Origin of the sequence: Rhodobacter sp. NTK016B (assembly GCF_017303295.1) — a bacterium.
Classification (GTDB): domain Bacteria; phylum Pseudomonadota; class Alphaproteobacteria; order Rhodobacterales; family Rhodobacteraceae; genus Pararhodobacter.
In genome coordinates this window covers 163,945-220,315 of sequence record NZ_JAFKOK010000008.1, presented here as the reverse complement: position 1 = coordinate 220,315, position 56,371 = coordinate 163,945, and the positions used below count along the sequence as shown (strand labels likewise).

Sequence of the window (56,371 nt, the reverse complement as noted above, 5' to 3'; positions counted from 1 at the left end):
GTCGATGTCTCGACCGCCGAGCCGGATCTCGAAGATGCCTTTCTCGAGCTGACTTCGCATCACGGCCAGCCGCAGGGCTGAGCCTCAGCCCGCCGGTTTCAGCGCGCCTGCCAGCGCGGTGATACCCAGAGCCAGCAGCGCGATCAGCCAGAAGGCCGTGTTCAGCCCGGCCAGATGCGCGATGCCGCCGATCAGCGCGGGGCCCGCGACCATGCCGCCATAGCCCAGCGTCGCGACCCCGGCGATGGCGCGGCCCTGCGGCGTGTCGGGATCATTGGCGGCGCGGCTGAAGGCCAAAGGCATCACCACCGAATAGCCCAGCCCCAGCAGCGCAAAGCCCACCAGCCCCGCGATCAGCGTCTGGCCCAGCAGCGCCACGCAGAGCCCGGCAAAGGCCAGCAGCCCCGCAAGCCGCGCGGTGCGCACGGCGCCCATGCGTGCGATGGCGTGATGCGCGCTCAGCCGCGCGGTGAACATGGCGACCGAGTAGACGCCGTAACCCAGCGCCGCCTGCGCTTCGCCGGTGCGGGCGATGTCGATCAGGAACACCGCCGACCAATCCGCCATTGCCCCCTCGCCGATCGACGCGCAGAACGCGGCGAGCCCCGCCAGCATCAGCGCCCCCGTGGGCAGCGCGAAACCGGGCACGGGCGCCCCGCGCCGCGACTCCCAGCCGATCAGCGCCAGACCCAGAGATATCGCGCCGAATACCAGCGCCACGGCCAGAAAATGCCCGCCCGGTGCCATTCCCGCGCGCACCGCGCCCGCCCCCAGCAGCGCGCCGGTCCCGGCGCCAAGGCTCCACATCGCGTGAAAGGCCGACATGGCCGGTCGGCGCAGCGCGCGCTCGACCTCGGCGCCCCAGCCATTCATCGCCACATCCATCGCCCCATGGCCCGCGCCGAACAGCACCAGCGCCCCTGCCAGCCAGAGCGGCGAGGGCGCGAGCGCCAGCGCGGGCAGCGTCACGAGGTGATAGAGCGCCAGCCACCGCGTCGCCCGCGCCGCGCCGATCGCGTCGCTCAGCCGTCCCGCCAGCGGAAAGGACAGGATCGCCCCGCCCGCAAGACACAGCAGCAACTGCCCCAGCAACGCGGGACCCAGCGCGAAGGCCTCGACGAAAGCGGGCACCCGCACGGCCCAGCTTCCCAGCATCAGCCCGTTGACGAAAAACATGGCCGAGACGGCCAGACGCGCGCGTTGCGGCGAAGCGGTCATCCGACCCTCTCCCGAAAATCCTCGCGCTTAGGTCTGCCTTACCGCACCCGGTGCGACAACCCTTCCCATCTTTAATCCAGAAATATCCTCGGGGGGATCCAAGGGGGGCAGACAGCCCCCCCTTGGCGCAGGGAGCGCGAGGGGGCGCGGAGCCCCCTCGCCTTTGCCATCAGAACAGACGCGCGCAGCCCTTTCGCGACCGGGTCACAGCTTATCCGACGGAATCACCGGGAAGAACACACCGCCCGACCACAGGCCGAACCACGACACGCCCTCATGCCTGTGATGGGCGCCCAGCTCGACCAGCCGGTAAAAGCTCTTGCGGTCGATCAGCGCTTCCAGCCCCGCGCGGATCATCACATAGGGCGAGGGCTCGCCCGTTTCGGGATCGCGCTCCACCCGGATCGGGTGATCCGCCCCGGCCTCGGCAAAGTCACCGACATTGGTCTCGAAGCGCAGGACCTGCGCCTCGCCCTCGCCCCTGGCGGTGAAATCCACCGCGACGAAGGGCGCGTCATCGACGGTGATGCCCACTTTCTCGACCGGGGTGACAAGGAAATATTTCCCGTCCTCCAGCTTCAGAATGGTCGAGAACAGCCGCACCAGCGCCGGTCGCCCGATCGGCGTGCCGAGGTAAAACCATGTCCCGTCGCGCGCGATGCGCATGTCGAGATCGCCGCAAAACGGCGGGTTCCACAGGTGCACGGGCGGCAAACCGCCCTTTTTGCTGGCCTTTTGCGCGGATGCCGCCAGTCCTTCCGCGCTGGGTGTCACATTGTCTTGTGGCGCTGTCATTTTGTCCAACTTGGTCTGGGCCTATCGCGTACCCTTCCATATAACTTGCCCTGTACGAAGGTCACGACCCGGAGGAATGCCCGCATGAGCGATACGTTGGTCCCTGCCATCGAGGCCCTTGGCGAGCGCCTTGCTCAGGCGCGCGCGGCGATTGCACCGCGCTTCATCGGTCAGGAGACGGTCGTGGACCTGTCGCTGACGGCGCTTCTGTCGGGCGGACACGCGCTTCTGGTGGGTCTGCCGGGGCTGGGCAAGACGCGGCTTGTCGATACGCTGGCCATTGTGATGGGCCTGCAATCGAACCGCGTGCAGTTCACGCCCGACCTGATGCCCGCCGATATTCTGGGCTCCGAGGTTCTCGATACCGCCGAGGACGGGCGCCGCGCCTTTCGTTTCATCGAGGGGCCGGTCTTCTGCCAACTTCTGATGGCCGACGAGATCAACCGCGCCTCGCCCCGGACACAGTCCGCCCTTCTGCAGGCGATGCAAGAGCGCGAGGTCACGATTGCCGGTCAGCACCGCAAGCTGGGCGCGCCGTTCCACGTTCTGGCCACGCAGAACCCGATCGAACAAGAGGGCACCTATCCGCTGCCCGAGGCGCAGCTCGACCGTTTCCTCGTGCAGATCGACGTGGAGTATCCCGATCTCGAGACCGAGCGTGAGATCCTGATGGCGACCACCGGGACCGAGGATGCCGCCGTCAGAGAAATCTTCACCGCCGCCGAACTGATCGAAGCGCAGACGCTGATCCGCCGGATGCCGGTGGGCGACAGCGTGGTCGACACGATCCTTGCGCTGGTCCGCGCCTGCCGTCCCGGTACGCCCGAAGCCGATCCGTCGCTGGGCGACAGCCTCGCCTGGGGTCCCGGCCCGCGCGCGGCGCAGGCGTTGATGCTGGCGGTCCGGGCGCGCGCGCTGCTGCAAGGGCGCCTTGCCCCGTCGGCCGAGGATGTCGCCGCGCTAGCGCGTCCGGTGCTCATTCACCGCATGGCGCTGTCCTTTGCCGCCCGTGCGCGCGGCGAATCGCTGGGCGGCGTGATCGACCGGATCACGGGCCGTGTCACCGGCACGCTGGAGGCGGCTGCGTGACATCACCCGCATCCCATGGCGGTGCAGATCTCAGGCGCTCGGGCGAGGCGCTGTCGGGCGGGTTGCCCCCGCTTCTGGTCGCCGCCGATCATCTGGCAAGCTCGGTGCTGCCCGGCGCGCATGGTCGCCGGCGTTCCGGCTCGGGGGCCGAATTCTGGCAATTCCGCCCGCTGAGCCCCGGCGACGGGATCACCCGCATCGACTGGCGCCGCTCGGCGCGCGGCGATGATGTTTATCTGCGCGAAACCGAGTGGCAGGCTGCGCGGGCCGTGAGCCTGTGGGTCGATAGCGGCGCGGCGATGAATTTCACGGGCGATGACGGGCGCGAAACCAAGGCCCATCGCGCGCGCCTGCTGGCGATGGCGCTGGGCCTGGCGCTGCTGCGCGGCGGTGAGCGCGTGGGTCTGGCCGAGGCCGACATGCCCCCCCGCGCGGGCCGCGCGCAGGCCAACGCGCTGGCGGTGGCCTTGGCTGAAGAAAAGCGCGCTGAAAGCGAACACGGTGCCATCGACCTGCACGCCGCGCCGACCGGCGGGCATGTGGTGATTTTCTCGGATTTTCTGGGCGCGCTCGAACCCATCGAACAGGCGCTGGCCATGGCTGCCGCACGGACCATGCGCGGCATTCTGGTGCAGGTGCTGGACCCGGTGGAAGAGGGCTTTCCCTTCGACGGTCGCACCCGGTTTGAAAGCATGTCGGGCCATATGGCCTTCGAGACGTTGCGCGCGGGCGACCTGAAGGCCGCCTATCTCGAGCGATTGGCGCAGCGCAAGGACCGGCTGCAGGCGATGGCCCGGCAATCGGGCTGGCACGCGACGACCTTGCACACGGATCGCCCGGCCTCGGAAGGTCTGTTGTGGCTTTATCAGGCGCTGGGCGGAGGGCGGCGATGAACGCTCTGGGCTTCTCCGCGCCCGTCTTGCTCTGGGCGCTGCTGGCGCTGCCGATCCTGTGGTGGCTGCTGCGCGCCGTGCCGCCCGCGCCGGTGCGCCGCCGCTTTCCCGGTATTGCGCTGCTGCTGGGGCTGAAAGACCGCGATCCCGAAAGCCAGCGCACGCCGTGGTGGCTGTTGCTGATCCGCGTCGCCGCTCTGGCCGCGCTGATCGTGGCGCTGGCGGGGCCGGTTCTGAACCCGACCCGCGCGTTGCCCGGGCAGGGGCCGCTGGTCGTGGTGATGGATGCCAGCTGGGCCAGCGCGCGCGACTGGCCGCGCCGGATCGAGCGCGCGGCGCAGGCGCTGGAAGAGGCGCAGCGCGCCGGGCGCACGGTGGCGGTGGTCACGCTGACCGATCCGCCGGTTGGCGCGCTGGAATTCCGCGCGGCCGAGCATTGGCGCGAGCGTCTGCCCGGCCTTGCGCCGCGCCCCTGGACGCCCGGGGCCGCCCTGCCCGACTGGGTCGCGGATCTGCCCGAGGGCACGGAAACACTGTGGTTCAGCGACGGCCTTGCCCGCGACGGACGCGCCGCGCTGCTGGCGGCGCTGACGGAAACCGGCCCGGTGCAGGTGTTCCAGCCGGATACGCCGGTGATCGCGCTGGCCCCCGCCACTTTCGATGCCGAGGGCGTGCATGTCACCGCGCGCCGCACCACGGGGGCGGAGCAGGCGCTGACCCTTCTGGCGGTGGGGCGCGATCCGGCGGGCGCGCAGCGCGACCTTGCCCGAGCGCCGCTGACCTTCGAGGCGGGCGCGTTGAGCGCCGAGGCCAGCTTCGACCTGCCGCCCGAATTGCGCAACCGCATCACCCGCTTCCAGATCGAAGGGCTGCGCGGCGCGGGCGCGGTCAGCATCGCCGATGACAGTCTGCGCCGCCGCAAGGTCGGCCTTCTGGCGGTGCGCGAGGGCAATGAATCGCTCGCCCTTCTGTCGCCGCTGCACTACCTGCGTCAGGCGCTCGAGCCGACCGCCGACCTGATCGAAAGCGTATCGATCGACGATCTGCTGCTGGCCGGCCCCGATGTGATCGTGCTGGCCGACATGCCCACGATGACCGAGACCGAGACGCGGGATCTGTCCGATTGGGTCGAGGATGGCGGGCTGCTTTTGCGCTTTGCCGGGCCGCGCATGGCGGGCGCCGGGGCCTCGGCCTCGGGCTTTGTCGCGCAGGCGGACGATCCGCTGCTGCCGGTGCCGCTGCGCGCGGGCGGGCGCAGCGTCGGCGGCGCGATGAGCTGGGGCGACCCGCGCACGCTGGCCCCGTTCGCCGAGGATTCGCCCTTTGCGGGCCTGTCCGTGCCCGCCGATGTCGGCATCCGCGCACAGGTTCTGGCCCAGCCCGGCCCCGATCTGGCCGACCGCACCATCGCCGCGCTGGCGGACGGCACGCCGCTGGTCACGCGCGCGGCGCGCGGGGCGGGGCAGGTGGTGCTGTTCCACGTCACCGCCAATGCCGAATGGTCGAACCTGCCGCTGTCGGGGCTGTTCGTCGACATGCTCGAACGGCTGTCGGTCTCGACGCGTGGCGCAGTGCCCGAAGCGGGCGAGATGGACGGCACGAGCTGGCAGCCCGAAGAGGTCATGGACGGCTTTGGCCTGCTCAGCGACGCCGAGGACCGCGCCGCCATCGCGGGCGCGGATCTTGCCCCCATCTTGCGCGGTGAAGCGCAGCCGGGCCCCGAAATCCCGCCGGGCCTGTATGCCGGAACCGCGTTGCGGCTTGCTGTGAACGCGACCGATGCGCAGACCCCGCTCAACGTCGCGCAATGGCCGATGGGGACCAATCTGGAAACCGGGGTCGAACGGCAGGAAGTGCCGCTTGCGGGCTATATCTTCGCCCTCGCAGCGCTGGTCCTGATGCTCGATTCGCTGGCCACTCTGGCGCTGGGCGGGCGGTTGCTGCGCGCGGCGATGGTGGTGCTGGCGCTGGGCCTGATCGGTCCGCGTGCCGAGGCGCAGCCCGTCGATACCCGCATCATGGAGGCGACCGAGGCCGTGGTTCTGGGCGCCGTTTCGTCGGGCGATCCGCAGGTCGACGATGTCGCGCTGGCCGGTCTGCGCGGGCTGTCGACGGCGCTTTATCTGCGCTCGTCGGTCGAACCCAGCCTGCCCATGGCGGTCGATATCGAAGCCGACGAATTGTCGGTCTTTCCGTTTCTCTACTGGCCGGTGACTGCCGAAAGTCCGCTTCCCTCGACCGAAGCTTATGCCCGGCTCAACGCCTATCTGCGCACCGGCGGGATGATCCTGTTCGACACCCGCGATGCCGAGCAGGCGCGCCTGACGGGCGGCACCACCGCGCAGGCCCGCCGCCTGCAGCAGATCGCCGCCGGGCTGGATATTCCGCCGCTCGAACCGGTGCCCGATGACCATGTCCTGACCCGCACCTTCTACCTGCTCAGCGATTATCCCGGTCGCTATCAGGGCGGCACCGTCTGGGTCGAAGCCTCGCCCGCCGATGCCGAACAGGCCGAGGGCATGCCGTTTCGCAACCTTAATGACGGGGTGACGCCGGTGGTGATCGGCTCGAATGACTGGGCTTCGGCCTGGGCGGTGGACGACGCGGGGATGCCGCTTTTGCCGGTCGGACGGGGGACGACGGGCGAGCGGCAGCGCGAACTGGCGCTGCGCTTTGGCGTCAACCTGATCATGCATGTGCTGTCGGGGAACTATAAATCCGATCAGGTCCACGTGCCTGCATTGCTCGAAAGGCTGGGCCAATGATCGGCGCCTCGGTGGTTTTCGACCCGCTTCTGGGCTGGCTGCCCGTCGCCGTTCTGGCGGCGCTGGCGCTCGCCGTGACGCTGCTGTCGCTGCTGCGCGGGCTGGCGGGCTGGCCGCTGCGGTTCCTCGGCTTCGCGCTGATCCTTACCGCGCTGGCAAACCCGTCGCTGCAAAGCGAAGACCGTCAGCCTTTGCCCGACATCGCCCTCATCCTGCGCGACGATACCGGCTCGAACCGGCTGGCAAGGCGCCCGGAGCAGAGCGATGCAGCCCTCGCGCAGCTTGAGGCCGAACTTGCCCGGCTGGGCGTCGAAGAGCGCGTGGTTTCCGTGCCCGATGCGCCCGACAATGGCGGCTCGACCTTGCACGGCGCGCTCGACGCCGCGCTGGCCGATCTGCCGCGCGACCGGCTGGCAGGGGTGTTTGTGGTCTCCGACGGTCTGGCGCAGGACGCCGCCCGCGTGCCGCCGCAGGCGCCGGTTCACCTGCTGCAGACCGGTGAGACGGGCGACTGGGATCGCCGCCTGATCGTGCGCAACGCGCCCGCCTATGGCATTCTGGGCGAGACAATGACCCTGACCCTGCGGATCGAGGACGAAGGCGACGTGCCCGAAGAGCTTCGCGGCCGCCCGGTTCAGGTGGGTTTCGCGCTCAACGGCGAGGATCTGCGCTATGCCACCGCGCCGGTGGGCGTGGACATGAATCTCGACCTGACGCTGGATCGCGGCGGCATGAACGTCCTGCGCTTTCAGCTGCCCACCGGCGCGGGCGAATTGACCGACCGCAACAATTCGGCGGTGGTGCAGATCAACGGCATCCGCGACCGCCTGCGCGTGCTCCTCGTCTCGGGCGAGCCGCATACCGGCCAGCGCACATGGCGCAACCTGTTGAAATCCGATCCTTCCGTGGATCTCGTGCATTTCACCATCCTGCGCCCGCCGGACCGGCAGGACGGTGTGCCCGTCAACGAACTCTCGCTGATCGCCTTCCCGACGCGCGAGCTTTTCGTCGAAAAGATCGACGAGTTCGATCTGATCATCTTCGACCGCTACCGTCGACGGGGGATCCTGCCGACCTCGTATTTCGGCAATATCCAGCGCTACGTGACGGAAGGCGGCGCGCTTCTGGTCGCGGGCGGGCCCGAACTGGCCTCGGCCGAGAGTATCTACCATTCGCCTCTGGGCCGGATCCTGCCCGCTGAACCCACCGCGCGCGTCTTCGAGCAACCTTTCACGCCGCGGCTGTCGGATCTGGGCCAGCGCCACCCGGTCACCGCCGGGCTCGACGCCGATTTCCCGCCCGAGGCCGAGGGCGAAGCGCCGGGCTGGGGCCGCTGGCTGCGCCAGATCGAGCTGACGCCCGGTTCGGGACAGGTGGTCATGGAGGGCGTGGGCGACCGCCCGCTTCTGGTGCTCGACCGCGCCGGCGAGGGACGGGTGGCGATGCTCGCCTCGGATCAGGCCTGGCTCTGGGATCGCGGCTTCGAAGGTGGCGGCCCGCAGGCGGAATTGCTGCGCCGCCTCGCCCATTGGATGATGCGCGAGCCCGAACTGGAAGAAGAGGCGCTCGTTGCCGAGACGCAGGGCCTTGGGATGCAGATCACCCGCCGCTCGCTGCAGGACGGCCCGCATGTGGTGACCATCACCCGCCCCGACGACACGCAGGTCGAGATACCGCTCACGGAAACCGCGCCGGGCCGCTTTACCGCAGAATGGCAGGGCGACGAGCCGGGCCTCTACCGCCTGCAATCGGCGGATCAGGACACCGTTGCCGTGCTGGGCACCGCCAATCCGCGCGAATACGAACGCGTTGTCGCCGATGCCGCGCCGCTCGCCCCGTTGATCGAGGCCACGCGTGGCGGCATCGCCCCCATCGCCGCTGGCCTGCCCGCTTTGCGCGCGGTCGATGCCGGGCGGCAGGCCTTCGGGCGCGGCTGGCTGGGGATCACACCGCGCAACGCCTATGTCACGACCGATCTGCGCCTGACGCCGGTGCTGCCCGCCTGGGCCTGGTTGCTTCTGGGCGCGGGCTTCATCCTCGGCGCGTGGATCCGCGAAGCGCGCCGCTGAGTTTCCGGTCACCGCGCCGCGCCATCTTTGATCCGAAAATATCCTCAGGGGGTGCGGGGGCAGAATGCCCCCGCCGGGTCGCGCGAGGCGCTCGCGCCGCAAGCGCGGGGGGCGAGGGCGAACCCCCTCACCCGGTACCCGCTCGCCTCAGAAGAATTGTTCGCGGATCAGCCGTTCTTCCAGCCCGTGGCCGGGGTCGAACAGCAGCCGGTGGCGCACGGCGGGGTCCGAGTGGATCTCGACCGAGACGACATCGCGTACTGATTGCCCGTCGCCCTCGGCCATGACCGGGCGTTTGGCGGGGTCCAGCACGTCGAAACGCACCGCGGCGGCCTTGGGCAGCAGCGCCCCGCGCCAGCGGCGCGGGCGGAAGGCCGCGACCGGGGTCAGCGCCAGCACATCGGCGCCGATCGGCAGGATCGGACCATGGGCCGAGTAGTTATATGCGGTCGAGCCCGCCGGCGTGGCCACCAGCGCGCCGTCGCAGACCAGCTCCTCCATACGCACCAGCCCGTCGATCGAGATCCGCAGCCGTGCCGCCTGCGGGCCCGCGCGCAAAAGCGAGACTTCGTTGATCGCCAGCGCCTCGTGCAGCCGTCCCGACGTGTCCGTGGCTTTCATCGCCAGCGGGTTCAGCACGTTTTCCTGCGCGGCGGCCAGTCGCGCGGGCAGGTCCTGCGTGTCGAAACTGTTCATCAGAAAGCCGACGGTGCCACGGTTCATTCCGTAGACCGGCACGTCGCGGTGCTGGGTCGCGTGCAGCGTCTCCAGCATGAAGCCGTCGCCGCCGAGCGCCACGATCGCCCCGGCCTGCGCCAGAGGCGCATCGCCGTAAAGCGCCACCAGTTCCTCGCGCGCCTGCTGCGCTGCCTCGGTCTGGCTGGCAAGGAACACGATCGGTCCACGCCGCGGCGCCCTGTGCCCGTCTTGCTGGTCCGCCACGCTGTTCTCCCGTTCGCCCGTTGCAACAGGTTCTGACGCATCGGGTTGCCGCATCAGGTTCCGTCGCATCAGGTTTCGCAAATGCGCGCGGGGCTCGCAATCGGAAAGGGCATTTCGCATCCGGCGCCGAATGCGGCGTTTTCATCGCTTTCCCGTGGCGTGGCCCTGCGATAAACAGCGCCAACCGCCATCGCCGCCACTGCCGGAGACGTCCATGACTGCCCAGAACGGTTTCTTCACCGAAGACCTCGCCACCCGCGATCCTCAGATCGCCCGCGCCATCGCCCTCGAACTGGGTCGCCAGCGCGACGAGATCGAGCTGATCGCGTCCGAAAACATCGTTTCGAAGGCGGTGATGGACGCGCAGGGTTCGGTGATGACGAACAAATACGCCGAGGGTTACCCGGGCAAGCGCTATTACGGCGGCTGCCAGTATGTCGATATTGCCGAGGAACTGGCGATCGAGCGCGCCAAGCAGCTCTTCGGTTGCAACTATGCCAACGTGCAGCCGAACTCGGGCAGCCAGATGAACCAGGCCGTGTTCCTGGCGCTGCTGCAGCCGGGCGATACGTTCATGGGTCTCGATCTGAATTCGGGCGGTCACCTGACCCACGGCTCGCCGGTCAACATGTCGGGCAAATGGTTCAACGTCGTGTCCTACGGCGTGCGCCAACAGGACCAGATGCTGGACATGGACGAAGTCCGCGCCAAGGCGCGCGAGCACAAGCCCAAGCTGATCCTTGCGGGCGGTACCGCCTATAGCCGCACCTGGGACTGGGCCGCCTTCCGCGAAATCGCGGACGAGGTCGGTGCGATCCTGCATGTCGACATGGCCCATATCGCGGGTCTGGTCGCGGGCGGTCAGCATCCTTCGCCGCTGCCCCATGCGCATGTCTGCACCACCACCACGCACAAATCGCTGCGCGGCCCGCGCGGCGGCATGATCTTGTGCAACGACGAGGCGATCGCCAAGAAGATCAACTCGGCAGTGTTCCCCGGCCTGCAGGGCGGCCCGCTGATGCATGTCATCGCCGCCAAGGCCGTGGCCTTTGGCGAAGCGCTCGAGCCGGGCTTCAAGGATTACGCCGCGCAGGTCGTCAAGAACGCGCAGGCAATGGCCGATCAGCTGATGAAAGGCGGGATCGACATCGTGTCGGGCGGAACCGACAACCACCTGATGCTGGCCGATCTGCGTCCCAAGAAGGTGACCGGCAAGGCTGCCGAGGCCGCTCTGGGCCGTGCGCATATCACCTGCAACAAGAACGGCGTGCCGTTCGACCCGGAAAAGCCCTTCGTGACCTCGGGCATCCGTCTGGGTACGCCCGCCGGCACCACGCGCGGTTTCGGCGAGGCCGAGTTCCGTGACATCGCCGACTGGATCGTCGAAGTGGTCGACGGGCTGGCCGCGAATGGCGAGGACGGCAACGCCGATGTCGAGGAAGCCGTGCGCGCCAAGGTCAAGGCGCTCTGCGACCGCTTCCCGCTTTACCCGGGGCTCTGAGCCCTGGGGGGCTTGGCCACACGCAGGCTTGAGCGCGCGCTGGGCGATTTCGCCCGCGCGCGCCTTCCGCATGCGCTGGAAGAGCCGGCGATGTTCGTGCTCAAGCATCTCTGGGCCGGGCTGTTCGGCGGTGTGCTGATGGTCGGCATCTTCGTGACCAACGCGGTCTGGAACGATGCCTGGACGATTGCGCGCTACGACGTGCTTCTGGCGCTTGCGGTCGTGACGCAGGGGGCGTTCATCCTGTTCCGGCTGGAAAGCCGCGAGGAAATCGCTGCGCTGGTGGGCTTCTCGATCCTCGGGATGGGGATGGAATGGTACAACACCGCCGCCGGCAACTGGACCTATCCCGAACACGGGGTCTTCGCCATCGCCCATGTGCCCCTGTTCGTCGGCGCGATGTATGCCGCCGTGGGGGTCTGCGTGATCCGCATGATCCGCATCTTCGAGATGAGTTTCATCCCCTTCCCGCCGCGCTGGGCGGCGCTGGGGCTGGCGGCGGCGATCTATGTGAATTTCTTCACGCAGCATTTCGTGATCGATACCCGCTACGCGCTGTTCGCGATCATGGGCCTGTTGTTCTGGCGCACGCGGATCTGGTTCACGCCGTTCCGGGGCCGCCGCTGGTACATGCCGATGCTGCTGTCGCTGTTCCTGTCCGCTCTGGGCGTCTGGCTGGCCGAGAATCTGGGCACGCTGACCGGGACATGGCTGTATGACGGGCAGGAAACTCATGAATGGGTCAGCCTTGCCACGCTGGGATCCTGGGCACTGTTCCTTTATGTCGCGCTGATGGTGGCGCTGGCCGTGATGCCGGGCGCCACGCGGCGCCAATCCGTCATTCCCCGCACAGCCTGAGGTTTCCATGACGCTTCTGACCCTGACCCGCGACGGAACACCCACGGATCTGCCGGGCCTGTTGATCGTGCACGGACTGTTCGGCTCGGCGCGGAACTGGGGGGCGATTGCCAAGCGGATGTCGGACAGCCGTAGCGTTGTCTCGGTCGATATGCGCAACCATGCCGACAGCTTCTGGGACGATGAGCACAGCTATCCCGCCATGGCCGCCGATCTGGCCACGGTGATCGAGGCCGAAGGCGCGCCCATGGACGTGATGGGGCATTCGATGGGCGGCAAGGCGGCGATGCTGCTGGCGCTGACGCGGCCCGATCTGGTCAACCGGCTGGTCGTCGGCGACATCGCGCCGGTCGCCTATACGCATACCCAGAACCATCTGGTTGAGGCGATGCAGGCGATGGATCTGACCGGCATCGAAAGCCGCCGCGAGGCCGATGCGCGGCTGTCGCAATCGGTGGACACGCCCGCCGTGCGCGCTTTCCTGCTGCAATCTCTTGACCTGAAGCCCGAACCGGCCCGCTGGAAGCTCAATCTCGATGTGCTGAGCCGGTCGATGGAGCAGATTATCGGCTGGGTCGATACCACGGCGCTGACCTCATTCGAGGGGCCAGTGCTGTTCCTGTCGGGCGCCGAGTCGGATTACGTCCAGCGCGAGGCACGGCCCGGGATCCTGTCGCTGTTCCCCGAGGCGAAATTCGCCAAAATCCCCGGCGCGGGCCATTGGCTGCACGCCGAGAAACCGCGCGAATTCGAAGCGGCGTTGCGGGTGTTTCTGGACTGATCGGCCGGGTCAGGCCGCTCAGATGTTTTCCAGTTTCCGCGCCACCAGCCATGTCGCGGGCAGGGCGATCACGGCGCCGATCACGGCCGAGACGATGATCGCCTGAAACTCGTACATGTTCAGCGAAACTGCCACGACAACGCCGATGCCGGCCAGCGTGGTGCCGATCACCGCATAGAGAATCATCATCAATCTGGCCATGGTGGGTCCCTCGTCCCTGAGTCTTTGTCCTTGGTCGTTCCAAGGCACGATACCCTGCGCGGGCGAGGGCTCTTTGATCTTGCGCAAGTTCTGCGGGAATAAATCGCGAAACCCGAATGTTTCCGGGGCCGAGATGCGTCAGGCCTGGCCGCGCGGGCAGCGCATGCGGAAATCCATCACGCCGCTGTCGCCGTCCGCGCTGCCCTCGATAACCCGGCATCCGGTGGCCTGTTCGGCAGCCACCCGCATGGCGCCAAGGATCGCAACATGTTCGCGGCGGCGCGCATAGCCCATGCGGATCACCTGCACTGAGATGCGCGACCCGTTCTGACGGCGATAGACGTTGTAGTCGCGCCCGGCGATGGTGACGGTTTGCGACTCGGCCCCCCAATAGCGGCGGTCGGGCGAGGCGCAGGCAGTCAGGACAAGCAGGATCAGAAACACAACAACACGCATCGGCTCAGAATGCCGGGGCGTGGTTAACGGGTTGTTAACGGGGAAACGCCTGGCAGGCGCGTTCGGCGTCACGAGCGCTCTTGCGGCGCTGCGCCGCCATGCGCTATCAGGGCCGCGCGGGTGATTAGCTCAGTTGGTAGAGCGTCTCGTTTACACCGAGAATGTCGGCGGTTCGAGTCCGTCATCACCCACCATGCCGCCCCTTTCCAGACGCCCAAAGCCCCGCTTTCGCAGGGCCCGGAACGAAAAGCGCCCCGGCGCGAACGCCGGGGCTGGGATTGCCAACATGATTGGGGGCATGCGGCAACCCTTTCGGGGGTTATTACATCGCCGGCAGCAGGACGTGGTCGATCACATGGATGACGCCGTTCGACTGGTCCACGTTCGAGATGGTGATGTTGGCGCTGTTGCCCATGCCGTCACGGATGGTCACCGGCGCGCCTTGCGCGGCCTGAACCAGCGTGAAGGTGCAACCACCGACGGTGTCGAAGCTGTGCGTGCCGCCATCGGCCTGTGCCATGTTTTCCAGCTGGTTGAGGAAGATCTCACCCGGGATCACGTGGCAGCCCAGAATGGTCTGCAGCTGTTCGCGGTTTTCCGGCTCCAGCAGGCTTTCGACGGTGCCATCGGGCAGCGCGGCAAAGGCTTCGTTGGTCGGCGCCAGCACGGTGAACGGGCCTTCGCCCATCAGCGTCTCGGCAAGACCGGCGGCCTGCACGGCGGCGACGAGGGTGGTGTGGTCCGCCGAGTTCATCGCGTTCTCGACGATGTTGCGGTCGGGGAACATCTCGGCGCCGCCAACCATCGGGTTCTGGGCCAGCGCGGCACCGGCGGTCAGGGTGGTCAGCGACAGAGTAGCAGCGATAAGGGTTTTCATAAGATTTCTCCGATTTTTTCGTCACGGGCTTCATTGCCCTATGCCCCCAACTACGGAGAGGAATCGCGGGGAGTTTCAGAACGCCGATTTTTTTTCATCACAGGGCCGTGATGAGCCGAAGTCGTGCTACGCGCCCGGTCCGGCCCAAACAAAAAAGGGCGCCGGGGGTTTGCCCCGGCGCCCTTTCTTTGCTGTACAGCGCTCAGATGTTGCGGGTCAGCTCGGCGGTCATCAGAACCGGCCCGGTCGGCCCCGCATCGGGCGAGCCGCCCAGCGGTTCCAGACTGACGGCCAGCGTCACGCCTTCGTCCAGCTCGGCGGGGATCTCGATCGCCTCGCCGCGCAGCACGCCCAGCGAGCGCGGCACGCCGTCGCCGCCGATCGACCACAATTCGTAATCATGGCCCTCTTCGGCTTCGGGGCCGCGATGAGCGACCTGCAGCACGCCCGCATCATAGCTGGCATCGAAGACCAGCTCGCCCGCTTCCAGCTGCGCCATCAGCGGCGTCGCGGTCGGTTGCGGCCACAGCATGACCGCCAGCACCACCACTGCCGCGCTCAGCGCCCCGGCGAACCACAGCCGCCAGCCCATGCCACGACGGCTGGTCGCGGCGGCGGCGGGGCTGGTCGTGGTCTCGGCACTGCCGAACAGCACGGATTCGACCTGTTCAAGTGTCTCGGGATTGACCGGACCGTCCTCGTACGCGGCATTGAGCAGCGCAAGGCGGCGTTCCCAATGCGCCACGCGCTCGGCAAAGGCGCCGTCGGTTTCGGCACGGGTCTGCGCGGTACGGCGTTCGTCGCCGGGCAGCACGCCCAGCACGTATTCCGCCGCGATCAGATCGTCGCGGTCTTCGGGCGGCCAGTCGTCGTGTTCGAATATGTCACTCATTGATCCATGCACTCCCGCAGGCTCAACAGACCGCGGCGCAGCCACGTTCGCATCGTGTTGAGCGGAATGCCATGCCTGTCGGCCAGATCCTTGTAGGACAGGCCGTCGAGATAGGCGCCCTTCACCGCCGCTGCGCGCTCGGTTTCCAGCGCGTCGAAGCACTCGACGACGCGCTTGGCCTCGCCTTGGGCTACCAGCGATTCAAGGACGCCGGCCTTGCGGTCGGCGACGCGGTCGAGCGGGTCTTGCCCGTCCTCGTCGCGCGCGGTTTCCTGATACAGACCCGCGCGGGCGGGGCGGGCGCGAAGCCGGTCCAGCGCGTGGTTGCGTGCGACGGCAATCAGCCAGCTCATACCCTTGCCTCTGTCGGGACGGAATTGAGCGGACCGCTGCCAGACGCGAATGAAGACTTCCTGCATGGCATCGTCCACCTCGGTACGGTTGCCAAGGATACGGTACAGAACGCCGGAAAGTTTCGGAGCGGTCGCTGCGTAAAGGTCCTGAAACGCCTGTCGGTTCTTTGCGGCAACGGCCAGAAGCAGCGCCCCTATCGGATCATCGGACAAGAACTTCCCCCTCGGTTCAACGCGGCCCGGCGTACAATTAGCCCGCAATCAAGAATGGTCCAGCGCAGAATCCGGCTGGACAGCGTGGCGTCGCGGGGCTAGGCATTCTTCATGCGAAATGCCATTCCAAGGGGAGAAGTGGGTGGCTGACGAGGAGATCATCCAGTCCCGTCCGGTCGGCGCGCTGGTGCATGCATTGCGCATCCTGCGCCATTTGTCGGCCATGGGCCGGTCCGAGGGCGTCAGCGCCATCGCCCGCGCCACCGACGTCAATCCGTCGACCTGCTTCAACATCCTGCGCACGCTGACGGCCGAAGGGCTGGTCAGCTTCGATCCGCATGACAAGACCTATCAGCCGGCGATGGGTCTGGTCGAGCTGGCTGTGGGGGTGCTGGGCACCAATCCCGGCGATCTGATCCGGCCTGAACTGGAACGGCTGGCGATCGATTACAAGGTGCTGATCTGCCTGTGGCACATCACCGCCGACGACCGGATCGTGCTGATCGAGCGCGCCTTCGACCCCGCAGTCACGCGCGTTGACCTGCCGCTGGGCAAAAGGCTGCCGGTCTATACCGGCGGTGTCGGGCGCATTCTGGCCGCGCATCGCAACTTGTCCGAGGCCGATCTGCGCGCGCAATTCGTGGATCTGCGCTGGCAATGCGCGCCCGAATCCGCGGACGAATACATCAGCAGCGTGCGCGATGCGGCGGCCTGTGGCTATGGTGTCGATCTGGGCCAGCTTTACATCGGCGTCGATGTGGTTGGCGCGCTGGTGGTCGATGCGCAGGGTGTTCCGCGCTACGGTATCTCCAGCATTTCGTTGTCGGGCCAGATGGATTCCGACCGGCGCCGCGATGTGGGGGAGGATCTCGTCGAGACCTGCGCCCGCATCGGCGCCCAGATGTTCGCCCTGACCAAGGGCAAGTTCGCTAACGTCAAAAAGAAGACCTGAGAAGGAGCCCGCGATGGAAAATCCGGTCCGCTACGAAGCCCACGGCGATATCGGCGTCATCCGCGTCGACAACCCGCCGGTGAACGCCACCAGCCATGCCGTGCGCGAGGGGCTGGTCGCCTGTGCCCGCGAATTTGCCGCCTCGCCGCAGAAGGTCGCGGTTATCGTCGGCGAGGGGCGCACCTTCATCGCGGGCGCCGATATCACCGAATTCGGCAAAGAGCCGCGCGAGCCGCATCTGCCGGACGCGATCAACGTGATCGAGGCGTTGGAAAAGCCCGTCGTCTGCGTGATCCACGGCACCGCGCTGGGCGGCGGGTTCGAGGTCGCGCTGGGCAGCCATTACCGGGTGATGCTGCGCGGCGCGCGGATCGGCCTGCCCGAGGTCAATCTGGGCCTTCTGCCCGGTGCGGGCGGCACGCAGCGTCTGCCGCGGCTGATCGGTATCGTGCCGGCGGCTGAAATCTTCACCTCGGCCAAGATGATCTCGGCCGAGGATTGCCTCGCGCTGGGGATCGCTGACGAATTGTCGAACGAGGATCCGTTCGAGGCGGGCATGGCGATGGCGCGCAAGGTTCTGGCCGAGGGGCTGCCGGTGCGCCGGGTTTCGGAAATGTCGGTGCCGCCTACCGATGACGCGGCGCTCGAGGCGCTGAAAAAGAAGGTGGCCCGCGCCAATCGCGGCCATGTCTGCCACCTGAAAGCCATCGACGTCGCGGTCGAGGGCACCAAGCTGCCTTTCACCGAGGGCATGAAGCTGGAACGCGCCGCGTTCTGGGAAATGATGCACACCCCGCAGCGCGCGGCGATGATCCATGCCTTCTTTGCCGAGCGCAAGGTCGCCAACCTGCCCGAAATCAAGGGCGTCGCGCCGCGCGATTTGTCGAAGATCGGCATCATCGGCGGCGGCACGATGGGCGGCGGTATCGCCGTGTCCTGCCTGCTGAGCGGTCTGAACGTCACGCTGATCGAACGCGACGCGGAATCGGTTGAGAAAGCGCATAACGGCATCGCCCGGACCCTTGCCGACAGCGTCAAGCGCGGCAAGCTGGGCGCCGAGGCGCGCGACATGCTGCTGTCCGAACGGCTGCTGGTGACCGACAGCTATGACAAGCTGTCGGATGCCGATCTGGTGATCGAAGCGGTGTTCGAGTCGATGGAGGTGAAGAAAGACGTCTTCACCAAGCTCGACGCGGTGTGCAAGCCGGGTGCGGTGCTGGCGTCGAACACCTCGTATCTGGACGTGGACGAAATCGCGGCGATGACCAAGCGCCCCGAAGACGTGATCGGGCTGCATTTCTTCTCGCCCGCGCATGTGATGAAGCTGCTCGAAGTCGTGGTCGCCGCCAAGACCGCGAAGGACGTGGTCGCCACCGGCTTCGCGCTGGCCAAGAAGCTGAAGAAGGTGCCGGTGCGCGCCGGGGTCTGCGACGGCTTCATCGGCAACCGCATCCTGAAAACCTATCGCAACGCCGCCGATATCATGGTGCTGGAAGGCGCCTCGCCCTTTCAGGTGGACAAGGCGCTGGAAGAGTTCGGTTTCGCCATGGGCCCCTATGCCGTGGCGGATCTGGCCGGGATCGATATCAGCTACTTGACCCGCAAGCGGCTGGCGCCGACGCGCAAGCCTGGCGAGCGTTTCGGCGAATGGGGCGACGTTCTGTACGAGATGGGCCGGCTGGGGCGCAAGACCGGGCATGGCCATTACATCTATGATGCCGAGACGCCCAAGGGCCGTCCCGACCCGGAAGTCGAAGAGATCATCGCCAAAGAGCGTCACGCCAAGGGCATCACTCCGCGCGACTTCACCGATGCCGAGATCGTCGAGCGCTACATGGCGGCGATGATCAACGAAGGCGCCAAGGTGGTGGGCGAGGGGATCGCACTGCGTCCGCTCGATGTGGATGTGACCAAGCTTTATGGCTACGGCTTCCCGCGCTTCCGGGGCGGACCGATGCATTACGCCGACGAGATCGGGCTGGCCAAGGTCCTGGCGACGATCGAAGAGGCTGGCAAGGCGGGCGACGATATCTGGGAACCGGCGCCGCTGCTCAAGACATTGGTGGCCGAGAACAAGACCTTCGCCAGCCTGAACTGACACCGACATCCAAGGGAGGATACCATGGCAGAAGCTGTCATCGTCTCGACCGCGCGCACGGCCATCGGCAAGGCCTATCGCGGGGCGTTCAACCAGACGCACGGCGTGACGATGGCGGCTCATGCCGCCCGCCACGCCGTCGACCGCGCGGGAATCGATCCGGCACTGATCGAGGATTCGATCTGGGGCTGCGCGATCCCGGAAAACGTTACCGGCGGCAACATGGCCCGTCAGGTGGTTTTGCGCGCGGGCCTGCCGGTCAGCGTGGCCGGCACCACGGTCAACCGTTTCTGCGCCTCGGGGCTGCAGGCGATTGCCATGGGCGCGCATATGATCACGCAGGAAGGCGCGCGCGCGATCCTTGTCGGCGGGGTCGAGAGCATCAGCCTGAACCAGCCCTCGCCGCGCAACACGCCCGAGCCATGGCTGCTCGAGCATAAGCCCGAGATCTACCTGCCGATGATCGACACCGCCGACATCGTCGCGCAGCGCTACAATGTCAGCCGCGAGGCGCAGGACGAATACGCCCTGCGCAGCCAGCAGCGCATCGCCAAGGCGCAGGCCGATGGCCTGTTCGCCGACGAGATCGTGCCCATCGACGTGACGATGGGCGTCAAGGACAAGGCCACCGGCGAGATCAGCGAAAAAGCGGTGACGCTGACGCAGGACGAATGCAACCGCCCGGGCACCACGCTCGAAGGTCTGGCCAGTCTCGACCCGGTGCGCGGGCCGGGCAATTTCGTCACCGCCGGCAATGCAAGCCAGCTGTCCGACGGCGCCGCCTCGCTCGTCCTGATGGATGCGGGCCATGCCGAGCAGCTGGGCCTTGAGCCGCTGGGCGCGTTCCGGGGCTTTGCCGTCGCGGGCTGTGAACCCGACGAGATGGGCATCGGCCCGATCCGTGCCGTGCCGCGTCTTCTGGACCGCGCCGGGCTGATCGTCGACGATATCGACCTGTGGGAGCTGAACGAAGCCTTCGCCAGCCAGTGCCTGTATTGCCGCGACGAGCTGGGCATCGACCCCGAGAAATACAACGTGAACGGCGGCTCGATCGCCATCGGCCACCCCTATGGCATGTCGGGCGCGCGGATGACCGGGCATGTCCTGCTCGAAGGGCGTCGGCGCGGCGCCAAATGGGGTGTCGTGACGATGTGCATCGGCGGCGGCGCAGGCGCGGCCGGCCTGTTCGAGATCTTCTGAGGGAGAAGCAGATGGACCTGAACTATACCGAAGACGAAGTCGCCTTCCGTGACGAGGTGCGGGCCTTCCTGAAAGACAAGCTTCCCAAGGAGCTGTCGGACAAGATCGCCGCCAACAAGATGCTGACGAAAGAGGATTACGATCTCTGGCACGCCCGTCTCGACGACCAGGGCTATCTGGCCGGGGCGTGGCCGAAGGAATTCGGCGGCGCCGAATGGACGGCCGTTCAGAAACACATCTTCGAAGAGGAATGCGCCCGCGCCCATGCGCCGCGCATCGTGCCCTTCGGCGTGGCGATGCTGGCCCCGGTGCTGCAGGCTTTCGGCTCGAAAGAGCAGCAGGATTACTATCTGCCGCGCATCCTGTCGGGCGAAGACTGGTGGTGTCAGGGCTATTCCGAACCGGGCGCGGGCTCGGATCTGGCGTCGCTGAAAACCAAGGCCGTGCGCGAGGGCGATCATTACATCGTCAACGGCCAGAAGACATGGACCACGCTGGGCCAGTACGCCAACAAGATCTTCTGCCTCGTGCGCACCTCGTCCGAGGGCAAGCCGCAGGAAGGGATCAGCTTCCTTCTGATCGACATGGACACGCCCGGCATCGAAGTGCGCCCGATCATCCTGATCGACGGCGTGCACGAGGTGAACGAGGTCTGGTTCACCGATGTGAAGGTCCCGGTCGAGAACCTCGTGGGCGAGGAAAACAAGGGCTGGACCTATGCCAAGTACCTGCTCACGCATGAACGCACCGGCATCGCCGGCGTCGGCTTCTCGCAGGAAGGGCTGCAAAGCCTCAAGCGCGTGGCACGGCAGGAAATGCAGAACGGCCGCCCGCTGATCGAAGATCCGCTTTTCGCCGCACGCCTCGCGCGGATCGAGATCGACCTCATGGCCATGGCCACGACCAATCTGCGCGTCGTCGCGGCGGCGGATGCGGGCAAGGCTCCGGGCGCCGAAAGCTCGATGCTGAAGGTCAAGGGCTCGATCATCCGCCAGCAGATCAACGATCTCGCGCGCCGCGCGGTCGGACCCTGGGCGCAGCCCTTCGTGTCCGAGCAGCTGTCGGACAACCTGTTCCACCCCGGCCCCGACTACGCGGCCAAGGCCACCAACGTGTATCTCAACAACCGCAAGATCTCGATCTATGGCGGCTCGAACGAGGTGCAGCGCGGCATCATCACCAAGGCTATTCTGGGACTGTAAGGGCGGGCTGTCAGATGGATTTTAATCATACCGAAGAACGCCGGATGCTCGCCGATTCGCTGCGCCGCTCGCTTGAGCGCGGGGCGGACTGGGCGGCGCTGGCCGAACTGGGCGTGCTGGGCGCGCTGTTCACCGAAGACGAGGGCGGCTTCGGCGGCCACGGCTTCGATATCGCCGTCGTGTTCGAGGAACTCGGCCGCGCGGGCTCGACCGAGCCGGTGCTCGAAGCCGGTCTCGCGGGTGGGCTTCTGGCCGATGCCGGGCGCGCCGATCTGGTCGAAGAGATCATCGGCGGCGGGCTGAAAGTCACGCTCGCGCATTTCGAGCCGGGCCTGCGCTACGATAGCGGCCCGATCACCACCTCGGCCAATGAAGGCCATCTGAGCGGGCGCAAATCCTTCGTCACTCAGGCTGAAGGGTCCGACCGGCTGCTGGTCTCGGCGCTGAAGGATGGCGAGGTCGCGCTGTTCCTCGTCGATACCGCCGCCGAGGGCGTGACGCTGCACACCACGCCTGCGCTGATGGGGGGCACGATCAGCGAGGTCACGCTCGACCGCGTCGCGGGCGAAGCGGTGGGCAATGCCCATACGCTGCAGCAACGCCTCGCTGCCGCCACGCTCGCGGTCTGCGCCGATGCGCTGGGGGCGATGGACGTCGCGCGCGACATGACGCTCGACTACCTGCGCACCCGCAAGCAATTCGGTGTGCCGATCGGCAAGTTCCAGGCGCTGCAGCACCGCATGGCCGATGTCGCGATCGAGATCGAGATGGCGCGCTCGGCGGTGATCAACGCGGCCGGGCATCTCGATGCCGCCGGTCCCACCCGCGACCGCCATATCAGCGCCGCCAAGAACCTGCTCGGGCGCACCGCGCGGCTGGTGGCCGAGGAAGCGGTTCAGATGCATGGCGGGATCGCCATGACCGAGGAATACGCGCTGGCCCCGGTCACCCGGCGCCTGATCGCCGTCGATCACCGCTTCGGCGACGAGGACTGGCACCTCGCGCGATTCATGCGGCTCGAGATGTGACAGGGGATGACCGGCCCCGATCATTCTGGCCCCGATCACCACGGCCCCGACCGTCCTGGCCATGATGCGACGGGCACGGCGAAACTGCTGGGCCTCTCGCTCGAATTCGATCCGGGCAAGGGGGCGAGCGTGTCGATGCCGGTCACGCCCGACCACGCCAACCGGCACGGCAACCTGCATGGCGGCCTGATCTCGACCGTGCTCGACACGGCGATGGGGGCGACGGCAAGCTACCTGAAGGGCGAGGGCGGGAAGATCCCGTTCTCGACCATCTCGCTTACCGTCAATTTCATCGCTCCGATGCCGCTCGGCGGAACCATCACCGCGACAGGCCGGGTGATGGGGGGCGGCTTCAAGACGGTTTTCGTCGAAGGCATCGCCCGCGCCGAAGACGGCACGCTTGTGGCGCAGGCCAGCGGCACATTCAAACGCGCGCCAATCTGACGGACGCGCGGACCCGGGCGCATTTTCCGCCCACCCCATCTTTGATCCCCAAATATCCTCGGGGGTGAGGCGCGCAGCGCCGAGGGGGCAGACAGCCCCCTCAGGGCGCCGAGCGAAGCGAGGCGCCCGGTCGCGCGAGCCCGGCGTGCCGCAGGCATGCCGAGCACGGGCGAAAGACCTTGCCGCGACTGCGCCCGCGCGCCATCTTCCCCGCCAGACGCAAGGGAGGCGCAGCCATGGCAAAGACCGTCATCATCGAGAAAACCGGCGGGCCCGAGGTCCTGACTCTGGTCGATCGCCCGGTTGGCGACCCCGGTCCGGGCGAGATCCGCATCCGGCACAAGGCGGTCGGGCTCAATTTCATCGATTGCTACCAGCGCTCGGGGCTCTACCCGATGACGCTACCTTCGGGGTTGGGCCGCGAAGCGGCGGGCGTGGTCGAGGCCGTGGGCGACGGCGTCACGCATCTGAAGGTCGGCGACCGCGCGGCCTATGCCGCCGCCGTCACCGGCGCCTATTGCGAGGAATGGGTGATGCCGGCCGCGCAGGTCTGTCCGCTGCCCGACGGGATCTCGTTCGAAGAGGGCGCGGCGATGATGCTCAAGGGCATGACGACGCAATACCTGTTCCACCGCACCACGCCGCTCAAGGCGGGCGACACGGTGCTGTTCCACGCCGCAGCAGGGGGTGTGGGCCTGATTGCCTGCCAATGGGCGAAAAGTGAGGGCATCCACCTAATCGGCACCGCCGGTTCGGACGAAAAATGCCAGCTCGCTCTCGACCACGGAGCCGAGCACGCGATCAATTACAACACCGAGGATTTCCCCGCCCGCGTCCGCGATCTGACGGGCGGCAAGGGGGTGGATGTGGTGATGGATTCGGTCGGCGCCTCGACCTGGGAGGGGTCGCTGGATTGTCTGAAACCCGTGGGGATGATGATTTCGTTCGGGAATGCCTCGGGGCCGGTGCCGCCCTTCTCGCTGGCCGCGCTGGCGCCCAAATCGTTGCAGGTGACGCGGCCGACGCTGTTCACGCATATCGCCGCGCACGACACATGTCAGGCGATGGCGCGGCACCTGTTCGACAAGGTGCTGTCGGGCGCGGTGACGATCCGCATCGACCAGCGTTTCCCGCTGGACGAGGTCCGCGTCGCGCATGAGGCGCTGGAAGCGCGCAAGACCACGGGGTGTACAATCCTGACGGTGTGAGTTGACGCGCAGGGCCTCGGCCCCGTTGCCATTGAAGAAGGCGAGGGGGCTGCGCGCCCCCTCGCGCTCCCTGCGCCAAAGGGGGGCACGCCCCCCTTTGGAAACCCCGTGAGTATTTGCGGCAAAGTGAAATCAGGACTTGAAGCGGTCGTCGGTGGGGACCTGCAGCGCGGTGGCCAGCGCGTTGGTCTGGGACGCCATGGCGATGACGGCGAGGAGTTCGGCGTGCATCTCGGGCGTCATGCCTTTGGCCTTGGCTGCCGCGCTATGGGAATGGATGCAGTAATCGCAACCATTCGCCACGCTGACGGCGACATAGATCAGTTCCTTGACCAGCGGATCTAGGGCGCCGGGTGCCATGACCCGTTGCAGCCTGTCCCAGACCTGTTGCAGCTGCGCCGGATCATTGGCCAGCGCGCGCCAGAAATTGTTCACATAATCGGTCTGGCGTTTGGCCCGGATGTCGTCGAACACGGCGCGCGCTTCGGCGCCCGCTGTGTCGTCGTCGAGAAGCGGAAGCGTGGCCATCAGAACAGCGTGAACACGCGGGCCGGGCCGCCGGTGCCGCGGCGGTGTTTGGGGGCGCCGACGATAAGGGTGGCGCCGGTCGCGGGCACCGCGTCGAGATTGGCGAGGCATTCCACGCCCCAGCGTCCCGAGGGCAGCCACGCGTAATGCGTGGCGAAGTCGGACGACATGCCGTAATCGAGCGACAGCGTATCGACGGCGATGCCCGACACGTCCGCCTCTTCCATCAGCATCTGCACCGCTTCGACATGGAAGCCGGGGAAATGCATCACCCCCTCGCCATCGGCGTTGCGGAAAGACGGGTCGTCGATCTTCGCCCCCCAGCCGGAATTCATCGCCACGCAGGCGCCAGCGGGCAGGTCGCCATGCGTCTCCATCCAGGCGCGCAGATCGTCGGGCGTGAGTTGCGCATCGGCATCCCCGTCCGCCTTGGCGCGGATATCGACCACGGAGAGCGGCACGATCAGTTTGTCGACCGGGATCTCATCCACCGACATGCCATCGGCCGAGAAATGCATCGGGCTGTCGACATGGGTGCCGGTATGTTCGTTGACGCGCAGCTCTTTCAGGTTGAAGCCGTGTTCGTCGAAGTTGAAGAGCTGCTCTTCCCAGAATTGCTGTTCGCCGAAGAAGGTCGGGAAGTCAGGATGCAGCGTGTGCGTCATGTCGGCCATCTGGCCGGGCGTCTGCGCCATCGCCGGGGCGGGTTTCAGCGCGGACCCCGCTGCCGCGACACCGGCGAGGCCGAGCGCGCCCTTGAACAGCTCGCGCCGTCCGATCCCCGACTCCCCCAGCATTCGCGCCTTGACGCTTTCCATCACGCAGGCATGGCACATGATCCGTCTCCCTGTTCTTGGTTATCGGATCAGCCTGCGTCCACGTGACGATTCGGTCAACTGAGCAGTGTTTCGACCCAGTCGGGCACGACCTGCGAGGCAGGCCCGAACCGGCGTTCGTGAAAGACGCGGCTGATTTCCGAGGCTTCGAGGTTCAGTTCCACGCAATGCGCGCCCGCGCGGCGCGCCTCGGCGGCGAGGCCCGCGGCGGGATAGACCTGTCCCGAAGTGCCGATGGCGGCGAAGATCTCGCAGGTCGCGACATGCTCGGCGATGGCGTCCATGTGATAGGGGATCTCGCCGAACCAGACGATATCGGGCCGTGCGCGGGCGGCACCGCAGGCCGGGCAGGCGGTAGCGAGGCTCATCACGTGGGGGGCGGGCCAGCGATGGCCGCAATCCGCGCAAAGCGCCGACATCAGCGCGCCGTGCATCTGGATCACGCGCTGCGAGCCCGCGCGCTGATGCAGGTCGTCCACGTTCTGGGTGACGATCAACACCTCGCCCGGGCGCGCGGCTTCCAGCCGGGCCAGCGCTTGATGCGCGGCGTTGGGCCGGGCGGCAAGGCAATTGGCGCGGCGGGCATTGTAGAAATCCACCACGAGTTGCGGGTTGCGGGCGAAGCCTTCGGGCGTTGCGACCTCTTCGAGATCGTATTGCGTCCACAGCCCGTCCTTGTCGCGAAAGGTTCCCAGCCCGCTTTCGGCCGAGATCCCGGCGCCGGTGAGGATGACGATGCTCATCTCAGATCCTTTGCAGCTTGACGGGCTCGGTGCGCGCAAGGCGCAGGAAATGCGCCATGAAGGGTTTTACGGTGTCCTCTTCGCGCGTCGCGGCATAGAGCCGCTTGGTCAGGCCGTGTTCGGTCACCGGCTTGGTGACATAGTCGGTGGAATACTTCACCTCGCGCAGGACCCAGTCGGGCAACACAGAGACGCCGCGACCGGCCGCGACCAGAAGCAGGATCACCGCCGTCAGCTCGATCGGGCGGACCAGCCGGGGCTCGACGCGGGCGGGGTTGAGAAGGCCCGTGAAGATATCGAGCCGGGTGCGGTCCATCGGATAGGTGAACAGCACCTCGTCGCGGAAATCCTCGGCCTCGATATAGGGTTTTTGCGCCAGCGGATGCGAGGCGGCGGCGATGAAGCGCGGCTCGTAATCGAAGAGCGGGGTATAGCTGATCCCGTCCATCGGGTCGGGATCGGATGAGATCACCACGTCGATTTCCTCGCGCGCAAGCGCGGGCAGGGCGGCGAAGGCAAGGTTGGGGCGGATATCGACATCGACATCGGGCCAGGCGTGACGGAAGCGTTCGAGCACCGGGAACAGCCAGTCGAAACAGGCATGGCATTCGATGGCAATATGCAACCGCCCGGTCTTGCCGGCGATGAGCGCACGGAATTCCTCTTCCAGCGCCTCAATCCGGGGCAGCACGTCCTCGGCCAGCTTGAGCATCCGAAGCCCGGCTGAAGACAGCCGCAAGGGCTTGGTGCGGCGTGCGAAAAGCTCGACGCCGCATTGTTCCTCAAGCCCCTTGAGCTGATGGCTCAGCGCCGATTGGGTGATGTTGAGGATATCGGCCGCGCGGGCGACGCCGCCCGCCTGATGGATCGCGCGGATCGTGCGCAAATGCCGGAATTCGATGTGCATTATGAGGTGAGCCTCATGGTGATGATGAGAACAATGAATTTGTCTCACATTGGGCGCGGCCCTACAACAGCCTCAACAAAGGAGCTTCACCATGGCCGCACCGCGCATTTCGTTCGAGTTCTTCCCACCCAAGACGCTGGATGCCAGCTTTCGTCTGTGGGAGACCACGCGCATGCTGGCCCCGCTGCGTCCCGATTTCGTGTCGGTCACCTATGGCGCGGGCGGAACGACGCGGCAGCTGACGCATGAGGTGGTCACGACGATCGGACGCGAATTCGGGCTGAACGTCGCCGCGCACTTGACCTGCGTCGATGCTTCGCGCGCGCAGACGCTGGAGATCGCCGACAGCTATGCCAAGGCCGGGGTGCGCGAGATCGTCGCGCTGCGGGGCGATCCGCCCAAGGGGCAGGGCCGGTTCAGCGCTCGGGCCGACGGGTTCGCGCATTCGCTCGAGCTGATCGCGGCGCTCAAGGAAACCGGCAACTTTACCCTGCGCGTCGGTGCCTATCCCGAGCGTCACCCCGAAGCGGGCGACGATGACGCCGATATCGCCTGGCTCAAGCGCAAGTTCGAAGCCGGGGCGGACAGCGCGATCACGCAGTTCTTCTTTGAAGCCGAGACCTTCCTGCGGTTTCGCGACAAGGCCGAAAAGGCGGGGATCGACGGTACGAAGATCCTGCCGGGCATCATTCCGATCGAAAACTGGCAGGGCATCCGCCGCTTTGCACAGGCGACCGGCGCGGCGGTGCCGGGCTGGATGGATGACGCCTTTGCCAAGGCCGAGCGCGACGGACGCGAACAGCTTCTGGCTACGGCCCTGTGTACCGAGCTGTGCGACGCGCTGATGGATGAGGGCGTGCCGGCGCTGCATTTCTACACGCTCAACCGCGCGCATATGACCCGCGACGTCTGTTACGCGCTGGGCGTGACGCCGCAAGTGGCGCTGCAGAAAGTGGCCTGACGTCCGGGGGAGAGGTCGGAGAAGGGGGGCTGTCTGCCCCCCTCTTTGGCGATGCCAAATTCACCCCCTGAGGATATTTTCGGATCAAAGATGAGGGCGGCGCCGCGAAGGGATCAGAACGGTTCGCCGAACTTGTTGGCGACGAGATCAGAGAGCGCGTCGATCAGCGGCTCGGCCTGCGCGCCCTCGGTCCGGACGCGGATCTCGGTGCCGCGCGACGCGGCGAGCATCAGCAGGCCCATGATCGAATCGCCCGAGACGCTCATGCCGTCCTTTTCGACCTCGGCCTGGGCGTCATGGGCTTCGACGACCTCGACGAATTTCGCCGAGGCGCGGGCATGCAGGCCTTTTTCGTTGACGATCTTCAGAACCTTCTCGGTGCTCACACGCCGATCCCCCCGCTCATTTCGTAGGAGTTGATATAGCGACGGCCGGCATCGAGCGCGAGTGTCGCGGCTTCGGGAACCGACAGGCTGCGGGATTTCGCCAGCTTGATCAGCATCGGCAGGTTGGCCCCGTAGAGAATGCGGCGGTCGGGCGTGCTGCAGGCGGGCATCGACAGGTTCGAGGGCGAGCCGCCGAACATATCGGTGACCACGACGACGCCGCTGCCGGAATCGACTTCGTCCGCGGCCGCGCAGATTTCGGCCTGCTTGGCGGCGCGGTCATGCTCGTATTCGATCGCGATCGCACGGATCCCGACCTGTTTTCCCACGACATGTTCGACGGCGCGAAGATATTCGCGCGCCAGTCCGCCATGCGCGACGATCACGATTCCGATCACGCCCTTACCCTTGCTTCTCCGACGCGGCCATCAGTTTGCGCCGTTCCAGCTCCCTATGTCTCTTTGACACCCGCCACCCCTGATCTGCAAGCACCCGGGCCATTTTTTCTGCAACTGCGACGCTGCGATGCTTTCCGCCCGAACAGCCGAACGCGATGGTGAGCGAGGCCTTGCCTTCGTCCACATAAGCTTCGAGCAGCGAGGCGATAAGATCGTGCACGCGGGTGAAGAAATCGGAAAACCGCGGATCGGCCTCGACATGCGCGGCCACCTGCGGGGTGCGGCCGTCATGCTCGCGCAGCTCGGGCACCCAGTGCGGGTTGGTCAGAAAGCGGACATCGAAGACCATGTCCACGCCGCGCGGCAGGCCGCGTTTGTACGAAAAGCTCTGGATCGACAACGCCATGGGCCGCCCGTCGCGCGGCGCGAACCAGCGCGTGACTTCGGCGCGCAGCTGATGGGGCGTGAGGCCCGAGGTCTCGATCAGCGCATCGGCGCGCGCGCGCACGGGTTCGAGCAGCGCCAGTTCGTATTCGATGCCGATAAGCGGGGCGTCGTCGGGGCTGAGCGGGTGGCGGCGGCGGGTTTCGGAATAGCGCCGGACCAGCGTGTCGGTGTCGCAATCGAGGTACAGAAGCTCGGCCGCGACATTCGGCAGGCGGTGCAGGCGATCGACCAGTTCGATCAGCGATTCGGACGAGAAGTCGCGGTTGCGCACATCGACGCCCAAAGCCAGCGGACGCGGCAGGGGCGGGCCATCCAGCAGGCGCGGGATCAAGGACATCGGCAGGTTGTCGATCGCCTCGAAGCCGAGATCTTCGAGCACGTTGATCGCCGAGGAACGGCCGGCGCCCGAAGGGCCGGTGACCATCACCACGCGGATCGGATTGGCATTGTCCTGCATGTCTTAATCCGGAATTCTCATACGGGTTAGATAATGACGCAATCCGCGGGCGAAAGACGAGTCCGCGCGACCGGGAAGACACGCTATCGTGACGCCCCCGATACGGGTCGGGGCCGGGTCGGGCAGGCGCGCGGGCGGTGCGGCGAGGTCGATGGCGAGAGCGATCCGCGCCAGCCGCAGCGGCGGCAGTCGCAACAGGCCGAGGCCACGCGCTTCGATCAGGCTGTCAATCGCGCGCGGCGCGCGAGCATAGAGCGCGCCGCCGTCGCGGCACAGCAGCACCTGATCGTCCGCGACCAGCCGCGCGCCTTGTTCGACCAGCGCCAGCGCCAGCCGGGACTTGCCCGCGCCCGAAGGCCCGAGGATCAGCACCCCGCGCGCCGGGTCGAAGGCCACGCAGCTTGCGTGCAGATTGGGGGCAAGCGGGGCGTCCGCGCTCACAACGGCAGGCCGACGACGAACCGCGCGCCCAGCGGCGGCGAATTCTTGTCGGCATTGGTGGGGCGGATATTCTCGGCCCAGATCACGCCGCCATGCGCTTCGATGATCTGCTTGGAAATCGCCAGACCCAGCCCCGAATGGTTGCCGAAATCCTGCGGGCGCTCGGAATAGAAGCGTTTGAACACCTTGGTCAGCGCCGATTCAGGGATGCCTGGACCGGTATCTTCGACCACGACCAGCACGCGGTTCTCGCGTTTGCGCGCCCAGATGCGGACCGCGTCGCCTTCGTTGCAGAAGCTGATCGCGTTGGTAATCAGGTTGACGAAGACCTGCGCCAGCCGCGCTTCGAGGCCCTGGATCATGATCGCGTCGCGCGGCAATTCGCTGATGAACTCGACGCCCTTGGTCTCGGCTTCCTGCGCCAGATGCTGCGACAGGTTGTCGAGTGTTTTGCACAGGTTGAAGGTTTCTTCCTCTTCCTTGACCAGTTCGCTGTCGAGCCGCGAGGCGTTCGACGTGTCCGAGATCAGCCGGTCGAGGCGGCGCACATCGTGTTCGATCACGTCGAGCAGCCGCGTCACCTGATCTTCGCGCTTGGCCACCCGCAGCGTGCCCACGGCCGAGCGCAGCGAGGCGAGCGGGTTCTTGATCTCGTGCGAAACGTCGGCGGCGAATTGTTCGTTGGCGTCGATCCGGTCATAAAGCGCGCTGACCATGCCGCGCATGGCCGAGGACAGGCGCCCGATCTCGTCGGGGCGGCCCGTCAGGTCGGGGATGCGCACGCGGCCCGGCGACATGCGGCGAGCGTTCTTGTCGCGGCCCAGTTCGGCGGCGGTAGCCAGATCGGCGAGCGGGTTGGCGATGGTCGAGGCCAGCACCAGCGACAGCCCGACCGAAACCAGAAGCGCCACGATGAACATCTGCAGCACCTGTTCGCGCTCGGCCCGCAGCATCCGTTCGATATCGGTGGGGATCTGCTGCATGACCACCGCGCCCAGCACGGTGTCGCCGTCGAGGATCGGCGCGGCGGCCAGCATCCGGAAGCCGTCATCGAGACGCAGGATACGGCTGGACGAGCGGCCTTCCATCGCCGCCGCGTGCAGTTCCGACAGCAGCGCGCTGGCTTCGGGCTGCGGCGAGCGGTTGCCGGGGACGATGGCGGCAAGGCCGGACCAGACGGCGTCGAGGAAGTCCGAAATCAGCGTCGGGTTGCGGTCTTCGGGCATCTGGTCGAGGGGGACGACACCCGGACGCCCCGTGCCGCGCCGCGCGGTTTCGACCCGGCCCTCGGCATCGAGCAGCAACGCCTCGGTTTCGGTGTCGAGATGCAGGGCGGCGATGGCGGCGACGCGGGCGTCGCGCATCTCGTCGCTGGTATAGGGCTGTCCGTCGCCGACAAGGGCGGGCAGCACCACGATGAGATCGGCCAGCGTTTCTGCCTGCGAGACCAGCGCCTGTTCGCGCTGTTGCGCCAGCGAGTCGCGGAACGGGTTGGTGACCAGCACGCCCGCGACCAGCAGAACCAGCGCCAGCATGTTGAACAGGATGATCTTGCGCGCCAGCGGCGAGTGGAAAATCGAGAACAGGCCGCGGCGCGCACGGTCGATGCGCACCTCGGTATCGACCGCGCTTTGCGGTCGGACCCAATCGTCGCCAAGGACGACGTCGCTTCCCGGCGCCCCGGACTGCGTGCTCACCTGTGCCCTCACCGCCTTATAACTCTGGCCCCTACAACTCGGGCCCGATCACCCGGCGGCCCGGATAGGGCCGCGTGTCTGCGATCAGGCTTCGTTGTATTTGTAGCCGATACCGTACAGAGTTTCGATGGACGAGAAGTCTTCGTCAACGGTGCGCATTTTCTTGCGCAGCCGCTTGATGTGGCTGTCGATCGTGCGGTCGTCGACATAGACCTGATCGTCATAGGCCACGTCCATCAGCTGATCGCGCGATTTCACGAAACCGGGACGCTGGGCGAGCGCCTGCAGCAGCAGGAACTCGGTCACGGTCAGTGTGACTTCCTTGCCCTTCCACGTAACGGCATGACGCAGCGGGTCCATAGTCAGCGAGCCGCGCACCATGACCTTGGTTTCTTCGGTCGTGCCGACCTCGTCAGTATCCATCGCCTGCTGCCTGCGCAGCAGCGAACGGATGCGTTCGATCAGCAAACGCTGCGAGAACGGCTTCTTGACGTAATCGTCAGCCCCCATGCGCAGGCCCAGAACCTCGTCGATTTCGTCATCTTTCGAGGTGAGGAAGATCACCGGCATCTGCGTTTTCTGGCGCAGACGCTGCAACAGCTCCATGCCGTCCATGCGCGGCATCTTGATGTCGAGCACTGCCATGTCGGGCAATTTGCGGTTGAACGCGTCCAGCGCGGACTGCCCGTCGTTGTAGGTTTCGACTTCGAAGCCCTCGGCCTCGAGCGAAATGGAGACAGACGTCAGAATGTTCCTGTCGTCGTCAACAAGTGCGATCTTAGACATGTGCCTGTCCTTGTGAGCTGCTCATTGGTCTTATTTTACAGACATTTTGCGGGTTTCCCCGAGGAGAATCAACTGTTCAGTGAACAAAGCAATCTCGGGTGAGTCCAAAATACCTCGGTTCGTGTGAAGTTTTTACTCATACCTGCGACCTGCGGTTGACCGCGCCGCGACCCACCGGTCGCCAAACGGCGCCCAAATCGGCGTGGCTGCGACAGTTTGCGATAACAGCGTCATGTTGGCGCTAAAGGAGAAAATGTGTTCTGTTCCTTCCTGAAATCGCCATGATATAGGCCAAGTGTCGGTTGAGGAGACCGGTCGACGGACCACCCGAAGGCAGGGGGTTGGCCCGGATTTTTTCCCATTCGGGGCCGAGGTGCCTCGGCGAAGGAGCGAGCGACATGACCACAGGACACGTAAACCCCAATTTCAAGCTCGAGGATCAGGGTATCACCGGGCTGGGCTCCGTGGCCTATAACCTGATCGAACCCTCACTCGTCGATATCGCGATCAAGCGCGGCGAAGGCACGCTGGGCAAGGGAGGTGCGTTCCTCGTTTCGACCGGGCAGTTCACCGGCCGTTCGCCCAAGGACAAGTTCGTTGTCCGCACGCCGTCGGTCGAGGACACGATCTGGTGGGACAACAACCAGCCGATGGCGCCCGACGCCTTCGACCGCCTGTATGACGACATGATCGCGCATATGCAGGGCAAGGATTACTTCGTCCAGGACCTGTTCGGCGGCGCCGATGCCGAGCATCGCCTCGATGTCCGCGTGGTCTCGGAACTCGCCTGGCACAACCTGTTCATCCGCCACATGCTGCGCCGCCCTGCCCGCGACGAGCTGGACAGCTTCGTCGCCGAATGGACGATCATCAACTGCCCCTCGTTCAAGGCCGATCCCGAGCGTCACGGCTGCCGTACCGAGACCGTCATCGCGCTGAATTTCGACCGCAAGATGATCCTGATCGGCAACACCGAATACGCGGGCGAGAACAAGAAGGGCGTGTTCACGCTGCTCAACTACATCCTGCCCGGCAAGGGTGTGATGGCGATGCACTGCTCGGCCAACCACGCCATCGGCAACCCTGACGACTCGGCGGTGTTCTTCGGCCTGTCGGGCACCGGCAAGACGACGCTTTCGGCCGATCCCTCGCGCACGCTGATCGGCGATGACGAGCATGGCTGGTCGGACAACGGCATCTTCAACTTCGAAGGCGGCTGCTACGCGAAGACGATCAACCTGTCGGCCGAGGCCGAGCCGGAAATCTACGCGACCACGTCGAAATTCAGCACCGTGGTCGAGAACATGGTGTTCGACCCCGAGACGCTGGAACTCGATTTCGAGGACAGCTCGCTGACCGAGAACATGCGCTGCGCCTATCCGCTCGACTATATCTCGAACGCGTCGGAAACCGGCCTTGGCGGCACGCCCAAACACGTGATCCTGCTGACCTGCGACGCTTATGGCGTGCTGCCGCCGATCGCGCGGCTGACGCCCGCGCAGGCGATGTATCACTTCCTGTCGGGCTTCACCTCGAAGACGCCGGGCACCGAGCGTGGCGTGACCGAGCCGCTGCCGACCTTTTCGACATGCTTCGGCGCGCCCTTCATGCCGCGTCGCCCCGAAGTCTATGGCAAGCTGCTGCAAGAAAAGATCGCGGCGTCGGGTGCCGAATGCTGGCTGGTCAATACCGGCTGGACCGGCGGCGCTTTCGGCACCGGCAAACGGATGCCGATCAAGGCCACCCGCGCGCTGCTGACGGATGCGCTGAACGGCTCGCTGTCGAAGACCGAATTCCGCAAGGACGCGAATTTCGGCTTCGAGGTTCCGGTCGCCTGCGCCGGTGTCGATCCCAAGCTGCTCGACCCGCGCTCGACCTGGGCCGATCCGGCTGCCTATGACGCGCAGGCCGCGAAGCTGGTGACCATGTTCTCCGAGAACTTCGCGCAATACGTGCCCTATATCGACGACGACGTAAAAGCCGCCGCGATTGGCTGATCCGGTGTCTCGGCTGACGCATATCCTGGCTGGCCCCGTCCTTGTGGCGGGGCTTTGCCTGTCCGGGCCCTTGGCCAGCCCGGCTTTGGCGCAGCCGCTGGGTGACGTGTCGCCGCGCGTGTCCGGTCTTGAGCTGGGTCTGTTCTGCGCCCCGCCCGAAGGCGGGCGCCGTCCCGCGCCCGACACGATGTCCGGCTGGGTGCATGTTCCGGACGAGCCGGTCGAGATGGTCGCGCTTGGCACCGTCGCGCCTGCCGTGCTGGGAATGGGGTTCGGCGTGCGCTTCCGCCTTGCGGACAATGCCGCCGTCGAGACGCGCTATACCGTCACGCATCCCGCCATGCCGCCGACCGGCATCACCGAGCAGCAATGGTCGGGCAGCATCGCGCCGGGCATGACCGACACGGTGTTCTTCCAGTTCGATATCCCCGAAGAATTGCAGCCCGGCGACTGGACCTTCAGCGCCGAGGTCGATGGCGAAGTGTTGTTCACCGCGCTGTTCACCGTCTTGCCGCCCGCAGACATGCCGGACGCCGCGCATCTCTGCGCCGCGCCCTCGCTTCTGTCCTAGCCCATCAGGCCCCGGCGCAGCAGGTTCAGCGCCGAGAAGGACAGCAAGATCAGCGTCCAGCGTTTAAAGCGCACCGGGTCCATCGAATCGTGTGCGCGGTATCCCAGCGACATGCCGATCCCCGCCGGGATCAGCATCAGCGCCGACAGAACGGCGGTCTGGGCGTTCAGCACCCCAGTGCGCAGATGCGAGATGGTCAGCACCACGGCGCCCATGGTGAAGATCACGCTCATCACACGCACCATCTCGGTCTTCTCGACCTTGGCCGCCATCAGATAGACAATCGACGGCGGCCCCCAGATCCCCGAGATCCCGCCATAAAGCCCGCCGATCAGCCCCGCGCCGAATTCGAAAGGGGCGCGCATGCCGGGGGGAATATCGGGCGACCAGCCGCTCAGTTGCAGCCCGGCGAAGAACAGCACCGCGATACCGAGCAGCAGGAACATCACCTGCTGCGGCAGCACCACCACGAAGGGCGCGGTGATCAGGATGCCGAGGATGGTGGCGGTGATGATGCGCCAGAACTTGCGCGCCGAGGCCACGGCAGGGGCGAAGCCATGGCGCGTCGACTGGTGGGCATTGGTCACGAGCACCGGCAGAAGCAGCGCCGCCAGCGCAGTATGCGCCGGCATGAACGAGGGCAGCACCGCGATCATGATCAGCGGCATGGCGAACCCGATCGCGCCCTTGACGAAACCCGCGGCCAACGTCACCGCGCAGGCCAGCAGAAAGGCCCAGAGCGGCAGGCCCGCGATGATCGTTTCCATGCAATGTCCCCAATCTGTCCGGGCGGTTGTAGCGCGCGGGGTAGGGCATCGCACGGGAAATCCATTGCGACACTTTAATGCTTGAAGTGGAGCCTTTGTGAATTAATGTTGCGCTGCAATTGCGAAAGCGTTAGTGCTGCACCAGCAAATACAGGAGCCACCCATGCCCCATGACGGACAGGACATGACCGCCCCCGCCGCTCTACTGGCCGATCTGCAGGGCCTCGTCGCCGCCGCGCTGCCGCCTCTTGAGGCGCTGCTGGAACGGGCGACCGAGAGCGTGCGTGCGCGGGTCGCCCGGGATGGCAAGGTGGATGCGGCGCTGATGGAGCGCGAGCAACGCGCGGTGCATGGGCTGGCATGGCTTGCCACCTATGTGGAATCGGTGCGCCAGATGCAGGCCTGGGCCGGGCGGCTGAGCGACGCGGGCAGTTTCGGCGAGATCGAGACGCTGATCCTGCAGATCGGCGTGGGCGAATATCTCTGGCAGGTTCAGGGCGGCATCCCGATGAATCAGGGCGAGATGCTGAAGCTTACCGATATGGGCCTGCCGCTGGACGACATCGCGGCGTTCATGGCCGAACCGGCGGTGACGACGCTGGCGGTGCAGGGCAATTCGGTGGCGGCCCGCGCGCGGCTTGTCGCGCTGATGCGCGAGAACCATGGCCGCGCCACTTTCGGCGCGACGGGGCTCGACGAGGAACTGGAGATGATCCGCGACCAGTTCCGCCGCTTTTCGGACGAGAAGGTCGCGCCCTTCGCGCATGAATGGCACCTCAAGGACGAGTTCATCCCGATGGAAATCATCGAGGATCTCGCCGAAATGGGCGTCTTCGGCCTGACCATCCCCGAGGAATTCGGCGGCTTCGGGCTGTCCAAGGCCTCGATGGTCGTTGTGTCGGAAGAGCTTTCGCGCGGCTATATCGGCGTGGGTTCGCTGGGTACTCGCTCGGAAATCGCGGCGGAACTGATCCTTGCGGGGGGTACGGATGAGCAGAAGACCGGCTGGCTGCCGCGCCTCGCTTCGGCCGAGATCCTGCCGACGGCGGTGTTCACCGAACCCAATACCGGCTCGGATCTGGGCTCGCTGCGCACCCGCGCGGTGAAGAACGCGGACGGCGATTACGAGGTCACCGGCAACAAGACGTGGATCACCCATGCCGCGCGCACCCATGTGATGACGCTGCTGGCGCGCACCGATCCCGACACCAGCGATTATCGCGGCCTGTCGATGTTCCTCGCCGAGAAAACGCCGGGCGACGACGCCAACCCCTTCCCGACACCGGGCATGAGCGGCGGCGAGATCGAGGTGCTGGGCTATCGGGGCATGAAGGAATACGAGCTGGGTTTCGATGGCTTCAAGGTGAAGGCCGAGAACCTGCTGGGCGGCGAAGAGGGCAAGGGCTTCAAGCAGCTCATGCAGACCTTCGAAAGCGCCCGCATCCAGACCGCCGCCCGCGCCATCGGCGTGGCGCAGAACGCGCTGGAAGTGGGGATGCAATACGGCGAGGACCGCAAGCAGTTCGGCAAGCCGCTGATCGACTTCCCGCGTGTGGCCGACAAGCTGGCGATGATGGCGGTCGAGATCATGATCGCGCGCCAGCTGACCTATTTCAGCGCGTGGCAGAAAGATCACGACAAGCGCTGCGATCTCGAGGCGGGGATGGCCAAGCTGCTGGGGGCCCGCGTGGCCTGGGCGGCGGCGGATAATGCGCTTCAGATCCATGGCGGCAACGGTTTCGCGCTGGAATACCAGATCAGCCGCATCCTGTGCGACGCGCGGATCCTGAACATTTTCGAGGGCGCGGGCGAGATTCAGGCCCAAGTTATCGCGCGCCGTCTGCTGGGCTGACGGGACCGCGCGGTCGGGATCAGACGGTCGGTACCGGGCGGACAAGGCGACCGGGGGCTCTGCCCCCGGGCCCCCGGGATATTTGGGGATTAAAGATGCAGCCTCCGTGACGCGCGGAGCCCGCGCGCCGGCCCGGTCAGCGGGTCGGGACGGGCGCGTCCCCGCGATAGTCGTAGAAGCCGCGCTGCGTCTTGCGGCCGAGCCAGCCGGCCTCGACATATTTCGTCAGCAGCGGGCAGGGGCGGTACTTGGTGTCGGCCAGCCCGTCATAGAGCACGTTCATGATCGCAAGGCAGGTGTCGAGACCGATGAAATCGGCCAGTTCGAGCGGCCCCATCGGGTGGTTCGCGCCGAGTTTCAGCGCCATGTCGATCGACTTCACGTTCCCCACGCCTTCATAGAGCGTGTAGACGGCTTCGTTGATCATCGGGATCAGGATGCGGTTGACGATGAAGGCCGGAAAATCCTCGGCCGAGGCGGCGGTCTTGCCCAGCTTTGCAACGACGTCATGCAGCGCCTTGTAGGTCGGCTCGTCGGTGGCGATGCCGCGGATGAGTTCCACGAGCTGCATCACCGGCACCGGGTTCATGAAGTGGAACCCCATGAATTTCTCGGGCCGGTCGGTGCGCGAGGCGAGGCGCGTGATCGAGATCGACGAGGTATTCGAGGTCAGGATCGTTTCGGGTTTCAGATGCGGCAGCAGGTCTTCGAAGATCGCCTGTTTGACCATCTCGCGCTCGGTCGCGGCTTCGATGATCAGGTCGCTCGGGCCCAGATCGGGCAGCTTGGTCGTGGTGCGGATCCGTGCCAGCGAGGCGGCCTTGAACTCGGCGGTGATCTTCTCGCGCTGGACCTGACGCTCCATGTTCTTGTCGATCAGCGACAGCGCGCGGTTGAGCGCATCCTCGGAGATGTCGTTGAGCACGACGTCATAGCCCGACAGGGCGAAGACATGGGCGATGCCGTTGCCCATCTGGCCCGCTCCGACGATCCCGACGCTTTGAATGCTCATATCTGTCCCCGTTCTGGTCGCCCGTTGGTTCGGCGCGACCATAGGCCCGGGCGCAAGCCGGGCGCAAGTCTTACTCCGGGGCCGAGGGGGCGCGGGTAAGAGGATTGTAAGTTTTTGCCGCGACAATCCCCGGTGGGTGACGGAAAGTGTAGGGGTATCATGCAACAATGCCTGCTGGATTCGGGCGGCGTGGGGGGTAAATCCACGCCATTGGCTGGTATCGTGCCGCGCGCGGCGATGCCGCATCGGGCGCTGTGTCTCATTGGGGACGGGGCGGGCGGCGCAGGGTCCGCGCGGTGGACTCGGCCGCTTGCGGGCCGGGTGCTGGACCGCCTGTCGCGGCCTGCGGCGCTGATCGAAGGGGTGGATCTGCATCTGGGCGATCCCGGCCTTGTCGCGCGGGCACAGGACGCGCGTGCCTTCGTGCTGCTGCTGCCGCCGCTCGGCAACCTGAGCAATGCCTTTTACCGGGTGCATCCGCGCCGCAACGACCGTTTCATCGCCGCGCGGGCACCGCTGCGGGCGCTGTTCCCCGAGGTGGATTTCGCGCCGATCGCGTTCACCGGCCATGCGCTGGACACGTTGTGGGCAACCTGTCCCGAGCGTTTCGCGCTGGTCCGGCAGGAGCTTGAGCACGCGTGGCGCGCGCGGATGCAACAGCTGCTTGCGTTGTTGCCGCCGCACGGGGTTCTGGTCGATCCGCTGTCGCCCGGCTGGCTGGTGCGCCCGGCGTTGACGGATGCGCGGGGCTTGCCGCGCGTGGCTCTGGGCGACCGGCAGGGGGCGGTGCAGCGGATCTGCGCCACGCTGGGCAGCGGCGGGGCTTATCGACGTACGCAGTAGGGGCAAAAAGCAAAACGGCCCGCGATTGGCGGGCCGTTTGATCGTGCGGTTGAGCGTGGGCTCAGAGTTTGCCGGTGAGTTCCGGCACGACGTCGAAGAGATCGCCCACGAGGCCGTAATCGGCGACTTGGAAGATCGGCGCTTCTTCGTCCTTGTTGATCGCGACGATGACCTTCGAATCCTTCATCCCTGCAAGGTGCTGGATCGCGCCCGAGATGCCCACGGCCACATACAGGTCCGGCGCCACGACCTTGCCGGTCTGGCCCACCTGCCAGTCGTTCGGCGCGAAGCCCGAATCGACCGCCGCGCGCGAGGCGCCCACCGCCGCGCCCAGCTTGTCGGCCAGCGCTTCGATGATCTTGAAGTTCTCTTCCGAACCGACGCCGCGCCCGCCCGACACGACGATGCCCGCCGAGGTCAGCTCAGGACGGTCGCTTTCGGCGACCTTGTCTTCGACCCAGGACGACAGCGCCGGATCGGCAGCGGCCGAGACGGTCTCGACCGGGGCCGAGCCGCCGTCGCCGGCTGCATCGAAGGTCGAGGTGCGGATCGTCGCGACGATCACCTTGTCCGACGATTTGACCGTCTGGATCGCGTTGCCCGCATAGATCGGACGCTCAAACGTCTGCGCGTCGACGACGCCCGAGACATCCGACAGCACCATCACATCGAGAAGCGCGGCCACGCGCGGCAGCACATTCTTGGCGTCGGTCGTGGCCGGCGCGAAGATGTGGCTGTAATCGCCCGCCAGCGACACGATCAGCGCGGCGGTGGGTTCGGCCAGACGGTGCCCCAGCGAAGCATCCTCGGCCACCAGCACCTTCGCCACGCCGTCGATCTTCGCGGCTTCCTCGCCCGCAGCCGCGGCCGAGGCCCCGGCGCAGAGCACGGTCACGTCGCCGCAGACCTTCGCGGCGGTGACGGCCTTGGCGGTGGCGTCGCGGTTCAGCGCGCCGTCGGTGACTTCTCCAAGCAGCAGAACAGCCATCAGATCACCCCCGCTTCGTCTTTGAGTTTCGCAACCAGCTCGTCGACCGAGCCGACCATCACGCCGGCCTTGCGCGCGGCGGGTTCCGAGGTCTTGACCACTTCGTGCCGCGGCGTGACATCGACGCCGTAATCGGCGGGCGTCTTCTCATCCAGCGGTTTTTTCTTGGCCTTCATGATGTTGGGCAGCGAGGCATAGCGCGGCTCGTTGAGGCGCAGGTCCACGGTGACGATGGCGGGCATCTTGACCGAGATCGTCTGCAGACCGCCATCGACTTCGCGCGTGACCTTGGCGCTGTCACCGTCAATCTCGACCGCCGAGGCAAAGGTCGCCTGGCTCCAGCCCAGAAGCGCCGACAGCATCTGCCCGGTCGCGTTCATGTCGTTGTCGATCGCCTGCTTGCCGGCCAGAACCAGACCCGGCTCTTCTTCCTTGATGACGGCGGCGAGCAGCTTGGCCACGGCCAGCGGCTCGATATCGGTATGCACGTCATCGGCGGCATTGATCAGGATCGCCCGGTCGGCGCCCATCGCCAGCGCGGTGCGCAGCGTTTCCTGCGCCTGCTTCACGCCGATCGACACGGCCACGACCTCGGTCGCGACGCCTTTTTCCTTCAGGCGGATGGCTTCCTCGACCGCAATCTCGTCGAACGGATTCATCGACATCTTAACGTTCGCCAGGTCAACACCCGAACCGTCCGCCTTCACGCGGACCTTCACGTTATAGTCGATAACCCGCTTCACGGGCACCAGAACCTTCATGGGCGATTGTCTCCCTTTGTCTCTTTGCCCGTGGGCCTGACGGACCTGTGGGCACTTGGATGTTGCCTGTGTTCCTAGCCCCTCCGCGAGCCGGAAAACAGGGAAAAAACGACACCTTCAGCCATGCCGACGCCGCGTCGGGCACCGCGTTAGCGGCAACGCGCTCAGCGATTGGCCCCCGGCACCCACAGCACGTCGCCCGCGCCGTTGTCGTTGGCCGCGCGCGAGGCGACGAAGAACCAGTCCGACAGCCGGTTGAGGTATTTCACCGCCGCCGGGTTCACGTCGCCCTGCCGGGCCAGCGCCACGGCAAGCCGTTCGGCGCGGCGGCTGACGGTGCGGCACAGATGCAGATGCGCGGCCAGCGCCGAGCCGCCCGGCAGCACGAAACTGCGCAGGGGTTGCAGGGCGCCGTTCATCGCGTCGATTTCGGCTTCCAGCCGCTCGACCTGCGCGTCGACCATCCGAAGCGGCGGGTATTCGGCCTGCGCGTCGCCTGCCAGATCGGGGCGGCACAGATCGGCACCCAGATCGAACAGGTCGTTCGAGATCCGCATCAGCGCCGCATCCATCTCGCCCGTGGCATGAAGCCGGGCCATGCCGACGCCGGCATTGGTTTCATCGACGGTGCCATAGGCCTCGACCCGCAGGTCGTCCTTGGCCACCCGGTTGCCGTTGCCGAGAGCGGTGTCGCCCTTGTCGCCGGTGCGGGTGTAGATCTTGTTGAGCACGACCATGGTTGAGCTCCCTGAAAGTCGGAAATGGAGGGGGCGGCGCGGCTCAGCCGCCCGAGCGCAGCCACGCGAAGAGCACGATCAGCACGACGGCCACGAATTGCGCGCCAATACGCCAGCGCATGATCTTGTTGGCGTTGCGTTTGTTGAACTCGCCGCCCTTGGCGAAGGTGCCGACGCCGAACATCAGGATCCCCAGAACGATCAGGGATACGATGGCGATGACGATGAACAGCGGGTCTCTCAGCAGCATGGCGGCCTCCGGGTTACCTGTCCTACTTAGCGCCTGTGGCCGGTGATGCCAGCCCCCAAAGAGTCGCGGGTCACAGCCGCGACAGCAACCGCGCCACGCGCCGTTCAGAGAGGACCCGCATCGCCCAGCCCATTGCCTTGGTCGGTGTGTTGATCTTGTAGGACGGGCGCGGATCGGGATCGTCGAGCGCGCGGTTGAGCGCCTTGCACACGGCCTCGGGGCCCAGTTCCCAGCGATCTTTCTTGGCCGGCGGGTGATAGAGCCGGTTCAGCAGATCGCCTTCGTATTGCGCGCGGCGGGGGCTGTTTTTCCAGTCGATGAAACGCTCGAAAAGCGGAATCGAGTTGACGCGGATCCGGGTCCCGATCGGCCCCGGTTGCAGCAGCACGACCCGGATCGGCGTATCGCTCATTTCCAGCGCGAGGATCCGCGTGAGTCCTTCGAGCGCGTATTTCGACGCGCCATAGGCCCCGCGCCAGCGATAGGGGACGAAGCCCAGCACGCTGGAGCAATTGACGATCCGGCCATGCCCCTGCGCGCGCATGATCGGGATCACCCGGCGCGTTAGTTCGTGCCAGCCGAAGACATTGGTTTCGAAAATCTGTCGCAGGGCGTCGGTGGGCAGATCCTCGACCGCGCCGGGGATTGCCTGCGCGCCGTTGTTGTAGAGAGCGTCAAGCGTGCCGCCGGTGGCCAGCAGCACTTCGGACAGGCCCGAGGCGATGCTGCCGGTGTCGGTATAGTCTATGCGCGGGCTGTCGAAACCTTCCGCGCGCAGGCGGTCGCAATCAGCGTCCTGACGGCACGCGGCAAAGACGTGCCAGCCCCGCGCGCGCAGGTCATGCGCCGCCGCATAGCCAATCCCCGAGGAACACCCGGTGATCAGGATCGACCGTTTCGGGGCGGTCATTTCTGGCCTTCCGCCTTCTCCCAAGCATCGCGCTTACGGTAGATGGTCGAGGCCGAGACGTCGAGTTCGCGCGCCGCCTTGGGGACCGAATTGTTGTGTCGCTCAAGCGCATCCTCGATGACAATGCGCTCGATCTCGGCCAGCGTCCGCCCGCGTAGCGACGGCACGTTCAGGCCCTGCGGTTCGACCGGGACATCGACATGGACCGGACGGTCGGCCAGCAGGTCGGGCGGCAGCATTTCGACAGTGACGAGGGGGCCTTCGTTCAGCACGACGACATTGCGCAGCACGTTGATAAGCTGGCGCACATTGCCGGGCCAGGGCAGGGTGCGGAACAATTCGCGCACGCGGTTGGACAGGCCGGAAAAGGACTGATCCTCCTCGCGCGCCATCTGGGTGACCAGACGTTCGGCGATCTCGTTCACGTCGTCGCCCCGGTCGCGCAGCGGCGGCAGGTGGATCGGCACGACATGCAGCCGGTAATACAGATCCTCGCGGAAGCGGCCCTGTCGGACCTCTTCCAGCGGGTTGCGGTTGGTGGCGCAGATGATGCGCACATTCACCTTGCGCGGTTTGGTCGCGCCGACCGGCGTGATGGTCGAGGTCTGCAGGAAGCGCAGAAGCTTCGTTTGCAGGTTGAGATCCATCTCGCAGACTTCATCGAGGAACAGCGTCCCCCCGTCTGCGGCGGCGGCGGCGCCGAGCTTGTCGTTGATCGCCCCGGTGAAGCTGCCGCGCAGATGGCCGAAGACCTCGGATTCCAGAAGATCCACGGGGATGGCGCCGCAATTGAGCGCGACGAACGGACCCGAAGCCCGCGCCGAGGTCTGGTGCACCGCCTCGGCGCACAATTCCTTGCCGGTGCCGCTTTCGCCGGTGATGAACACTGTTGCCATCGAACGCGCGACCGAGCGGATCTTGTTGTAGGCATCGAGCATCGGCTGCGAGCGGCCGATGAAGGGTGGCAGGACCTGCGCGTCGAGTTCGCTGACCGAGACCGAGGGCCGGTGCCTGAGCGCCTTGCGGGCGTTTTCGATGGCGCCGATCAGGCGCTGGTCGTCGAAGGGTTTGACAAGGAATTCATGCGCGCCCGCGCGCATCATCTCGACCGCCTTATTGATCGAGCCGTTCGCGGTGATGACGATCACGCAGGTCTGCGGTTCATCGCGCAGGATGTCGTGCATGACATCAAGCCCCGCCCGGTCGGGCAGCATGAGATCGAGCAGCACGATCGAGTTGCGCAGCCGCCGAAAGGCCGCCAGCCCGTCGGCGCCGGTGCCATGGCATTCCACGTCATAGCCGGCGCGGGCGAGCGCAGCCTTGTAGATCATCTGCAGTGAGGGGGTGTCCTCGATCAGCAGCAGGGTATCGGAACTGGATCTGGGCATCAGGCCTCTGGTGTCTTGCCTGGTGCACGCGCGTCGGAACCTCCGGTCGCGGCCTGCCTGAGATGATAAAGCACGGTGTCGATTTCGCTGCGCAGCGGGCGCGTGACTACAATCAGCGCGGGTGCGGCCATGCCTTCGGCCACGTGGTCCACGCTGCGCGCCATATCCGCGAGACGGGCTGCGCCGACGGTGGCGGCCAGTCCCTTCAGCTCGTGCGCGGCGCGCGCAATCTTGCTGCCTTCTTCCGAGTCGAGCTCGGCTGCGATGCGCTTGAAGTCGGTGATCAGCTGCGCGCAGAGCTCGGCGCGCAACTCTTCTCCGCCCATCGAGAACAGGCTTTCGAGGACCTCCAGATCCATCGCCGGCGTCGATTGTCGGGGCGCGCCCATCCTGAAAGTGTCATCCATGCTGTTGTTTATTCACGGTCAATACCTGAACACTCCGTACCTGAGCACGAGATTGCGGCGGAACGTTGACACAATCAAGAGGCGAATTGACGTCCGAGCTGCATTCGCCCCGCCGGCGAGCCGACGGGGCGCGAATAAGCCTGTTAACAAGCGAAATTTTAGGGTCGCGGGTAGCCGACCGATGTCAGGGCAGCCGTGATTTCGTCCAGAATCGCCGGGTCATCGATGGTCGCAGGCATCTTGTAGTCCTCGCCATCGGCGATTTTGACCATCGTTGCGCGCAGGATTTTGCCCGAGCGCGTCTTCGGCAGCCGGTCCACGACGCAGGCCAGTTTGAACGCCGCGACCGGCCCGATCTGATCGCGCACCAGCGCCACGCATTCGCGGATCACGTCGTCATTCGTGCGGCCCGACCCCTTGTTGAGGCACAGAAAGCTCATCGGCAGCTGACCTTTGAGCGGGTCGCTGACGCCGATCACTGCGCATTCGCCGACATCGGGATGCGAGGCCAGAACCTCTTCCATCGCGCCGGTCGACAGACGGTGCCCGGCCACGTTGATGACGTCATCGGTGCGCGCCATGATGTAGACATAGCCATCTGCGTCGACATAGCCCGCATCGCCCGTCTCGTAATAGCCGGGGAAGTGGTCGAGATAGGATTTGCGGAACCGCGCCTCGGCATTCCACAGCGTCGGCAGCGTGCCCGGCGGCAGCGGCAGCTTGATGGCGATCGCGCCCAGCTCGCCACGGGGCAGGGGATGTCCGCCCTCATCGAGCACCTGCACGTCGTAACCCGGCATCGCCACGGTGGGCGAGCCGATCTTGACCGGCATCGGCTCGATCCCCATCGGGTTGCCGGCAATCGCCCAGCCGGTTTCGGTCTGCCACCAATGGTCGATCACCGGAACGCCCAGCTTCTCTTGCGCCCATTTCACCGTGTCCGGATCGGCGCGCTCGCCGGCCAGATACAGGGTCTGCAGGTTCTTCAGGTTGTATTCTTTCAGGAACTCGCCCTGCGGATCCTCGCGCTTGATAGCGCGCAGGGCGGTGGGCGCGGTGAAGAAGCTCTTCACCTTGTGGTTCTGGATCACCCGCCAGAAGGTGCCCGCATCCGGTGTGCCGACGGGTTTGCCTTCGAAGACGATGGTGGTGCAGCCGGCGATCAGCGGCCCGTAGCAGATATAGGAATGCCCCACGACCCAGCCGACATCTGACGCGGCCCAGAACACGTCGCCCGCCTCGACATTATAGAGGCCCTTCATCGACCAGTTCAGCGCCACCAGATGCCCGGCGGTCGGGCGCACGACGCCCTTGGGCTGCCCGGTCGTGCCCGAGGTATAAAGGATATAGGCCGGGTGATCGCCAGAGACCGGCACACATTCCGCCGGTTCGACGCCGTATTGGAACGTATGCCACGCGACATCGCGACCTTCGGTCAGCTTCGCCACTTCCTGCTCGCGCTGGAAGATGACGGTGAAGTCGGGCTTGTGGCTGGCGGCGTCGATCGCGCCGTCGAGCAGCGGCTTGTAATGCACCACCCGACCCGGTTCGAGTCCGCACGAGGCCGCGATGATCGCCTTGGGTTTGCAATCGTCGATCCGCACGGCCAGCTCATGCGCCGCGAAACCGCCGAACACGACCGAATGCACCGCGCCCAGCCGGGCACAGGCCAGCATCGCTTCCAGCGCTTCGGGGATCATCGGCATGTAGATGATGACGCGGTCACCCTTTTCGACGCCCTTGGCGCGCAGCGCGCCCGCAAGGCTGGCCACCCGGTCGCGCAGCTCGCGATAGGTGATGCCCTTGGTTGAATGGGTGATCGGGCTGTCATGGATGATGGCCAGCTGTTCGCCGCGCCCGGCTTCGACATGGCGGTCGACAGCGTTCCAGCAGGTATTGACCTGCGCGTCCTTGAACCATTCGTAGAGCGGCGCATTGTCGGAGAACAACGCGGTCGACGGCGCCTCGACCCAGTCGATGCCCTGCGCCTGTTCCATCCAGAACCCGTTGGGGTCTTCGATCGAGCGGCGATACACGTCAGCGTAGGTCATTGGTCCTCCTCCTCGTCCCTTGCGACAGTTACGCCGCGCGCAAGCTGCGGCGCAACTGTGTTACCGGCGGACAGCGAGGATGGAGGTTCAGAAATTTGCAGATTGCGGCGTGTCGTCGCAGCAAATCTTTGCAAAAGCCGGGCGAATTGGCCTGTTTTTGCAGGCGGGGCGGCGAGTTTGCAAACTCGTCGCCCCAATCTTTGCAGCTGCCGGGGCGACTCAGCTGTAATGCGAGACCGGCGTTCCGGCGATGGCCGCCACGTTCAGAAGCCCGCGCGTGGTGATCGACGGGGTCACGATATGCGCGCGGTTGCCCATCCCCATCAGGATCGGCCCCACCTCCAGAGCCTCAGAGCGGGTCTTGAGGATGTTGCGCACCGCGCTGGCCGCATCGGTCGTGCCGAAGACAAGGATATTCGCCGCCCCGTCCAGCCGCGATTCCGGCATCAGGCGGTCGCGGACCTCGGGCAGAAGGGCGGCGTCGACATGCATCTCGCCCTCGTATTCGAAATCGACTCCCATCTGGTCGAGGATCTCCATCGCGCCCCGCATCCGGCGTCCGCTCTCGGTATCCAGCGTGCCGAATTGCGAATGCGAGCAAAGCGCCACTTTCGGCACCACGCCGAAGCGGCGGGCATGGCGGGCGGCGCCGATCACCGTGTCGGCCACCTGCTGCGGCGTCGGTTCGTGGTTGACCTGCGTGTCGGCGACGAAGAGCGGCCCTTCATCCATGATCATCAGGCTCAGCGCGCCGACCGGACGCAGCCCGTCGCGGGCCAGAACCTGACGCACATAGTTGAGGTGCCACAGATATTGACCGAAGGCGCCGCAAATCAGGCTGTCGGCTTCGCCCCGGTGCACCATGATCGCGCCGATCGCGGTGGTGTTGGTGCGCAGGATCGCGCGCGCGGTATCGGGGGTGACGCCCCGGCGTGCCATCAGGCCGTGATAGGTTTCCCAGTAATCGCGGTAGCGCGGATCGTTCTCGGGGTTCACCACCTCGAAATCGCGGCCCGGCTTGATCGGCAGGCCATAGCGCTCGAGCCGCCGCTCGATCACTTCGGGACGACCGATCAGGATAGGCACTTCGGTGGTTTCTTCCAGCACCGCCTGCGCCGCGCGCAGCACGCGTTCGTCTTCGCCCTCGGCAAAGACCAGCCGGCGCGAGGCGGCGCGGGCCGATTGGAAGACCGGGCGCATCAGCATGGCCGAGCGGAACACCGAATGATCGAGGCTGTTCTTGTAGGCGTCCAGATCGTCGAGCGGACGCGCCGCGACGCCCGTTTCCATCGCCGCGCGTGCGACCGAGCTTGCGACCACGCCCATCAGCCGCGGGTCGAAGGGTTTGGGGATCAGATAGTCGCGCCCGAAGGTCAGCGTCTCGCCCTGATAGGCCGCCGCCGCTTCGGCCGAGGTGGTGGCGCGGGCGAGGCGGGCGATGCCGTCGACGCAGGCGACTTCCATCTCGTCGTTGATCTGCGAGGCGCCCACATCCAGCGCACCCCGGAAGATGAACGGGAAGCACAGCACGTTATTGACCTGATTGGGGTAATCCGAACGCCCTGTGGCGACGATGGCGCCGGGGGCAACTGCCTGAACTTCGTCGGGCATGATCTCGGGCGTGGGGTTGGCCAGCGCGAAGACGATGGGTTCGGGCGCCATGCGCGCGACCATGTCGGCCTTCAGCACGCCGGGGCCGGACAGGCCGAGGAACAGGTCCGCGCCGTCGATCACCTGATCCAGGGTCCGCAGGTCGGACGCTTGGGCGAAGGCCGCTTTCTCGGGGTTCATATCCTCGGCGCGGCCCTCGTAGACCAGCCCGTGGATGTCGCACAGCCAGACGTTTTCGCGCTTGACGCCCAGCTTCAGCAGCATGTTCAGGCAGGCGATGCCCGCCGCGCCGCCGCCGGTCGAGACGACCTTGATATCCTCGAATTTGCGCTGGGTGATGTGCAGCGCGTTGGTCGCGGCGGCGCCCACCACGATTGCCGTGCCGTGCTGGTCATCGTGGAAGACGGGGATGCCCATGCGCTCGCGGCAAATTCGTTCAACGATAAAACAATCGGGCGCCTTGATGTCTTCAAGGTTGATCGCGCCAAAGGTCGGTTCCAGCGCGCAGACGATTTCGGCCAGCTTTTCGGGGTCGGGCTGGTCAAGCTCGATATCGAAACAGTCGATATTGGCGAATTTCTTGAAGAGCACCGCCTTGCCCTCCATCACCGGCTTCGAGGCCAGCGCGCCGATATTGCCCAGCCCCAGCACAGCGGTGCCGTTCGAGACCACGGCGACAAGATTTCCGCGGCTGGTGTAGCGTGCGGCATTGGCCGGGTCGGCCTTGATTTCAAGGCAGGCCTCGGCCACGCCCGGGGAATAGGCGCGGCTCAGGTCACGGCCATTCGCCAGCGGTTTGGTGGCGCGGATCTCGAGTTTGCCGGGCTTCGGGTGCTCATGGTAGAACAGCGCCGCCGAGCGCAGATTCTGTTTCGCTTCGTCGTCCATCTGAGTGCTCATCGACCCCTCCTCGAAATTTTGTTCAGTATTAAACCACTTTCCTCGCGCCGCCAATCCTGATTGGCGGAAGCGCGCTTTGACGCACGGTCTTGCATTCCTGCGCCCGGCTTCGCAAAGTGACGCGTTCCCATTTTGCAGGCCCGACATGACCGAGACGCGCGCCGAAATCCGGCTTCCTACCAGCGAGTTGCGCAACGACCTTCCGTTCTACACCAAGACGCTGGGGTTCCGGCTGGACATGATCTATCCCGCCGACGATCCTTCGGTCGCGGTGCTTTCGGGCCACGGTCTGCGGGTCCGGATCGAGAAGGGGGCGCCCGAATCGCCCGGCACGCTGCGGCTGCTGACGGATGATCCGGCGCTGCTGGGCGGCGCGCGCGAACAGACCGCGCCCAACGGCACACGGATCGAGATTGACGAGCTGAACCCGCCGCTGGTCATGCCGAAGACCGATCACGCCTTCGTCGTGCGGCGGCTGGCCGATCAGGCGCCGTGGGTGATCGGGCGCGCGGGCATGCAATACCGCGATCTGGTGCCGACCCGGCTGGGTGGGGCGATGATCGCAAGCCATATCCGCATCCCCGACGGCGGCCCGGTGCCGGACATGGTGCATTACCACAAGGTCGGCTTTCAGCTGATCTTCTGCGTCAATGGCTGGGTCGACGTCCTTTACGAAGATCAGGGCGGGATGCGCCGACTCAACGCGGGCGACTGCTTCATCCAGCCGCCCGAGATCCGGCACCGCGTCTGCGAGGCTTCGGACGGGATCGAGGTGATCGAGATCGGCGTTCCGGCCGACCACGTGACCGAGATCGACCATGCGATGACCCTGCCCACGCCCGATTACCGCCCCGAGCGCGAATGGCAGGGGCAGAAATTCGTTCACAATATCGGCGCCGAGGCTGCGTTCCATTCGTTCCGTCTTCCGGGGTTCGAGGCCCGTGATACCACGATCGACGAAAGCACGCGCGGGGTTGCGTCGGTGATGGTGGCGCGGCCCGATGGCACGCCCACCGCCTGGACGCGGCACGAAGGTGATATCCTGTTCACCTATGTGATGAGTGGGAGAATGGTGCTGGAAGGCGAGGGCAAGGAGCCCTTCGCGCTGGAGCCGGGCGATGCTTTCGTGATCCCGCCGGGGATGGCCACGCGCTATGGCGAGGTCTCGGATGATCTGCAATTGCTGGAAGTGACGCTGCCGGGCAACCCCAAGACCGAGATCCTGACTGCCGCGCCCTGACCTGTGCCCCGACGTATGCCCTGACCCGTGGGCGCGCCTTGGCGGGGTGACGCCGGGGCTGCTCTGGCAGCCCTTGCATCGCCCCGCGCGCTGGGCAAAGCTGGATCAATTGGTCAATTCAGCACAGGCTCAGCCATGTCCCTTTCCGAGGCCGCCATCGCCATCCAGAAGATGGCCTATGTTCCCTATTCTAACTTCAAGGTGGGCGCGGCGATCCGGGCGGCCTCAGGGGCAGTCTATTCGGGCTGCAATGTCGAGAATGTCGCCTATCCGCAGGGCACCTGCGCCGAGGCGGGGGCGATTGCAGCTATGGTGGCCGGGGGCGATACCAAGATTGCCGAGGTGGTCGTGGTCGCCGATTCCACCGATCCGACCCCGCCCTGTGGCGGCTGCCGCCAGAAACTGCGCGAATTCGCCGGGCCCGACGTCAAGGTGACGATGCTGACGCTCGACGGGAAGTCGCTGACGATGACAATGGAGGCGTTGCTGCCCGGCGCCTTTACGCTGTCGCATATGGACCGCGCCTGATGGATGCCGGGGCGCCAGACGCCCGCTCGGTCATCGAGGCGGTGCGCGACGGCCGGGCCGGGCCCGAGCACCTGACATGGTTCGCGCGCGGCCTTGCCAGCGGTCGCGTCACCGATGCGCAGGCCGGGGCTTTCGCCATGGCGGTGTTGCTGCGCGGCCTGACCGAAGAGAGCCGGGTCGCGCTGACACGGGCGATGCGCGATACCGGCGACGTGCTGCGCTGGGACCTGCCGGGCCCGGTGGTCGACAAGCATTCGACCGGCGGCGTGGGGGATTCCATCAGCCTGCTGCTGGCCCCGGCTTTGGCCAGTTGCGGGGCTTATGTGCCGATGGTCTCGGGGCGCGGGCTGGGCCATACCGGTGGCACGCTGGACAAGCTCGAAGCGATCCCCGGCTTTACCGTGGATGTCAGCGAGCCGCGGCTGCGCGCGCTGATGCACGAGACCCGCTGCGCGATCGTCAGCGCCTCGGACCGGCTGGCCCCCGCCGACAAGCGGCTCTACGCGATCCGCGATGTGACGGGAACGGTCGAGAGCCTCGATCTGATCACCGCCTCGATCCTGTCGAAGAAACTGGCCGCCGGGCTGGGGGCGCTGGTTCTCGACGTCAAGGTCGGCTCGGGCGCCTTTCTTCCCGACGCCGAGCAGGCCCGCGCGCTCGCGCGGTCGCTGGTCGATACGGCGAACGGCGCAGGGTGTCGCACCACGGCGCTGATCACCGACATGGACCGCCCGCTGGGCCTGACCGCCGGCAACGCGGTCGAGGTGGCCGAGGTGATGGATACGCTGACCGGGCGCGCGCCTACGTCCCGTTTGCTTGAGCTGACCTGCGCGCTGGGTGGCGAGGCGCTGGTGCTGGCACGGCTGGCGCGCGACGCTACGCAGGGCGCGGAGAAAATCCGCGCGGTGCTGGAAGACGGGCGCGCCGCCGAATGCTTCGGCGAGATGGTCGCCGCGCAGGGCGGCCCCGCCGATTTCGTCACCGCCTATGACCGGCATCTGCCCAAGGCGCCGGTAATCCGCGACGTGCCCGCGCGCGGCACCGGTCCCGTCGCCGCCATCGACACCCGCGCGGTGGGCGTGGCGGTGGTGCATCTGGGCGGCGGGCGGCTCAAGGGGGGCGACAGCATCGATCCGCGCGTAGGGTTCACGGACCTTGCCGAGCCGGGCGCCAGGGTCGGCCCCGGCGCGCCGCTCGCCCGTGTGCACGCCGCCGACAAGGCCAGCGCCGAGGCCGCCATCGCGGCCCTGCAGGCGGCCTACCGGCTGGGCGATGCGCCCCAACCCGTCGCGCTTGTGCAGGAGCATGTGACATGACCCGTGCCTTTCTCATCGTGCTGGATTCCGTGGGCTGCGGCGGCGCGCCCGACGCGGACCAGTTCTTCAATGCAGGCGCGCCCGATACCGGCGCCAACACGCTGGGCCATATCGCGCAGGCCTGTGCTGAAGGACGCGCCGAAGACGGGCGCAGCGGCCCGTTGCACCTGCCGACGCTCGACGCGCTGGGGCTGGGGCGTGTGATCACGCTGGCCTCGGGGCTGGACGCGCCGGGGTTGGGCGCCGCGCCGCAGGGCCGTTGGGGGGCTGCGACCGAAATCTCGCGCGGAAAGGACACGCCGTCCGGGCATTGGGAACTGGCGGGGGTGCCGGTTCCGTGGGACTGGACGTATTTCCCCAAGACCGAGCCCGCTTTCGATGACGAGTTGGTCGCAAAGGTCTGCCAATTGGCGGGGACCGAGGGGATCTTGGGCAATTGCCATGCCTCGGGCATCCCGATCATGGAGCGGCTGGGCGAAGAGCATCTGCGCACCGGCTGGCCGATTTGCTACACCTCGGCCGACAGCGTGTTCCAGATCGCCGCGCATGAAAAGGCGTTCGGGCTGGAGCGCTTGCTCAGGCTTTGCGAGGATCTCGCGCCGTTCCTGCATGCCCGCAAGGTGGGCCGCGTCATCGCCCGGCCGTTCATAGGCACGCCCGGCGCCTTCAAGCGCACCGGCAACCGCCGCGACTATGCGATCGAACCGCCCGAACCCGCGCTGATGGACTGGGCGCAGGCGGACGGACGGGTTGTCCATGCGGTTGGCAAGATCGGTGACATTTTCAGCCATCGCGGCGTGAGCCATCTGCACAAGGGCAAGAGCGACGCGGATCTGGTCGACCACATGCTGCGGCTTGCGGATGAGGCCGAGGACGGCTCGCTCACCTTCGTGAACCTTGTCGAGTTCGACAGCCTCTACGGCCATCCGCGCGACGTGTCGGGTTACGCCCGCGCGCTGGAAAGCTTCGACGCGCAGGCCGCCGCGTTTCTGGACAAGCTCGGTCCTGGCGACATCGCGCTCTTCACCGCCGATCATGGTAACGATCCCACGTGGCGGGGCACCGATCATACGCGCGAACGCGTGCCCGTGCTGGTGCATGGCGCGGGCGCGGGCGAGATCGGGCTGTGCGCCTTCACCGATATCGCGGCCTCGGTCGCCACGCATCTGGGCCTGTCGCAGACCGGCCCGGGCCAGTCCTTTCTGTAACGGAGCGTCCCGTGAGCGAGTTGATTGATCCCGCCCTGCCCAAGGTCGAACTGCACCTGCATCTCGAAGGCGGCGCGCCGCCCGCTTTCATCCGCGGGCTGGCGAAAGAGAAGGGCCTCGATATCGCGGGCATCTTCGCCGAGGACGGTGGCTACGATTACCGCGATTTCTGGCATTTCCTTGAAGTCTACGAAGCGGCGACCTCGACCCTGCAATCGCCCGAGGATTTCCGCCGCCTCGTGCTGGCCGTGCTGGAAGAGCGGGCCGAGGACGGCGTGATCTATGCCGAAACCTTCGTCTCGCCCGATTTTTGCGGCGGCGGCGATCTGGGGGCATGGCGCGAATACCTGCACGCGATCGAGGAAGCTGCCGAGCAGGCGCAGAACACGATGGGTATCACGCTGAAGGGCGTGGTGACCTGCATCCGCCATTTCGGCCCTGAAAAGGCCCGTCCCATCGCCCTGTGCGCGGCGGAAACCAAAGGGGATTTCATCACCGGCTTCGGCATCGCGGGCGATGAGAAGATGCACCACCCCAAGGATTTCGCCTGGGCCTTCGACTGCGCGCGCGAAGCGGGGCTGCGCCTGACCGCCCATGCCGGCGAATGGGGCGGCGCGCAATCGGTCCGCGATGCGCTCGACCATCTGCGGCCCGAGCGGATCGGCCACGGCGTACAGGCGATCGACGATCTGGCGCTGGTCGACCGGCTGGCCGAGGACGGCATCGTGCTTGAAGTCTGCCCCGGCTCGAACGTGTTCTTGGGCGTCTATCCCAGCTTCCGCGACCATCCCGTCGACCGTCTGCGCGAACGCGAGGTCAAGATCACCCTGTCGACCGACGATCCGCCCTTTTTCCGCACCGCCCTGGTGCAGGAATACGAGACGCTGGCGCAGACCTTCGGCTGGACAGAGGCGGATTTCCGGGCCATCAACGCGGACGCCGCGCGCGCGGCCTTTTGCGACGAGGCCACGCGCTCCAGAATCCTGTCCATGATCGAGGGCCGCGCATGACCGATACCGCCACCATTCCCCACCTCACGGTCGTCACCCATCCGCTGGTGCAGCACAAGCTGTCGATCATGCGCGACAAGGCGACCTCGACGTCGAAATTCCGCCAGCTTCTGCGCGAGATCTCGATGCTGCTGGCCTATGAGGCCACGCGCGAACTGCCGACCGCCAGCGTCAAGATCGACACGCCGATCTGCGAAATGGACGCGCCGATGCTTCAGGGCCGGAAAATGGCGCTGGTGTCGATCCTGCGCGCGGGCAACGGGCTGCTGGACGGCGTGCTGGAGCTGATCCCGGCGGCGCGGGTAGGGTTCGTGGGGCTCTACCGCGACCCGGAAACGCTGCAGCCGGTCGAATATTACTGCAAGCTGCCCTCGGAACTGGAAGAACGCTGGACGGTCGTGGTCGATCCGATGCTGGCCACGGGGAATTCCTCGGCGGCGGCTGTCGATCTGCTGAAGGCGGCGGGTGCCAAGCATATCGTTTTCATGTGCCTTCTGGCCGCACCCGAAGGCGTGAAGCGGATGAAAGAGGCCCATCCCGACGTTCGCATCGTCACCGCCGCGCTGGACGAATGCCTTAACGATCACGGCTATATCGTGCCGGGGCTGGGCGATGCCGGGGACCGGATGTTCGGCACCAAATAAGGGGCCGGTTGCGGAACAATTCTCAACCTCTTGAGGTTTGTCCACAGCAGAAGTGCGTGGGCAGGCCGCTTGTCCCTTTACTCGGACGAATCACCAAGGCATCCTTCGGGCCAAGGTAACAGGGGGTCAAAGATGGTTACCAGATTGCTTTCGACGCCATGGCTTTCAGCAATGGTGCTGCTGACCGCCGTCGCGGCAGGAAGCGTTCAGGCGCAATCCGGGCGAGTTCCGGCGGAATTGCCCGGCGCCGATTACACCGGCACGCAATACATCGATTCCAACGGCTGCGTCTTCGTCCGCGCCGGTTTTAACGGCAGCGTAAGCTGGGTGCCGCGTTTCGACGCGAACCGTCAGCCGATGTGCGGCTATGCGCCCACCAATGGCGGCCCGGCCCCGGTTGCCGATGCCGCGCAGGCGCCCGCCGCCACGACCACGACCCCCACGGCGCCGGTTCAAGCCGCCGCCGGGCGCCCCGCCCCGCCCCCCGTGACGATCGCCGCGCCGGAAGGCACGACCTCGCGCGTGCGGGTGCGCACCGCGACCAGCGTCATGGCCACCACCCCCAGCCAGACGCCCAGCTATCCGGCCGCCTCGCGCTCGCGCGCTGCGGCTCGGGCCGCCGCCGCCACGCCGCCGCGCATCAATGTGCCGGTGGTGGTGCCGTCCGATACGGCCGTGCAGGGGCGGCGCTATCGCAGCGACTGGGCGGCTTGGGACGGGCTGAATCCGCGCCGGGGCGCGCCGGGTTATGGCCATGT

The 56,371-nt window shown here is 66.3% G+C and carries 56 protein-coding genes and 1 tRNA gene (2 of these 57 running past the window's edge); 28 read left to right on the top strand and 29 right to left on the bottom strand.

The window, feature by feature from the left end:
* A protein-coding gene (locus JI664_RS12525; RefSeq protein ID WP_207014077.1) for an ABC transporter ATP-binding protein crosses the window boundary here: on the top strand, positions 1-81 show its 3' portion. 864 nt of this gene lie to the left of the window's left edge; only the last 81 of its 945 coding nucleotides appear in the window; its start codon lies beyond the left edge, outside the window; it ends in the stop codon at positions 79-81.
* A gap of 3 nt (positions 82-84) precedes the next feature.
* Here JI664_RS12525 and JI664_RS12520 read toward each other — a convergent pair whose 3' ends face one another.
* The gene (locus JI664_RS12520; RefSeq protein ID WP_207014076.1) at positions 85-1,218 is read right to left on the bottom strand and encodes an MFS transporter; all 1,134 of its coding nucleotides are present in this window, start codon (positions 1,216-1,218) and stop codon (positions 85-87) included.
* 204 nt (positions 1,219-1,422) lie between these two features.
* Positions 1,423-2,013, bottom strand: coding sequence for a DUF1285 domain-containing protein (locus JI664_RS12515; RefSeq protein WP_207014075.1), 591 nt, complete (start codon positions 2,011-2,013; stop codon positions 1,423-1,425).
* Between the two features lie 84 nt (positions 2,014-2,097).
* Between JI664_RS12515 and JI664_RS12510 the strand changes: the two genes are divergently transcribed.
* Genes JI664_RS12510 through JI664_RS12495 form a run of 4 tightly spaced genes read left to right on the top strand, consistent with a single transcriptional unit; the run spans position 2,098 to position 8,829 of the window.
* Positions 2,098-3,102, top strand: a complete 1,005-nt coding sequence (locus JI664_RS12510; RefSeq protein WP_207014074.1) for an AAA family ATPase — start codon at positions 2,098-2,100, stop codon at positions 3,100-3,102.
* The gene (locus JI664_RS12505) at positions 3,099-3,995 is read left to right on the top strand and encodes a DUF58 domain-containing protein (protein ID WP_207014073.1); all 897 of its coding nucleotides are present in this window, start codon (positions 3,099-3,101) and stop codon (positions 3,993-3,995) included. Before JI664_RS12510 ends, JI664_RS12505 begins: the two co-directional genes overlap by 4 nt.
* Entirely contained in the window at positions 3,992-6,760 is a 2,769-nt protein-coding gene (locus tag JI664_RS12500) for a DUF4159 domain-containing protein (RefSeq protein ID WP_207014072.1), read from the top strand. Before JI664_RS12505 ends, JI664_RS12500 begins: the two co-directional genes overlap by 4 nt.
* A complete protein-coding gene (locus JI664_RS12495) occupies positions 6,760-8,829 on the top strand; it encodes a hypothetical protein (protein ID WP_207014104.1) in 2,070 nt (689 codons plus the stop codon). Before JI664_RS12500 ends, JI664_RS12495 begins: the two co-directional genes overlap by 1 nt.
* Positions 8,830-8,976: 147 nt before the next feature.
* On the opposite strand, the gene JI664_RS12490 is transcribed toward JI664_RS12495, so the two are convergent.
* On the bottom strand, positions 8,977-9,771 hold the full coding sequence (locus JI664_RS12490) for an NAD kinase (protein WP_349768722.1): 795 nt from the start codon (positions 9,769-9,771) through the stop codon (positions 8,977-8,979).
* A gap of 214 nt (positions 9,772-9,985) precedes the next feature.
* On the opposite strand from JI664_RS12490, the gene glyA reads away from it, so the two are divergent.
* Genes glyA through JI664_RS12475 form a run of 3 tightly spaced genes read left to right on the top strand, consistent with a single transcriptional unit; the run spans position 9,986 to position 12,911 of the window.
* Entirely contained in the window at positions 9,986-11,272 is a 1,287-nt protein-coding gene (glyA, locus tag JI664_RS12485; protein WP_207014071.1) for a serine hydroxymethyltransferase, read from the top strand.
* 12 nt (positions 11,273-11,284) lie between these two features.
* Entirely contained in the window at positions 11,285-12,130 is an 846-nt protein-coding gene (locus JI664_RS12480) for a DUF817 family protein (RefSeq protein WP_207014070.1), read from the top strand.
* 7 nt (positions 12,131-12,137) lie between these two features.
* Positions 12,138-12,911, top strand: coding sequence for an alpha/beta fold hydrolase (locus JI664_RS12475; protein WP_207014069.1), 774 nt, complete (start codon positions 12,138-12,140; stop codon positions 12,909-12,911).
* Between the two features lie 18 nt (positions 12,912-12,929).
* Here the strand turns inward: JI664_RS12475 and JI664_RS12470 are convergent, their stop codons facing one another.
* Both JI664_RS12470 and JI664_RS12465 read right to left on the bottom strand, forming a co-directional pair.
* On the bottom strand, positions 12,930-13,112 hold the full coding sequence (locus tag JI664_RS12470) for a hypothetical protein (protein ID WP_207014068.1): 183 nt from the start codon (positions 13,110-13,112) through the stop codon (positions 12,930-12,932).
* Positions 13,113-13,250: 138 nt separating this feature from the next.
* Complete coding sequence (locus JI664_RS12465; protein WP_207014067.1) at positions 13,251-13,568, bottom strand: hypothetical protein; 318 nt, start codon at positions 13,566-13,568, stop codon at positions 13,251-13,253.
* 118 nt (positions 13,569-13,686) lie between these two features.
* Here JI664_RS12465 and JI664_RS12460 point away from each other — a divergent pair.
* Positions 13,687-13,762: transfer RNA gene (locus JI664_RS12460), tRNA-Val, on the top strand.
* 128 nt (positions 13,763-13,890) lie between these two features.
* Here the strand turns inward: JI664_RS12460 and JI664_RS12455 are convergent.
* The 3 genes from JI664_RS12455 to JI664_RS12445 form a co-directional block, all read right to left on the bottom strand.
* A complete protein-coding gene (locus tag JI664_RS12455; protein WP_207014065.1) occupies positions 13,891-14,445 on the bottom strand; it encodes a fasciclin domain-containing protein in 555 nt (184 codons plus the stop codon).
* A 202-nt stretch (positions 14,446-14,647) separates the two neighbouring features.
* Positions 14,648-15,337 carry an anti-sigma factor gene (locus tag JI664_RS12450; protein ID WP_207014062.1) on the bottom strand — a complete coding sequence of 230 codons (690 nt, stop codon included), beginning with the start codon at positions 15,335-15,337 and terminating at the stop codon, positions 14,648-14,650.
* Positions 15,334-15,903 carry a sigma-70 family RNA polymerase sigma factor gene (locus tag JI664_RS12445; RefSeq protein WP_207014061.1) on the bottom strand — a complete coding sequence of 190 codons (570 nt, stop codon included), beginning with the start codon at positions 15,901-15,903 and terminating at the stop codon, positions 15,334-15,336. Before JI664_RS12445 ends, JI664_RS12450 begins: the two co-directional genes overlap by 4 nt.
* A gap of 142 nt (positions 15,904-16,045) precedes the next feature.
* Between JI664_RS12445 and JI664_RS12440 the strand changes: the two genes are divergently transcribed.
* The 7 genes from JI664_RS12440 (at position 16,046) to JI664_RS12410 (ending at position 24,035) form a co-directional block, all read left to right on the top strand.
* A complete protein-coding gene (locus JI664_RS12440; protein WP_207014060.1) occupies positions 16,046-16,855 on the top strand; it encodes an IclR family transcriptional regulator in 810 nt (269 codons plus the stop codon).
* Positions 16,856-16,868: 13 nt separating this feature from the next.
* On the top strand, positions 16,869-18,953 hold the full coding sequence (locus tag JI664_RS12435) for a 3-hydroxyacyl-CoA dehydrogenase NAD-binding domain-containing protein (RefSeq protein ID WP_207014057.1): 2,085 nt from the start codon (positions 16,869-16,871) through the stop codon (positions 18,951-18,953).
* A 24-nt stretch (positions 18,954-18,977) separates the two neighbouring features.
* Entirely contained in the window at positions 18,978-20,153 is a 1,176-nt protein-coding gene (locus tag JI664_RS12430; RefSeq protein ID WP_207014056.1) for an acetyl-CoA C-acyltransferase, read from the top strand.
* Positions 20,154-20,164: 11 nt separating this feature from the next.
* Complete coding sequence (locus JI664_RS12425) at positions 20,165-21,355, top strand: acyl-CoA dehydrogenase family protein (protein ID WP_207014055.1); 1,191 nt, start codon at positions 20,165-20,167, stop codon at positions 21,353-21,355.
* Positions 21,356-21,369: 14 nt separating this feature from the next.
* A complete protein-coding gene (locus JI664_RS12420) occupies positions 21,370-22,383 on the top strand; it encodes an acyl-CoA dehydrogenase family protein (protein WP_207014053.1) in 1,014 nt (337 codons plus the stop codon).
* A 6-nt stretch (positions 22,384-22,389) separates the two neighbouring features.
* Positions 22,390-22,827, top strand: a complete 438-nt coding sequence (locus JI664_RS12415) for a PaaI family thioesterase (protein WP_207014050.1) — start codon at positions 22,390-22,392, stop codon at positions 22,825-22,827.
* 236 nt (positions 22,828-23,063) lie between these two features.
* Positions 23,064-24,035, top strand: coding sequence for a quinone oxidoreductase family protein (locus tag JI664_RS12410; RefSeq protein WP_207014048.1), 972 nt, complete (start codon positions 23,064-23,066; stop codon positions 24,033-24,035).
* Positions 24,036-24,167: 132 nt separating this feature from the next.
* Here JI664_RS12410 and JI664_RS12405 read toward each other — a convergent pair whose 3' ends face one another.
* The 4 genes from JI664_RS12405 to JI664_RS12390 are packed head-to-tail and all read right to left on the bottom strand — an operon-like array spanning position 24,168 to position 27,049.
* Positions 24,168-24,563, bottom strand: coding sequence for a carboxymuconolactone decarboxylase family protein (locus tag JI664_RS12405; protein WP_207014047.1), 396 nt, complete (start codon positions 24,561-24,563; stop codon positions 24,168-24,170).
* Positions 24,563-25,399, bottom strand: a complete 837-nt coding sequence (locus JI664_RS12400) for a cyclase family protein (RefSeq protein ID WP_207014045.1) — start codon at positions 25,397-25,399, stop codon at positions 24,563-24,565. Before JI664_RS12400 ends, JI664_RS12405 begins: the two co-directional genes overlap by 1 nt.
* Positions 25,400-25,455: 56 nt before the next feature.
* A complete protein-coding gene (locus JI664_RS12395; protein ID WP_207014044.1) occupies positions 25,456-26,142 on the bottom strand; it encodes an NAD-dependent deacylase in 687 nt (228 codons plus the stop codon).
* 1 nt (position 26,143) lies between these two features.
* Positions 26,144-27,049 (bottom strand): LysR family transcriptional regulator, encoded by a 906-nt coding sequence (locus JI664_RS12390; protein WP_207014042.1) that lies wholly within the window; start codon positions 27,047-27,049, stop codon positions 26,144-26,146.
* Positions 27,050-27,140: 91 nt separating this feature from the next.
* Between JI664_RS12390 and metF the strand changes: the two genes are divergently transcribed.
* Positions 27,141-28,010 carry a methylenetetrahydrofolate reductase [NAD(P)H] gene (gene metF, locus JI664_RS12385; protein ID WP_207014041.1) on the top strand — a complete coding sequence of 290 codons (870 nt, stop codon included), beginning with the start codon at positions 27,141-27,143 and terminating at the stop codon, positions 28,008-28,010.
* A 113-nt stretch (positions 28,011-28,123) separates the two neighbouring features.
* Here the strand turns inward: metF and JI664_RS12380 are convergent, their stop codons facing one another.
* The 6 genes from JI664_RS12380 to JI664_RS12355 form a co-directional block, all read right to left on the bottom strand.
* Positions 28,124-28,396: an HPr family phosphocarrier protein gene (locus JI664_RS12380; protein ID WP_207014040.1), complete on the bottom strand. Its 273-nt coding sequence runs from the start codon at positions 28,394-28,396 to the stop codon at positions 28,124-28,126.
* Complete coding sequence (locus JI664_RS12375; RefSeq protein ID WP_207014039.1) at positions 28,393-28,794, bottom strand: PTS sugar transporter subunit IIA; 402 nt, start codon at positions 28,792-28,794, stop codon at positions 28,393-28,395. Before JI664_RS12375 ends, JI664_RS12380 begins: the two co-directional genes overlap by 4 nt.
* 4 nt (positions 28,795-28,798) lie before the next feature.
* Complete coding sequence (gene rapZ / locus JI664_RS12370) at positions 28,799-29,698, bottom strand: RNase adapter RapZ (RefSeq protein ID WP_207014038.1); 900 nt, start codon at positions 29,696-29,698, stop codon at positions 28,799-28,801.
* A gap of 3 nt (positions 29,699-29,701) precedes the next feature.
* Complete coding sequence (locus JI664_RS12365) at positions 29,702-30,139, bottom strand: HPr kinase/phosphorylase (protein ID WP_207014037.1); 438 nt, start codon at positions 30,137-30,139, stop codon at positions 29,702-29,704.
* Positions 30,136-31,836 (bottom strand): ATP-binding protein, encoded by a 1,701-nt coding sequence (locus JI664_RS12360; protein ID WP_349768721.1) that lies wholly within the window; start codon positions 31,834-31,836, stop codon positions 30,136-30,138. The genes JI664_RS12365 and JI664_RS12360 overlap by 4 nt, the downstream gene beginning before the upstream one ends.
* Positions 31,837-31,920: 84 nt before the next feature.
* Positions 31,921-32,622 carry a response regulator transcription factor gene (locus tag JI664_RS12355; protein WP_207014034.1) on the bottom strand — a complete coding sequence of 234 codons (702 nt, stop codon included), beginning with the start codon at positions 32,620-32,622 and terminating at the stop codon, positions 31,921-31,923.
* A 398-nt stretch (positions 32,623-33,020) separates the two neighbouring features.
* On the opposite strand from JI664_RS12355, the gene JI664_RS12350 reads away from it, so the two are divergent.
* A complete protein-coding gene (locus JI664_RS12350) occupies positions 33,021-34,619 on the top strand; it encodes a phosphoenolpyruvate carboxykinase (RefSeq protein WP_207014029.1) in 1,599 nt (532 codons plus the stop codon).
* Positions 34,612-35,190: a DUF3859 domain-containing protein gene (locus JI664_RS12345; RefSeq protein WP_207014027.1), complete on the top strand. Its 579-nt coding sequence runs from the start codon at positions 34,612-34,614 to the stop codon at positions 35,188-35,190. The genes JI664_RS12350 and JI664_RS12345 overlap by 8 nt, the downstream gene beginning before the upstream one ends.
* Here the strand turns inward: JI664_RS12345 and JI664_RS12340 are convergent.
* Entirely contained in the window at positions 35,187-35,957 is a 771-nt protein-coding gene (locus tag JI664_RS12340; protein ID WP_207014026.1) for a sulfite exporter TauE/SafE family protein, read from the bottom strand. The genes JI664_RS12345 and JI664_RS12340 overlap by 4 nt on opposite strands.
* 163 nt (positions 35,958-36,120) lie before the next feature.
* Between JI664_RS12340 and JI664_RS12335 the strand changes: the two genes are divergently transcribed.
* Positions 36,121-37,809, top strand: coding sequence for an acyl-CoA dehydrogenase family protein (locus tag JI664_RS12335; protein WP_207014025.1), 1,689 nt, complete (start codon positions 36,121-36,123; stop codon positions 37,807-37,809).
* Positions 37,810-37,945: 136 nt separating this feature from the next.
* Here the strand turns inward: JI664_RS12335 and JI664_RS12330 are convergent, their stop codons facing one another.
* Entirely contained in the window at positions 37,946-38,821 is an 876-nt protein-coding gene (locus JI664_RS12330; protein ID WP_207014024.1) for a 3-hydroxybutyryl-CoA dehydrogenase, read from the bottom strand.
* A gap of 159 nt (positions 38,822-38,980) precedes the next feature.
* Here JI664_RS12330 and JI664_RS12325 point away from each other — a divergent pair, with 159 nt between their 5' ends.
* Positions 38,981-39,664, top strand: coding sequence for a DUF6473 family protein (locus JI664_RS12325; protein ID WP_207014022.1), 684 nt, complete (start codon positions 38,981-38,983; stop codon positions 39,662-39,664).
* A 61-nt stretch (positions 39,665-39,725) separates the two neighbouring features.
* Here JI664_RS12325 and JI664_RS12320 read toward each other — a convergent pair whose 3' ends face one another.
* The 9 genes from JI664_RS12320 to JI664_RS12280 all read right to left on the bottom strand — a co-directional run bounded on the left by JI664_RS12320 (position 39,726) and on the right by JI664_RS12280 (position 49,667).
* Positions 39,726-40,652, bottom strand: coding sequence for an electron transfer flavoprotein subunit alpha/FixB family protein (locus JI664_RS12320; protein ID WP_207014021.1), 927 nt, complete (start codon positions 40,650-40,652; stop codon positions 39,726-39,728).
* Positions 40,652-41,413 carry an electron transfer flavoprotein subunit beta/FixA family protein gene (locus tag JI664_RS12315; protein WP_207014019.1) on the bottom strand — a complete coding sequence of 254 codons (762 nt, stop codon included), beginning with the start codon at positions 41,411-41,413 and terminating at the stop codon, positions 40,652-40,654. Before JI664_RS12315 ends, JI664_RS12320 begins: the two co-directional genes overlap by 1 nt.
* Positions 41,414-41,577: 164 nt before the next feature.
* Complete coding sequence (locus JI664_RS12310; RefSeq protein WP_207014017.1) at positions 41,578-42,150, bottom strand: cob(I)yrinic acid a,c-diamide adenosyltransferase; 573 nt, start codon at positions 42,148-42,150, stop codon at positions 41,578-41,580.
* Positions 42,151-42,193: 43 nt separating this feature from the next.
* Positions 42,194-42,397 carry a twin transmembrane helix small protein gene (locus JI664_RS12305; protein WP_207014102.1) on the bottom strand — a complete coding sequence of 68 codons (204 nt, stop codon included), beginning with the start codon at positions 42,395-42,397 and terminating at the stop codon, positions 42,194-42,196.
* 73 nt (positions 42,398-42,470) lie between these two features.
* Positions 42,471-43,310 (bottom strand): SDR family NAD(P)-dependent oxidoreductase, encoded by an 840-nt coding sequence (locus JI664_RS12300; protein WP_207014014.1) that lies wholly within the window; start codon positions 43,308-43,310, stop codon positions 42,471-42,473.
* Positions 43,307-44,698, bottom strand: coding sequence for a sigma-54-dependent transcriptional regulator (locus JI664_RS12295; protein ID WP_207014013.1), 1,392 nt, complete (start codon positions 44,696-44,698; stop codon positions 43,307-43,309). Before JI664_RS12295 ends, JI664_RS12300 begins: the two co-directional genes overlap by 4 nt.
* Complete coding sequence (locus tag JI664_RS12290) at positions 44,698-45,105, bottom strand: Hpt domain-containing protein (RefSeq protein WP_207014012.1); 408 nt, start codon at positions 45,103-45,105, stop codon at positions 44,698-44,700. The genes JI664_RS12295 and JI664_RS12290 overlap by 1 nt, the downstream gene beginning before the upstream one ends.
* A 158-nt stretch (positions 45,106-45,263) precedes the next feature.
* Positions 45,264-47,156, bottom strand: coding sequence for a propionate-CoA ligase PrpE (gene prpE, locus JI664_RS12285; protein WP_207014011.1), 1,893 nt, complete (start codon positions 47,154-47,156; stop codon positions 45,264-45,266).
* 219 nt (positions 47,157-47,375) lie between these two features.
* Positions 47,376-49,667: an NADP-dependent malic enzyme gene (locus tag JI664_RS12280; protein WP_414707735.1), complete on the bottom strand. Its 2,292-nt coding sequence runs from the start codon at positions 49,665-49,667 to the stop codon at positions 47,376-47,378.
* Between the two features lie 145 nt (positions 49,668-49,812).
* Here JI664_RS12280 and JI664_RS12275 point away from each other — a divergent pair, with 145 nt between their 5' ends.
* From JI664_RS12275 to JI664_RS12245, 7 genes are all read left to right on the top strand, one after another.
* Complete coding sequence (locus tag JI664_RS12275; RefSeq protein WP_207014010.1) at positions 49,813-50,907, top strand: cupin domain-containing protein; 1,095 nt, start codon at positions 49,813-49,815, stop codon at positions 50,905-50,907.
* A 135-nt stretch (positions 50,908-51,042) separates the two neighbouring features.
* A complete protein-coding gene (locus tag JI664_RS12270) occupies positions 51,043-51,435 on the top strand; it encodes a cytidine deaminase (RefSeq protein ID WP_207014009.1) in 393 nt (130 codons plus the stop codon).
* Positions 51,435-52,751 carry a thymidine phosphorylase gene (locus JI664_RS12265; RefSeq protein ID WP_207014008.1) on the top strand — a complete coding sequence of 439 codons (1,317 nt, stop codon included), beginning with the start codon at positions 51,435-51,437 and terminating at the stop codon, positions 52,749-52,751. The genes JI664_RS12270 and JI664_RS12265 overlap by 1 nt, the downstream gene beginning before the upstream one ends.
* On the top strand, positions 52,748-53,959 hold the full coding sequence (locus JI664_RS12260) for a phosphopentomutase (RefSeq protein WP_207014007.1): 1,212 nt from the start codon (positions 52,748-52,750) through the stop codon (positions 53,957-53,959). The genes JI664_RS12265 and JI664_RS12260 overlap by 4 nt, the downstream gene beginning before the upstream one ends.
* Positions 53,960-53,970: 11 nt before the next feature.
* Positions 53,971-54,969, top strand: a complete 999-nt coding sequence (locus JI664_RS12255; RefSeq protein WP_207014006.1) for an adenosine deaminase — start codon at positions 53,971-53,973, stop codon at positions 54,967-54,969.
* On the top strand, positions 54,966-55,613 hold the full coding sequence (gene upp / locus JI664_RS12250) for a uracil phosphoribosyltransferase (protein ID WP_207014004.1): 648 nt from the start codon (positions 54,966-54,968) through the stop codon (positions 55,611-55,613). Before JI664_RS12255 ends, upp begins: the two co-directional genes overlap by 4 nt.
* A gap of 132 nt (positions 55,614-55,745) precedes the next feature.
* Positions 55,746-56,371, top strand: the 5' portion of a protein-coding gene (locus JI664_RS12245; RefSeq protein WP_207014003.1) for an SPOR domain-containing protein. It continues 424 nt past the right edge of the window; the window shows 626 of its 1,050 coding nt (coding positions 1-626); the start codon lies at positions 55,746-55,748; the stop codon falls past the right edge of the window.

Bases quoted from the DNA above. Each gene is read 5' to 3' on its own strand.
- JI664_RS12470 (WP_207014068.1), bottom strand. From the start codon at position 13,112: ATGGCCAGATTGATGATGATTCTCTATGCGGTGATCGGCACCACGCTG.
- JI664_RS12420 (WP_207014053.1), top strand. From the start codon at position 21,370: ATGGATTTTAATCATACCGAAGAACGCCGGATGCTCGCCGATTCGCTG.
- JI664_RS12295 (WP_207014013.1), bottom strand. From the start codon at position 44,698: ATGCCCAGATCCAGTTCCGATACCCTGCTGCTGATCGAGGACACCCCC.
- JI664_RS12395 (WP_207014044.1), bottom strand. From the start codon at position 26,142: ATGAGCATCGTCATCCTCACCGGCGCCGGGATCTCGGCCGAAAGCGGG.
- JI664_RS12450 (WP_207014062.1), bottom strand. From the start codon at position 15,337: ATGAGTGACATATTCGAACACGACGACTGGCCGCCCGAAGACCGCGAC.
- upp (WP_207014004.1), top strand. From the start codon at position 54,966: ATGACCGATACCGCCACCATTCCCCACCTCACGGTCGTCACCCATCCG.
- metF (WP_207014041.1), top strand. From the start codon at position 27,141: ATGGCCGCACCGCGCATTTCGTTCGAGTTCTTCCCACCCAAGACGCTG.
- JI664_RS12350 (WP_207014029.1), top strand. From the start codon at position 33,021: ATGACCACAGGACACGTAAACCCCAATTTCAAGCTCGAGGATCAGGGT.
- JI664_RS12435 (WP_207014057.1), top strand. From the start codon at position 16,869: ATGGAAAATCCGGTCCGCTACGAAGCCCACGGCGATATCGGCGTCATC.
- JI664_RS12300 (WP_207014014.1), bottom strand. From the start codon at position 43,310: ATGACCGCCCCGAAACGGTCGATCCTGATCACCGGGTGTTCCTCGGGG.
- JI664_RS12390 (WP_207014042.1), bottom strand. From the start codon at position 27,049: ATGCACATCGAATTCCGGCATTTGCGCACGATCCGCGCGATCCATCAG.
- JI664_RS12425 (WP_207014055.1), top strand. From the start codon at position 20,165: ATGGACCTGAACTATACCGAAGACGAAGTCGCCTTCCGTGACGAGGTG.
- JI664_RS12500 (WP_207014072.1), top strand. From the start codon at position 3,992: ATGAACGCTCTGGGCTTCTCCGCGCCCGTCTTGCTCTGGGCGCTGCTG.
- JI664_RS12330 (WP_207014024.1), bottom strand. From the start codon at position 38,821: ATGAGCATTCAAAGCGTCGGGATCGTCGGAGCGGGCCAGATGGGCAAC.
- JI664_RS12400 (WP_207014045.1), bottom strand. From the start codon at position 25,399: ATGTGCCATGCCTGCGTGATGGAAAGCGTCAAGGCGCGAATGCTGGGG.
- JI664_RS12515 (WP_207014075.1), bottom strand. From the start codon at position 2,013: ATGACAGCGCCACAAGACAATGTGACACCCAGCGCGGAAGGACTGGCG.
- JI664_RS12465 (WP_207014067.1), bottom strand. From the start codon at position 13,568: ATGCGTGTTGTTGTGTTTCTGATCCTGCTTGTCCTGACTGCCTGCGCC.
- glyA (WP_207014071.1), top strand. From the start codon at position 9,986: ATGACTGCCCAGAACGGTTTCTTCACCGAAGACCTCGCCACCCGCGAT.
- JI664_RS12315 (WP_207014019.1), bottom strand. From the start codon at position 41,413: ATGAAGGTTCTGGTGCCCGTGAAGCGGGTTATCGACTATAACGTGAAG.
- JI664_RS12290 (WP_207014012.1), bottom strand. From the start codon at position 45,105: ATGGATGACACTTTCAGGATGGGCGCGCCCCGACAATCGACGCCGGCG.
- JI664_RS12340 (WP_207014026.1), bottom strand. From the start codon at position 35,957: ATGGAAACGATCATCGCGGGCCTGCCGCTCTGGGCCTTTCTGCTGGCC.
- JI664_RS12310 (WP_207014017.1), bottom strand. From the start codon at position 42,150: ATGGTCGTGCTCAACAAGATCTACACCCGCACCGGCGACAAGGGCGAC.
- JI664_RS12475 (WP_207014069.1), top strand. From the start codon at position 12,138: ATGACGCTTCTGACCCTGACCCGCGACGGAACACCCACGGATCTGCCG.
- JI664_RS12430 (WP_207014056.1), top strand. From the start codon at position 18,978: ATGGCAGAAGCTGTCATCGTCTCGACCGCGCGCACGGCCATCGGCAAG.
- prpE (WP_207014011.1), bottom strand. From the start codon at position 47,156: ATGACCTACGCTGACGTGTATCGCCGCTCGATCGAAGACCCCAACGGG.
- JI664_RS12520 (WP_207014076.1), bottom strand. From the start codon at position 1,218: ATGACCGCTTCGCCGCAACGCGCGCGTCTGGCCGTCTCGGCCATGTTT.
- JI664_RS12270 (WP_207014009.1), top strand. From the start codon at position 51,043: ATGTCCCTTTCCGAGGCCGCCATCGCCATCCAGAAGATGGCCTATGTT.
- rapZ (WP_207014038.1), bottom strand. From the start codon at position 29,698: ATGCAGGACAATGCCAATCCGATCCGCGTGGTGATGGTCACCGGCCCT.
- JI664_RS12260 (WP_207014007.1), top strand. From the start codon at position 52,748: ATGACCCGTGCCTTTCTCATCGTGCTGGATTCCGTGGGCTGCGGCGGC.
- JI664_RS12455 (WP_207014065.1), bottom strand. From the start codon at position 14,445: ATGAAAACCCTTATCGCTGCTACTCTGTCGCTGACCACCCTGACCGCC.
- JI664_RS12510 (WP_207014074.1), top strand. From the start codon at position 2,098: ATGAGCGATACGTTGGTCCCTGCCATCGAGGCCCTTGGCGAGCGCCTT.
- JI664_RS12325 (WP_207014022.1), top strand. From the start codon at position 38,981: ATGCAACAATGCCTGCTGGATTCGGGCGGCGTGGGGGGTAAATCCACG.
- JI664_RS12405 (WP_207014047.1), bottom strand. From the start codon at position 24,563: ATGGCCACGCTTCCGCTTCTCGACGACGACACAGCGGGCGCCGAAGCG.
- JI664_RS12415 (WP_207014050.1), top strand. From the start codon at position 22,390: ATGACCGGCCCCGATCATTCTGGCCCCGATCACCACGGCCCCGACCGT.
- JI664_RS12335 (WP_207014025.1), top strand. From the start codon at position 36,121: ATGCCCCATGACGGACAGGACATGACCGCCCCCGCCGCTCTACTGGCC.
- JI664_RS12275 (WP_207014010.1), top strand. From the start codon at position 49,813: ATGACCGAGACGCGCGCCGAAATCCGGCTTCCTACCAGCGAGTTGCGC.
- JI664_RS12265 (WP_207014008.1), top strand. From the start codon at position 51,435: ATGGATGCCGGGGCGCCAGACGCCCGCTCGGTCATCGAGGCGGTGCGC.
- JI664_RS12280 (WP_414707735.1), bottom strand. From the start codon at position 49,667: ATGAGCACTCAGATGGACGACGAAGCGAAACAGAATCTGCGCTCGGCG.
- JI664_RS12410 (WP_207014048.1), top strand. From the start codon at position 23,064: ATGGCAAAGACCGTCATCATCGAGAAAACCGGCGGGCCCGAGGTCCTG.
- JI664_RS12355 (WP_207014034.1), bottom strand. From the start codon at position 32,622: ATGTCTAAGATCGCACTTGTTGACGACGACAGGAACATTCTGACGTCT.
- JI664_RS12320 (WP_207014021.1), bottom strand. From the start codon at position 40,652: ATGGCTGTTCTGCTGCTTGGAGAAGTCACCGACGGCGCGCTGAACCGC.